The sequence below is a fragment of the Acidimicrobiia bacterium genome (genome assembly GCA_036396535.1).
Lineage (GTDB): Bacteria > Actinomycetota > Acidimicrobiia > Spongiisociales > UBA5794 > DASWKR01.
In genome coordinates this window covers 57,178-114,848 of sequence record DASWKR010000035.1, presented here as the reverse complement: position 1 = coordinate 114,848, position 57,671 = coordinate 57,178, and the positions used below count along the sequence as shown (strand labels likewise).

The following is a 57,671-nucleotide window of genomic DNA, read 5'->3' as shown; positions in this document are numbered from 1 at the left end:
TGCCCCCGTACTCGAGACGCTCTCCGAGAGGGAGGAGGTATTCCGTCGTCGGGTCGATCGAGGCAGGACCGAAGACGTCCCACATCTCGACGCCGACCACCGCGATGCCGGCGCGCGACAGCTTCTCCCGGTTGCGCTCGTACACGATGCGTCCGACGACGGCGTCGCCGAACGGCTGGGCCAGGTTCATCACGGTTCCCCCGTCGAGGCCGAGGTCGGCTTCCATCATCCTGGGGGAGAGAGCCGCTTGGATCCGGCTCGAGCCGAACAGCAGGACCTCCGGGTCCGGTCCAGGCTCGATGATGCTGTCCTCGATGGCGAACGTCGCCCCGACGAAGAGGCCGGACGTCAGCCCCATCGCCGCCTTCGACCTGGCGACGCCGAACTCGAACAACAGGAGCACTGCGACCGCCGCCACCAGGGTGCGGGTCCATGGGCTCGAGCGAATGCGGGAAAGCGTCGTCATCGTCAGAACTGGAAGTAGATGAACGGGATGGCGCTCGCAGACGCGGTGGTCAGCAACACGAGCACCGCCAGGCCGGCGTAGACGCCGCGGCGAGCCGGGGCCCACGATCGGATCGTTCCGGGGTCGGACCATCGCGACTGCGGATGATCGAGCAGCAAGGTGACGCAGACGGCTGCCAACGCCCCGAGCAGCAGGGCGCTGTCGACGCCTGGGCGCCACGTGGCGATGCCGGTGACGAAAGACCACGCCGTCGCCAGGTCGGCTGCCCTGAAGAAGATCCACGCCAAGGTCACGATCGCCATCGTCCTCACCCAACCGGCGACGCCGGCGCGCGGCGGCCGGCCCCGATCTCTGCGGCTGCGCTCGAATGCCAGCCCGACGCCGTGCATCCCGCCCCAGATCACGAAGTTCCACGCCGCCCCGTGCCAGAGGCCGCCGAGCAGCATCGTCACCAAGAGATTGCGATATGTCGCCACCTTGCCGCCCCGGTTCCCGCCGAGCGGGACGTAGAGGTAGTCACGCAGCCACGTCGACAGCGAGATGTGCCAGCGCCGCCAGAAGTCGGTGAGGGAGACCGCGAAGTACGGCTCCCTGAAGTTGACTCCCAGCTCGACCCCGAACGTCAGGGCGATCCCCCTCGCCATGTCGGTGTAGCCGGCGAAGTCGGCGTAGATCTGAATCGCGAACAGGACGACGGCAGCGACGAGCGTCGCCCCGCCGTGAGCGCCGGGGTCGGAGAAGACCGGATCGATGGCCCTGGCGATGGTGTCTGCGATGACGACCTTCCTGAGGAGCCCGGTGAGGAACATCGATGCGCCGGTGGCGAGCTGATGGCGGGTCGGGTTCCCGAGCCGGGCGAGCTGGGGAATGAGGTGGCGGGGGGTCTCGATCGGGCCGGCGACGAGCTGCGGGAAGAAGGCGACATAGAGGGCGAAGAGTCGCAAGCTGCGCTCCGGCTCGATGTGCCGTCGGTAGACGTCGATCGTGTAGGCCATCGACTGGAACGTGTAGAAGCTGATCCCGACCGGGAGGATGATGTGGAGCGTCGGGGCGTTGACCTGGAGTCCGAACGACTCGAACAGCGCGGCGGCGCTCTCGACGAAGAAGCCGAAGTACTTGAACGTGCCGAGCAGCCCGAGGTTGACGGCGACGGACACGGCGAGCAGCGGCCTGGCCGAGGTGCGTCGCCATGCCATGAGCCGCCCGATCGTGTAGTCGACGACCGTCGACAACACGAGCAGCCCGAGGAATCGCCAGTCCCACGCCCCGTAGAACACGAACGATCCGGCGAGAAGCACCCACTGGCGCCGCGCCGTGTCGTTCAGCAACCGGTAGAGGAGGAGGACTGCGACGAAGAGTGGCACGAACTCCCATGAGTTGAAGAGCAAGCGTCCCGCCTTCTCGAGCGCAGTGAGAACTCCATCGGCATGTCAGCACGGAAACCTCAGGGAAACCAGCGAACAGCAGCCTCCCGGTACACTCGCCGTACGGGCGACGACCTGGGAGGGGAGCGCCATGGCGACCCGAGCGAGCGTCGAGTGACGGCCACAGCTGCACCGGAGAAGGGCACGGACGAGCCCGCCACTCCAACGCGGCGGCGCCCGTCGATTCCAGTCGTGCTCCTGGCGCTCGGAGCTCTGGCGGCAGTGGGGACGTTGGTCCTGTGGTGGGCCGGCACCTGGTCTGCCGAGACAGAGCCCGAGATCGGCCGCCGGGTCTTCGGCAACGTGCCGGGCGTCATCGTCGCCATGTTCTACTTCGCCGTTGCCGGGTTCCTGCTCCTCACGTTCCACCTGTTCGCCCTGCGCGCCGCCAACTGGCTGCGAGGGGCCGACGAGGACAGGAGTCGCATGCTGAAACGCCGGCTCCACGAGCTTCGCGAGGGCTTGGCGATGAAGACCCTTCTCGAGTCCCCGGCCGCCGGCATGATGCACGCCGCCATCTACTACGGCTTCATCGTGCTGTTCCTCGGCACAGTGACGCTCGAGATCGACCACCTCTTGCCGGCCGGGTTGAAGTTCCTGCACGGCCCGGTGTACCAGGGGTATTCGTTCACGCTCGACTTGTTCGGGCTCATCTATCTCGGTGGCCTGACGTGGGCGGCCGTGCGGCGCTACGGCACGCCGCCGTGGCGGATCCGTTCCAAGACCCGCCCCGACGACGCCGTCATGCTCGTCACCCTGGCGGCGATCGGCGTCACAGGTTTGCTCGTCGAGGCCGCCAGGATCGCCGTCGCCGGGCGACCATCCTTCGAGGTGTGGTCGTTCGTCGGGTATCCGCTGAGCGCCCTGGTGCCCGCCGGATCTGCCTCCGGGATCCACCAGGCGCTGTGGATGGCTCACGTCGTGACGTTCCTGGTCTTCTTGGTCGTGCTCCCCACGACGAAGCTGCGCCACATGGTCACGTCCCCAGTGAACATGTATCTGTCGCCGCGCCGGCGCCCGATCGGGGCCATGCGGGAGATGCCGAACCTCATGGAGGCGACCGACATCGAGACGGTGGGCGCCGCTGCCACGGCGGAGTTCACGTGGAAGCAACTCCTCGACACCGACGCCTGCACGGTCTGCGGTCGCTGCACGTCAGTGTGCCCTGCCAACACGACCGGTAAGGCGCTCGATCCACGTGAGATCGTCCTCAAGCTGGGCGAGGTGGCCGCACGAACCTCCACGCCCCCCATCTCCACGCCCGTCGCCATCGATGCCGGCATCACCGTGACGGCAGACAACGTGTTCGAGCGGATCACCCCGGAGGAGCTGTGGGCTTGCACCACTTGCCGGGCGTGTGACGAGATCTGCCCTGTGAACATCGAGATACTCGACAAGATCCTCGACATGCGCCGCTACCTCTCGCTCATGCAGGCCGAGTTCCCGTCGGAGCTCGGCAAGGCATACGTCTCGATGGAGAACTCGTCGAACGTCTACGGGATGGCGCAGAGCACCCGGGGCGACTGGACCGACCAGCTCGGCTTCCCGGTGAAGGTGCTCGGAGAGCCTGGGGTGGAAGCCGAGTACCTCTACTGGGTCGGTTGTGCCGGCTCGTTCGACGACCGCAACCGCAAGGTGACGATCTCGACTGCCAGGCTGCTCGACGAGGCTGGGGTGGACTTCGCCATCCTCGGACCGCGTGAGCTGTGCACAGGCGATCCGGCGCGACGCACCGGCAACGAGTACGTCTTCCAGGGCTTGGCGCTCCAGAACATCGAAACCCTCAACGACCTCGGAATCTCCAAGATCATCACCCAGTGCCCGCACTGTTTCAACACGCTCGGCAACGAGTATCCGCAGTTCGGGGGCAACTATGAGGTGATCCACCACAGTGAGCTCCTCGTCCGCCTCGTGGATGAGGGGAAGATCACGCCGCGCAGCAACGGGCAGACGATCACGTACCACGACCCGTGCTACCTGGGCCGCCACAACAGCGTCTTCGTCGCACCGCGCCAGGTCGTCGGCCGCGCCGGTGAGCTCGTCGAGATGCCCCGCAACGGCACAGGCTCCTTCTGCTGTGGTGCGGGTGGCGGGCGCATGTGGATGGAGGAGCCAACCGGCAAGAAGGTGAACATCGAGCGCTCGGAGGAAGCGATCGCCACCGGTGCCGATGTGGTGGCTACCGGCTGCCCATTCTGCTTCGTGATGCTCGACGACGGCGTCAAAGAGCTCGGAGCAGGCGAGCGTGTCCAGGTGAAGGATCTGGCCATGCTCCTGGCGGAGCAGTCGCTCGGCGACGTCTGACCCACACTCGCCGCCACTCAGTGTGACGGTCATCGCCGAGATCCACCACTCTCAGCATCAAGTCTCGTATCGTTCCTGCCGATGTCATCCCAGTTGGCCAGTAGGGACGCAGACATGACGACATGCATCCGATGTGGGTCGGAGACCGAGATACGCCACGCCGCTCCCCAGCATTGCGGCAGGTGCATCCTGGCGTTGGCCTGGGGTGAGGTGGCTCTCCGTGTGCCTCGGCCGGCCAATCCGAACGGCAGGGTCGAGGCCCGGAAGCACTAGCACCACGACGCCCCGCTGATACCCTCGGCGGGATGCGAGCCCTCGTCGCGGTCGCCGAGCTGGCGCCATACGTGACCACGGGGGGTCTGGGCAACGCAGTCGCCGGGCTCTCGGAGGCGCTGGCGCGGCGCGGCCACGACCTCACCATTGCGGTGCCCGGTTACCGGGACATCGGGGTCACCCCGGGGGACGAACCCTGGGTGGAGCTCGCCAGCCATCCGATCCGCGTCATCGCCTTCGCCGACGGCGTCTTCGACAGGCCCGGCGTGTACGGTCCAGAGCCGGGAACCGGGTACGAGGACAACTGGCTGCGCTTCGGTGTGTTCACGAGGGCCGTGGCCGACCTCGCCGCAGGCTTCGACGTGCTCCATCTGCACGACGCCCACGTGGCGGCGGCGGCCCTGCTCACGCCGAGCCCGACGGTGCTCACGATCCACAACGCCGCCCATCAGATGCACGCTCCACTCGACGCGGCTGCGCTGCTGCTGGGGGCACCAGTGGAGGCGACCTGGGCGACGGGTGCCCTCGAGTGGTGGGAAGGTGCCAACTACCTGAAGGCAGGCATCGTCGCAGCAGACGTCGTCACCACGGTCTCGCCGACTCACGCCGTCGAGCTCACCGTCGACGAGACGTCCTTTGGGCTCGGGGGAGTCATTCGGGAACGCCCCAACGGCATCGTGGGCATCCTCAACGGGATCGACGACCGCTCGTGGGATCCTGCGGCCGATCCGACGCTCCCGAAGCGTTTCTCGATCAGGCGACTCAGGGCAAGGGCGGCCTGCCGTGCCGAGCTGATCGCCGCTGCCGGCATCGACGACGGCGTGGTGCTCGGCAACGTCGGGCGAATGTCATTCCAGAAGGGACTCGACCTGCTGGAGCCGCTGCTCGCTCCTGCCATCGAGGCAGGGGTGCGTCTCGTGCTGGTCGGCAACGGTGAGCTCGACCTCGCTGTCGACGAGTGGGTGCAGGCCCACCCCGGCATGGTGGCGCACCTCCCGTACTCCGAGCCCCTCGCCAGGCTCGTGTCGGCCGGGGTCGACGCCTATCTCATGCCGAGCGCCTTCGAGCCGTCCGGACTCGGGCAGCTCTATGCGATGCGGTACGGAGCCCCTCCCATCGTCCACTTCGTCGGTGGGCTCGCCGACAGTGTCGTGGATCTCGACGAGGACCCCGACGAGGCGACGGGCTTCGGGTTCCGGTCGTTCACCCCCGATGCGCTCGAGTCGGCCATCGGCAGGGCAATCACCACGTACGCCGAGCGGCCGCGGGTGTGGCGCGCCCTCCAAGTCCGAGGAATGACGCGTGACTGGTCATGGGACGCCAGGGCGGCAGAGTATGAAGACGTCTATGTTCGTGCGGCGGCAGGAGGATGAGATGACCGCAACGTTGGTGTGCCGCGGATTGCGGAAGGCTTACGGCGACCTCATCGCGGTCGACGGAGTCGATTTCTCGATCGCGCCCGGCGAGACGTACGGGCTCCTCGGGCCGAATGGAGCAGGCAAGACGACGACGATCTCGATGGTCGCGGGGATCTTGGAGCCGGACGCCGGGACCGTCGCCCTCGGCGCTGAGCCCGTCTCGCCGGGGCACTCCGCAGTGAGGTCTCGCATCGGCTACGTGCCCCAGGACATCGCCGTGTACCCCGATCTGACCGCCGCCGAGAACCTGGCGTTCTTCGGCAGGTTGTACGGGATCGACAAGGCGACGCTTGCGGGGCGAATCGAAGAGGTGCTCGTCGTGATCGGCCTGGAGGACAGGGCTGGAGACAGAACCGACCAATACTCGGGCGGCATGAAGCGCCGACTCAACATCGGGATCGGGCTGCTCCACGAGCCGGAGCTGCTCATCCTCGACGAGCCGACCGTCGGGGTCGACCCGCAGAGCCGCAACGCCATCCTCGAGAGCGTCGAGGCACTCGGGCGCGAGGGCATCTCAGTGCTCTACACGACCCACTACATCGAGGAGGCGGAGCGCCTCTGCGACCGGGTCGGGATCATCGACGCCGGCCGCATCGTCGCCGAGGGCACCCAGCGAGAGCTCGTCGGCCTCGTCGGCGAGTTGGACAGAGTGCGTCTCGACGTGTCGACGGGAGCCGTCGACCTGGTGCACGCCCTCGAGGGGCTCGAGGGCGTGCACCAGGTGAGCGCGGCCGACTCCGCCGTCCAGCTCCTCGTCTCCGACGCCCGGTCCCGGCTCCCGGCGATCATCACGGCCGCTTCGCAGCGCGGTATCGGATTGGCGGGTGTGATCGTCACCGAGCCGAACCTGGAGGCCGTCTTCCTCCACCTCACGGGCAAGGCGCTCCGGGACTGACGTGACGGCCGCATTCCTGATCGCCGCCAAGGACCTGCGACTGCGGATGCGCGACCGGTCGGCCTTCGTCCTCGGGATCCTGGCGCCGCTCGGGCTGGCACTCATCTTCGGGCAGATACTCCCCGACTTCGGCGGAGGAGAGTTCGTCATAGACGTCGCCGTGGTGGACGACGACGGCAGCGACGTGTCCTCGGGATTCGCCACCACGCTCTCTGCGGTCGAATCGACGGGTCTCGTCGATGTGCGCTCCGTCGACGACGCCGGCGAGGCCAGGCGCCTCGTCGACGAAGGCGAGCTCGACGTGGCCTACGTGATCCCGCCGGGATTCGGCGATGCGGCCACGACGGGCCGCCCTGCCTCGATGTCGGTCATCGGCAACGCCGACGGGCAGACCGCCACGCTCATCGCCGCCTCGATCGCCCGTAGCTACGCCGACCGCATCACCGCCACCCAGGTAGCAGTCGCCACCGCCATCGCCCAAGGAGTGACGGACGTCCCGGGCGTGGTGTCCTCTGCCATGGAGGCGCCGGACCCGGTGACGATCGCCGACATCACCGCCGAGTCGAAGGTACTCGACTCGGCGACGTACCTGGCCGCCGGGATGGCGGTCTTCTTCCTGTTCTTCACGGTGTCGTTCGGTGTCTCCAGCCTCATAGCAGAGCGAACGGACGGCACGCTGCCGCGACTCCTGGCCGCCCCGATCGGCCCGGGCGCCATCATCGCAGGGAAGGCGATCGCCGCATTCGTCGTCGGAGTCGTCTCGATGGTCGTCTTGGCGCTGGGCACGACGGTCACCGTCGGGGCGCATTGGGGCAACCCCTTCGGCGTCTTGCTCCTCGTCCTCGCCGGCGTCGCCGCCGCGTTGGGGATCATGGCGCTCGTAGCCACGATGGCGAAGACGCCGGAGCAGGCTGCGAACTGGCAATCGGTCGTCGCCGTGGTCCTCGGGCTCCTCGGCGGCACCTTCTTCCCGATCGAGCAGGGTCCCGATGCGCTTGCGACGGTGTCGCTGCTGACGCCCCACGCCTGGTTCCTGCGCGGCGTCGCAGACAACGCCGCCGCTGCCGGTCTCGCCGAGCTGGCCGGGCCGCTGGCGGGGATGCTGGCATTCGCCCTGGTGGCGACCGGATTGGCAGCGACCCGGCTGAGAAGGATGGTGGAGGCATGAGAAAGGTCCTGGCGATCGCCCTGAACGCGGTGCGCCGCCTGCTCAGGGACCGATCGAGCATCTTCTTCGTGTTCATCTTCCCGATGCTGCTCATCCTCGTCATCGGAGCCACGTTCGGCGGCAGCTTCGAGCCAACGCTCGGTGTCGTTGCCCCCGACACGGCGCTCGCCTCCGAGCTGACCGAAGGGCTCAGGCAGACTGAAGGGCTTGCCGTCGAGGTCGTCGTCGATGCCGACACCCTGAGAGACGACGTGCAGAGGGCAAGGATCGTCGCAGGCGCGGTCATTCCGGCCGACTACGACGCCACGCTCACCTCCGGGGGCGTCGCAGAGATCGACTACGTCGCAGGACCGGACCAGCTCGCCCGGCAGCTGCAAGCCGCAGTGGCGGCCGCCGTCGCCCGGCAGTCGCGGGCGATCCTGGCGGCAGGTGTCGTCGCCGCCATCGGTGACACGCCATTCGACCAAACGCTTCAGGCGGCGAGGGCCGCGGCCGATTCCGTGCCGGGAGTCGAGGTCACCGTGGAGACGACGGGCGAGTCGCTCTTCGAGAACCTCGGACGCTTCGACCTGGGCGCCGCCCAGGAGCTGGCGCTCTTCGTCTTCATCACGTCCCTCACCGGCGCCGTTGCCCTCATCGAGACGAGGAACTTCGGGGTGAGCAGGCGGATGCTCTCGACTCCGACGTCGAGCGGCCAGATCATCGCAGGAGAGCTGCTCGGCCGGTTCGCCGTGGCCGTCACCCAGGGCCTCGTCGTGATCATCGGCGCACTCGTGGTCTTCGGAGTCGATTGGGGCGACCCGATCGGTGCCGCCGCGCTTCTGGTCGCATTCTCATTGGTCGGCGCCGGGGCTGCCATGCTGCTCGGTTCGATGCTGTCGAACGTGGAGCAGGCCGGCGCTGTCGGCGTCTTCGCGGCCCTCGGCATTGCCGCCCTCGGCGGCGCCATGGTCCCGATCGAGATCTTCCCCGAAGGGATGAAGACGGTTGCTCGCTTCACGCCGCACGCCTGGCTACTGGACGGCTTCGCCGAGCTCGTGAGGCGTGGCGGGACGATCCTGGACATCGGAAGTCAGCTCGGCGTCCTGCTGGCGATGGCGGCAGGGCTCACCGCCCTGGCGACGCTTGCCTTCAGGCGAAGGCTGACGGCTTGACGGCCCCGCGCCACTGATTCCCCTGCTACTGAAAGGCCAGCTCTATCAGGGCTTGTTGCTCCTTGGCGTGGGTGGCGGCGCTTCCGGTCGCCGGGCTGGCGCTCTCCTTGCGATAGATGCCGCGGGACGGCAGGGCGGCGTTCACGAAGAGGTTGCGCGACATGAAGCGCCAGGCGCCCATGTTGGCCGGCTCCTCCTGCACCCAGACGAGCTCGGCCCCGTCGTGCGGCTTGAGGGCGTCGAGGATCGCCTGAGCGGGGAACGGGTAGAGCATCTCGACGCGCATCACGGCGACGTCGTCGACGGCGTGCTCGGCCCGATACCGCACCAGGTCGTAGTACACCTTGCCGGAGCACAGGATCACCCGCTTGGCGCCTGCGGCGACCTGGTCGTCCGGGATGACCGGCTGGAACGGTTTCTCGCTGAAGTCGGCGAGCGGGCTGTAGGTCTCCTTCGTCCGCAGCAGCGACTTCGGGGCGATGACGATGAGCGGGGCCTTCGACTCGTGGTGAACCTGGCTTCGCAGCATGTGGAAGAGCTGCGCCGGGGTCGAGGGCACCGCCACCCTGATGTTGTCCTCGGCGGCGTTCTGGAGGAACCGCTCCACGCGTGCCGATGAGTGCTCCGGTCCCTGGCCCTCGAACCCGTGTGGCAGCAGGAGCACGAGCGTCGAGCTCTGGTGCCACTTGTCGGCTCCCGACACGAGGAACTGGTCGATGACGACTTGGGCGCCGTTCACGAAGTCGCCGAACTGCGCCTCCCACATGACGAGCGCTTCGGGGGCGCCGACGGAGTACCCATACTCGAACCCGACCGCGGCGAACTCGGAGAGCAGGCTGTCGTAGATCCTGATCGTCCCCTGGTTCGGGTCGATGTTCGCCAGCGGTGTGTACTCCTCCTCGGTCTCGTAGTCGACGAGGACGGCGTGCCTGTGGCTGAACGTGCCACGCTGGGAGTCCTCACCCGCCAGGCGAACGGAGTGACCCTCGATGGCGAGTGACCCGAAAGCGATGGCCTCGCCCAAGGCCCAGTCGGCGTAGCCGGCAGCCGCCAGCTCGTGTCTCTGTTGGAGCTGCCGCGCCAGCTTCGGGTGCACGGTGAAGCCGTCGGGAAGCGCACGCAGTCTCCTCTGGATGCGCTCGACGACATCGGCGGGGATCCTCGTGTCCGGGAACCCGGAAGGGTGGGGCTCTTGCCGGACGGCCTCTCGGATCGGGGCCTGCTTCGTCGCATCGAGGGCGGTGTCGAGGAGCCGCCTGAAGTTGTCGAGGACCGCCTCCCCCTCGGCGATCGTCAACTCGCCGTTGCGCACGAGGCGGTCGAGGTACACCTTGCGCGCCGACATGCGGTTCTCGATGAGCTTGTACATGCGGGGCTGGGTGTACGTCGGCTCGTCTCCCTCGTTGTGGCCATGGCGCCGGTAACACACCAAGTCGATGACCACGTCCTTGTGGAACGCCTGCCTGAACTGAAAGGCGATCCGGGCGACACGCACCACTGCCTCGGGGTCGTCCCCGTTGACGTGGAAGATCGGCGCCTGGACCGCCTTGGCGATGTCGGTCGCATAGAAGCTCGAGCGGGCGTCGAGGCTCGACGTCGTGAACCCGACCTGGTTGTTGATGACGATGTGGACCGTTCCACCCGTGTAGTAGCCCCCGAGCTGAGAGAGGTTGAGGGTCTCGGCCACCACGCCCTGGCCGGAGAAGGCGGCGTCGCCGTGGAGTAGGAGGGGAAGCACGAGGTCGTCGGCGCCGGAGCCGAGGGCATCCTGCCGGGCTCGCACGAACCCCTCGAGGACCGGGTCGACGGCCTCGAGGTGGCTCGGGTTGGCGACGACGCGCACGTCGATCTGGGCGCCGTCGGGCGTTCGGTGGATGCCTTCGGCGCCGAGGTGGTACTTGACGTCACCCGAGAAAGTCGGGTCGGCTGCTGCGTCGTCCGACTTGGTGAACTCCCTGAAGATCGACACCAGGCTCTTTCCGATGATGTTGGCGAGCACGTTGAGGCGACCGCGGTGGGCCATTCCGATCGCCACCTCTTGCATCCCGGATTCGGCGGATGCGGTGAGGATGGCGTCGAGCAGCGGGATGAGTGACTCGGAGCCCTCCAGCGAGAACCGCTTGGCGCCCAGGAACTTCGTGTGCAGGTAACGCTCGAACGCTTCCGCCTCGTTGAGCTTCTGGAGGATCCTGCGCTTCTCCTCCGGCTCGAGCTCGGCGGGGGTGTCCTCGACGTGCTGTTGGATCCACAGCTTCTGATCGGGCTCCTGGATGTGCATGTACTCGATGCCGACCGAGCGGCAGTAGGCATCGCGCACGACGCCGAGGATCTGGCCCAGCTTCATCCGTTCCTTGCCTGCCAACCCTGCGGTGGCGAACTCCCGGTCGAGGTCCCACAGGGTGAGGCCATAGGTGAGGGGATCGAGCTCGGGATGGATCTTGGGAGGGGTCTGGCGCAGCGGGTCCAGGTCGGCGATGAGGTGACCGCGAACGCGGTACATGTTCACGAGTTGGAACACCCGGGCCTGCTTCTCCGCCCACGGTCGGCTCCCCGGAGGGGGATTGGAGTCGACGGCCCATCTCGCCGCGACGTAGGGGATCGCCATCGACTGGAAGATCTCGTCGTAGAAGTCGTCGGCACCAACCAGTAGTTCGTGCACCCTGGCCAGGAACGTGCCGCTCTCGGCACCCTGGATGATGCGGTGGTCATACGTCGACGTCATCGTGAGAGTCCGACCGATGCCCGCCATGGCGATCGTCTGGGGGTCGGACCCTTCGTACTCCGGCGGGAAGCCGATGGCGCCGACCCCGACGATCACGCCTTGGTCGGTCATGAGCCGCGGGACGGACTGCACGGTGCCGACGGTGCCCGGGTTCGTCAGTGTTGCCGTCGTGCCGGCGAAGTCGTCCGGGGTGATGTCGCCCGACCTGGCGCGGCGGACGACGTCCTCGTACGCCTCCCAGTAGCTCTTGAAGTCCATCGTGTCGACTGACTTGATGTTCGGCACGAGCAAGGTTCGCCCACCGTCCTTGCGCTCCATGTCCATCGCCAGACCGAGGTTGATGTGCTCGTATTGGATGCGGTGCGGCTTGCCGTCCATCAGCCGGTAGGCGGCATTCATGTCGGGGTGCTCCCGCAGGGCGCGCACCACCGCCCACCCGATCACGTGGGTGAATGACACCTTGCCGCCATCGGCCAGCCGGGCGAGCTGGTTGTTGATGATGCGTCGGTTGACCTCGAGCAGCTTGGCCGGGAACGTCCGAACCGACGTGGCAGTCGGGATGTCTCGCGACTCCTCCATGCGCCGTGCGATCGTCGCCGGCGCCCCTTTGAGCTCGGTCGGGACCGCGAAGTCGGGAAGCGGCGGCGCCTCGGGAGCATGTGATGGCGCCACAGGAACAGGCGACGGCGCCTCGGTGGTCGTCGAGCCGCCGTTGCCTTCACCGAGCGGGACCGCCGTCTCCCTCTGCGGAACCGGCGGCGAGACCGTCGCGCCAGGCCGGTAGTCCGAGAAGAAGTCCTGCCAGGCCGCGCTCACCGAGTTCGGGGCGTCGAGATACTGCCGGTACATCTGGTCGACGAGCCAGGTGTTTCCCCCGAACGCCTCGCTCGCGATCGGCGCGTCGAACTCGGAGGTGGGAGCCCCTGCTGCCATCCCGCTCATGGTACGTCCGGTCCGATCGAATCGCGACACGGCCTCGCCTACGACGAGGAGAGGACCGCCCCGCGACGCGGCGCCAGCTTGATCGTCCCGCCTTGGACGACGGCTTCCCCCCACAGGAGGGTGCCGGCCGCCTCGAGGGGGACGGCCACCGTCTCGGTTCCCGCGTTCACCAGCACGTATACGGCTTCGGGGCCGTCGCCGCGCAGGCTCACATGCACCTGTCCGTCGGCGTAGACCGTCGAGTATCGGGCGGACCGCAGCGCACCCGTCGAAGCCCTGAGAGCAACGAGGTCGCGGTAGGCGTCCAACAGATCGTGATCCCATCGAGCCTCGTCCCACGGGAACGTCCTCCGGCTGTCCGGGTCGAGGCCTCCCGGCAGCCCGACCTCGGTGCCGTAGTAGATGCACGGCGCCCCCGGATGGGTCAGCTGGAGCAACGCCGCCAGCAGCACCGTGTCCTTGTCGCCGCCTGCCACGCTGAGGATGCGGGCGGTGTCGTGCGAGTCGAGCACGTTGAGGTTGGCGAGGTTCACGTGGCCGGGATAGCTGCCGAGGATGGCTTCGACACGCGAGGCGTACCCGGCGGCGTCGCTCGGCGAGAGGTCGTACCACGGGTTGCCGATGCGCAGCGCCGGGTCGATTCGCTCCCCGGCCGTGAACGAGATGATGGCGCTGCCGAGCGCATAGTTCATGGCGCCGTCGAGTCGCCTCCCGTCTGTGCACAGCGGCGACCCCGGGCTCCACACCTCGCCGACGATGTAGGCGTCGGGGTTGACGGCACGCACCCTTGCCCGGAACTCCTCCCAGAACCCCTCCGTCTTGATCTCTTCCGGCACGTCGAGGCGCCAGCCGTCGATCCCGACACCCGTCCAGTGCTCCGCCACCGCCATCAGGTACTCGCGGACCAGGGGGTTCTCGGTGTTGAACTTCGGCAGCGCCTTCATTCCCCACCAGGCCTCGTAGACCGGGGGTCGCGACTCGTCGTACGGGAGGAGCGGCCAGTCGTGGACGTGGAACCAATCCCAGTACGGCGAGCTGCGCCCGTTCTCGGCGATGTCGTTGAACTGGAGAAAGCCGCGGCTGGCGTGATTGAAGACGCCGTCGAGGATGACGCGGACGCCTCGGGAGTGGCACCGGCCGAGGAGGTCGCCGAGTGCTGCTGCGCCCCCGAGCATCGTGTCCACCGCGTAGTAGTCGTGAGTGTGGTAGCGGTGCGGCGAGGCCGACTTGAAGATCGGGTTGAGGTAGATCGCATTGACTCCGAGTCGCTCGAGGTGGTCGAGGTGCTCGATGATCCCGACGAGATCGCCGCCCGCGTAGGAGTGAAACGTCGGCGGTTCGTCCCACGGGTGCAGAGGTCCCGGCTTGGGGACCTCGTCCGACATGGCGAACCGGTCGGGGAGGATCTGATAGAAGACCGCCTCGGATACCCACGCCGGGGGACGATCGGGCGCCGTCTCGGCGCGCCGCGCCGCGACGCAGTGCTCACAGGTTCGTGTGTCGTGGCCCATCCCGCCCTACATCGGTTGGAGAGCCGCCAAGGCTAACGGGATCGGGCTGGCTCGCCGGTTCAGGCCACGGCGGCGGAGCGGGTTTCGACGCTCGAAGGCGCACCGCTCGGCCACACCACCATCCCGCCGGCGGCGCCGACGGTGGCGATGATCGTCGCCACGGTCCACGCCACCGGGCGGTTTCCGAAGCTGTCTGGTGTGCCGACCCGCAGCGCGGTGAGAACGATGAGGGATCCGACCGCAGCCAGGAAGGCGAACCCGGTCAGCCGGGCCGCAGCCCCACCGCGGCCCGACGCCGCCACGAGGAGCATCGCCACACCGTAGAGAGCGCTCCACACCGGGATCGCCCATGGTGCGATCGCCGAGACGGCGAGGCCGGCGCCCATGGCGGCGATACCGCCCCGCCTGAGGCCTCTGCGGTCCGTCCTGTCCCGGGTCCGGACGACGGCCATGACGGTCGCCGCCCCAGCGACGACGAGCGCCAACCACCCGATGCCCCATACGGCCGATGGGAGACCTTCCCAGTCGCGCCCGCGCTCGAGCACCGCCGCCGTCATCCACGTGATCGGGACGACCGTCCACGCGACGGCGGAGATCCTCGAGAATGTGCTGCCCGTTTGCGAGGTCGACATGGCTCTCTCCGTTCTTGCGTCTTGGTCGGACAGACGAACAGCTCGGCGGAAAGGGTGACGTGCCGGAACCTCGACCGCCCGATGGGCGTCCCACCTGCGTGAAGTCCCTGGTCGCCGGAGCAGCACTCGCCTGCCTGATCGTCACCGCCGGCCCGGCGGGCGCCTCCTGCGTGCTCCCCCCTCCACTCGGCGAGGTGATCGCTTCCGCGCCTGTGGTCTTCGTCGGTACCGTCGTCGGGTTCGATGGCGACGAGCGCCATGCGGTCGTGCAGCCGGAAGAGATCTGGGCAGGTCCTGACCTGGACAGAGTCGTCGTCGTGCGTGGGGCGGCCGACGACCAGCCAGGTGTCTTCACGTCGGTCGACCGGACGTTCCTGCTCAGGCGGCGCTACCTGTTCGTGCCGGCCAACACCGCCCCGCCGTTCGAGGACAACGCGTGCACCGCCACCCAGGTCATGACGTCGGAGATCGAGTCGTTGAGGCCGGCCGATGCACGCCCCGTCTCCACCGCCGAGTCCGAGCCGGCTCCTGACGGCGCCTTCCCCCTGGCGCCGGCGCTCGGTGCGGCCGCCGCGGCCGTCATTGCTACGGCGGCGTGGCTGAGCACCCGCAGGCGAAACGCCGGCTCCGCCGTGGATGGCTTCCGTCGCCGCCCGCCACATTCGGGCGAGTGACCCTCACGTCTACCCTGGCTGGTCATGCGGATCGGTTACCAGGGTGAGCCACACTCATACAGCTTTCGGGCGACGACCGAGACGTTCCCCGAAGGCGAACCGGTGGCGCTGCCGACGTTCGTGGCCTGCTTCGCGGCGCTCGAGTCCGGCGACGTCGAGCGGCTCGTCTTGCCCGTCGAGAACTCTACGACCGGGAGCGTGCTCGCGGTGCTCGACCGTCTCCCGGGCAGCCCCGGCCATGGGCCGATCTCGATCGTCGCCGAGCACCTCGTGGAGGTGCGTCACGCCCTGCTCGGAGTCCCAGGAGCGACCGTCGATCAGATCAAATCGGTTCGATCGCACGTCCAAGCCCTCGCCCAAGCCGAAGCACGCCTCTTGGAGCTCGGCGTCGACGAGGTCCCGACGGCAGACACCGCAGGGGCGGTCCGGGAGGTCGCCGCCATGGGCGACCCGACCGTCGCCGCCCTCGCACCCCCCGAGTCGGCCGGGCCGCACGGCCTGGTGGTGCTTGCCGAGAACTTCCTCGATCGCGACCACAACACGACGAGGTTCGTCGTGCTGGCTCCCGGCGAACCGCAGATCGACCCCGACGACGACAAGTCGACCGTCCTGTTCATGACGGGGCATACCCCCGGTGCGCTCGCCCTGGCACTCACCGAGCTCGGGCTGCGGGGCGCCAACCTCACGAGGATCGAGTCGCGCCCGAGTGACGAGGCGTGGCGTTATCGGTTCTTCGTCGATCTCGAGCACGAGCCGGGCCCGGCAGGGCTCGCCGCCGTCGTCGATCCACCGCCGGCGACGCTGGCGAAGCTGCGGGTGCTCGGCAGCTACCGAGCCGCTCGCAACCCCTCCTGAGTGGCCGCGCCGATCGAACGGCTGGCTGACGTCCTCCGGGAGATCAACCTGAGGCGCCGCCGGGGCGGCCGGCCCGACGACGCCGCCATCGCCCGGGAGCGCCTCGTGGAGGAGCGCTTCGGTGCCTCACACCACCTGGCGGTCTACGGCTCGCTGGCGCCGGGCGAGGTGAATCACCACGCAGTTGCCGACATCGCCGGGACGTGGCACGTTGCCGCGGTGCGGGGCGTCGTCTACCGGCTGCCGTGGGTCGACGGGAACGAGTACCCGGGAATCGTGCTCACGGAGAGCGGGCGTCCCGTCGAGGTCCAGGTGCTCTCGTCGCCGGCGTTGCCGGACCACTGGGCGAGGCTCGATGCGTTCGAGGGCGGGAGCTACTACCGGGCGCTGGCGCTGGTGCGTACCCGGGACGATTTGGAGGCGTTAGCCAACATCTACGAGCTGCACCGCCAGCCCGAGCCGGGACAGGCGCTCTGGGAGTAGCCGGAGCCTCGATTGCCTGGGGGCCGAATCGCCGACTGCTACGGTTTCCGCCAGGAGGCTTCCCCCTTGGCGACCACCACTGCGACCTTCGGCGCGGGCAAGCGCGAGAGCCATGACGCATCGGCGTTCTATGCCAGGCGCATGGCCGCACCTGCCGGGGGACCGAAACCGACGAAGGTGGTGACCGAGCCGCCGCCGGGCGTGCTCGACAGGCTCTTCTGCCAGTCGAGTGAGACGATGGAACAGCTTCCTGACGGGTGTGTCGCCCTCATGGTCACCTCACCGCCGTACAACGTCGGCAAGGACTACGACGGCGACCTGTCGCTCGACGAGTACTTGGGATTGCTCCGCACCGTCTTGACGGAGACGTATCGGGTGTTGGAGGCCGGCGGCCGGGTGGCGGTGAACGTCGCCAACCTGGGGCGCAAGCCGTACCTGCCGATGAATCACCTCGTCGCAGGCGTGCTCGGCGAGATCGGATTCCTGCTGCGGGGCGAGATCATCTGGCAGAAGTCCAAGAGCGCCGGTGGCTCGTGCGCATGGGGATCGTGGCAATCCGCCAAGAACCCGACGTTGCGCGACGTGCACGAGTACGTGCTTGTGGCGAGCAAGGAGGACTTCAGGCGACGCAAGGACGGCACGGACTCGATCGACAAGGCCGAGTTCCTGGCGGCGACGACGTCCATCTGGGAGATCGCCCCGGCCTCTGCCAGGCGCGTCGGCCACCCAGCGCCGTTCCCGGTCGAGTTGCCGCGCCGCCTCATCGAGTTGTACACGTTCAGGGGCGACCTCGTCCTCGATCCCTTCGTGGGAGCGGGATCGACTGCGATCGCCGCCGCCGAGGCCAAGAGGCACTACGTCGGGTACGACATCAGCGAGGACTACCTGGCGATTGCAGAGCGACGTCTCGCAGGCGAGGGCTGACATCCTCGCGGGCTACCCGACAGAAACCGCACCGCCATCGCCGCGGCTGCGACGCCCCACACCCACATGAGGTCTGAGACCACCGGGTCCGGCGGCCGGTCGCCCGTCGGCTGAAGGGCCAGCCACCGCCGGCGGTCGGTGGCTGCGAGGTCGGGCGCAACCCGGCGGAACAGCTCGGCGACGCGAGGCTCCTCGTCGCGGTGCAGCGGGCGTGCCCGGACGGCGAGCGGCCCAGGATGCGCCTGCGCCTGCGCGATCGGCCTCCTGGCGACATCGCCGAGCCAGGGAGCGCCCGGCGGCGCAACGACGTACAGCGTGCCCTCGGCCATCGCGAACGGCACGATGCTCCGCCGCACGCTCTCACCGGTACTCGTGCCGACGAGCGTGAACCACCTGCCTGCCAGCCACCCGAGCGACAGTCGCCAAGCGATGACCGCCGCCCGAGTCGCCGCAGGGCTCGCAGCCGCCGCCATGCGCCACGGCATGGTCAGCTCGGCGCCGGTGGCTCGAGGGCGGCCTCCGAGAGGTCCGGGTCGTACCTGCCGTCGATGCCCTCGAGCCCGATCATCTCGAGTCCGGCGTGCATGGTCGCCTCCGGAGTGGGGCTGCCCTTGAGGATTGCGTATCCGATGACTCCGGCGACGAGCGATCCCAGGAAGATGCCCATCTTGGCTGCGTCCGTGAGGAACTCGTCTTCGAAGGCGAGCTCCGTCACGAACAGTGAGACGGTGAAGCCGATACCCGCGATGGCGGCCAGCCCGACGACCTGACGGAACCCGGTGCGCCTCGGCAGCTTGCCGGCGCCGAACCGAACGGCCAGCCAGGTGGCGAGGGTGATGCCGATCGTCTTGCCGGCGACGAGGCCGAAGGCGACACCCAGCGAGACGGCGCTCGTGAGCGCCTCGCCGACATCTATCTGTGTGAACCGCACTCCTGCGTTGGCGAGGGCGAAGATCGGCACGATCAAGAACGAGGACCACGGGTGGATCGCCGTCTCCAGCCTGTCGAGCGGCGACACGGACTCCCTCGACACCGACGCCAGCGACAGAGCGCTGAAGTCGACACGGTCGCGGCCCCTCGGGTCTGCCGACTCCATCTCGAAGCGGTCGAGGATGAGCTTCGCCCTTCGGTAGTAGTCGTCGTCGGAATACCACGGCCAGACGGGCGTCATGAGGCCGAGCGCCACCCCGGCGAGAGTGGCGTGCACCCCGGATTCGAACACACAGAACCAGACGGCGATGCCGACGACCCAGTAGAACCCGAGCGACCGGATCCCGACTCGCTGACCGACGTAGACGGTGAGGAGACCGGCCAGCGCCAGGCCCAGCCAGCCGAGCGCCAGGTCCGACGTGTAGAAGACGGCGATCACGACGATCGCCCCGATGTCGTCGGCGATCGCCAGAGCGAGGAGGAAGAGCTTGGCGCCCGTGGAGATCCTGGTGCCGAGCAGGGAGATCACCCCCACCGAGAATGCGATATCGGTCGCCATAGGGATCCCCCACCCGCGCATCGCCTCGGCCGGGAGGTCGGATCCGGCAACGAACGCCACGTAGATGAGGGCCGGGAAGACCATCCCTCCCAACGCCGCGATCGCAGGCAGCGCAGCCCTCTTCCGGTCGTTGAGATCGCCGACGACGAGCTCCCGTTTGATCTCGAGGCCGACGACGAAGAAGAAGATCGCCATGAGGGCGTCGTTGACGACGTCCTTCAGCGAGTGGTCGAAGTGCAGTGGCCCGGCCCCGATGGTGATGTGGCTCTCCCACAGGTCGGTGTAGGACTGCCCGACCGGGCTGTTGGCCCAGACCAGGGCGAGGATCGCCGCCGCCAGCAGCACGAACCCGCCCGACGCCTCGAGTTGGGTGAACCTCATCAACGGCCTGACGAAGTTGGTGGGTATCGGGCGCTCCGACGTGATCCACGTCTGGTGGACCCTGTCCGTGATGCGGCTCATGGCGGGCCAGAATAGTGGGGCCAGCAGATGCATCCTCGGTGCCCGTTTACCATCCCGGTCCCTCGACTCGATGGGGTTCACGTGGCCTGGTCGCTCACAGTCATCGTCGCCGGGCTGGCGCTGCTGGTCGTCGCAGCCGATCGGCTGGTCGTGTCGGCGGTGCGCGTGAGCAGGGCATTCGGGGTGTCCGCAGTGATGATCGGCGCCCTCGTGGTCGGCCTGGGCACGTCGTTGCCTGAGCTGCTCGTCTCGATGCTGGCGGCTCGCGGGGGCGAGCTCGACGTCGCCATGGCGAACATCGTCGGCTCGAACGTGGCGAACGTCACGCTGGTGCTCGGAGCCGCCGCCCTCGTCTCGCCCGTCGTCGCCCACCTCCGGGTGCTGCGACGCGAGGGGATGCTCATGCTGGCCTCCGCCGTCGCCTTGTCGGCCGTACTCGTCGACCATCGCATCGGCCGGCTCGAAGCGGGGGCGCTCGCTGCTGCGATGATGGTCTCGGCCATTTTGATCCTCCGCTGGTCGAGGGAGGACGGTGTCATCGAGCAAGAGGTCGAGCAGATGGCAGGCCCGATCCAGAGGAGTCCCGTGTCGGAGCTCGTCATCGGATTCGTAGCCCTGGTGGCGACGATCATGGGAGCCGACCTGCTCCTCGACGGTGCGCTCGACGTCGGGGAGCGGCTGGGATGGTCGCCGACGTTCCTCGGCCTGCTCCTCGGCGTCGGTACCAGCCTCCCGGAGTTCGCCACTGCGGTTGCATCCGCCCGCCGCGGCGAGTCCGACCTGGTCATCGGGAACGTCCTCGGCTCGAACCTGTTCAACTCGCTCGCCGTCGCCGGAACTGCCGGCCTCATCGGCCCCGGGGTCCTCGAGAGCCTCGGGGTTCCCGCCCTGGGACTCATGGTGGCCACCGCCCTGGTAGCTGGGTTGTTCTACCGATCCGGTGGACGGATCGTCCGGTACGAGGGGGCCGCCCTCGTTGTCGTCTTCTTCGCCTTCGCGGGCCTCGCCTTCTGACGCCCGGCTTGCACGGCGGACCCGGCACCTGAAGGCTTCCCGAAGCCCGTTCGATATGGTGCTCCCAGCGGGAGACGAAGGAAGGAACCGCAGGGCCATGGAGACATTCATCCTGCGGATCTACCGCGGATGGGAGGACGGCGATTCCGACCTTCGGGGCCTCGCGATGGACGTGCGCAGGGGGGAGGAGCGCCGCTTCATGTCCGGCGACGAGCTCGTCGCCGTGTTGCGGAGCCTGCTGCACGAGCTCACGACGAGCGGAACGCGTGGCGACCAAGGGGAGCCCGTCAAGGGGGAAAGCTGAAGGCCCGAGGGCGATCGCACCCTCGGGCCTTCTGCCAGGTCGGTCGGCGGCCCCGGGGCGCCCCGACGCCCCGGCGTCCTCCGGCTTGGCGGTCCGGCCCACCGGCGACTACTCAGCGCGCGCCCTTTATCCTCGTTCTTGCTCACGACGACCGAGGATCGGGCATTGACTTCTCTCGGCGGATCAGGGTGGGACGGCGACGAGGCGTCGGTGGCGCGCCCGCGGCTCGAAGCGCGGCTCGACGAGCTGCTCTCGAGGCGGCTCACCACCTTGATCGCCGGAGCCGGGTCGGGCAAGACCACATTGCTGCGGCAGTGGTCGGCGTCGCAACCCGTGGCGTGGCACATGGTGACGGCCAACGACGCCGGCTGGACGACCCTGGCCAGATCCGTGCTCGACGCCGTCCGGCTCCGTATACCGGGACTCTCGGCCGACCTGGTGTACGCCATCGAGAGTGGCGGCAGCCGTGACGCCGACTCCGACGAGCCGGCTCGGGCAGAGATGTACGCGGCGCTCCTCTGCCAGGAGCTGGCCGCCGCCCTGAGCAGGCATCTCGTGCTGATCCTCGACGACCTCCACGAGATCGGCGACTCTCAGGCGAGCGCCCGGTTCGTGGCCGGCCTGTGCCGTAACGCACCTGATCGTCTCCACGTCGTCGTCGGCTCCCGCAGGGCCCTTCCATTCTCGACCGCCCGCCTGGCGATGGAGGGCCACGTGCTCGACGTGCCGGCGGCCGAACTGGCGATGACCGAGGAGGAGGTCGGAGACCTGCTGGATGTGGTGCTCGGGGAGCGCGGCAGCGCCCTGGCTTCGAGCGTTTGGTCGAGGACGGCCGGGTGGGCTGCCGCTACCCGGCTGGCGGCAGAGGCTCTCCGTTGGAGCGACGCCACCTCGCTCGACGAGGTTCTCCCCGAGGTGGTGCGCGGGCCACTCTTCGACTATCTGGCCGAGGAGGTGCTCGGCCAGGAATCCGAGGTCGACCGCGAGTTCCTGGCGGCCGTCGCCGAGTTGCCCTGGGTGAACGCCGAGATGGCCCGCAAGGTGTTGCCTGCCGGCGGTGAGAGCCTGGACACGACGGTGCGGCGCGGCGTGTACTTCGCGGACAGTGAGCACCAGAGGGGCGCCATCCGACTCACCCCCGTCATGCAGGAGTTCATTCGAGCCAAGGTGCGCCTCTCGGACGACGACCGAAGGGCGCTCCTGGCCGAGGCGGGCCGCTGGTACGAGACGGCCGGCGCCGAGGACGACGCCATGCGCTGCCTGGCGGCGGCGGAGGACTACGGCGAGCTTGCCAGGCTCCTGCGAGCTCGGGGCGGGGCCATCCTCGCCTCGGCCTCGGCGCACGACGTGATCGCCGCCTGCCGGCTCGTACCCGATGACCTGAGGGACGACAGCCTGACGCTTCTCCAGGGTGAGGCCCACCAGGTCATCGGAGACTGGGAGGCGGCGCTCGACCGATACCGCATGGTCATCCCGGAGCACGGGGCGATCGCGGCCGCCATGGCCTGGCGTATCGGCCTGCTGCATCACCTCAAGGGCGAGCTCGACGAGGCGTTCGTTGCGTACGAGCGAGGCGTCGTCGACGGTTCCGACCTCGGCAACGAGGCGATCCTGCTCGGCTGGACGGCGAGCGCCCACTGGCTGCGGGGCGACCGCGACCGGTGTGCGTCGCTGGCGTCGCAGGCGCTCGACGCCGCCCGGCTCTCACAGGACCCGAAGGCCCTGGCGGCGGCGCACACGGCGATGGCACTCGTCGCCGCCATGGAGGCGGACCGCAGCGCCAACGACACCCATTACCTGCGTGCGCTCGAGCACGCGCAGCGCGCCGGCGACGTGCTCCAGGCGACCCGCATCAGGGTGAACAGGGGATCACGCAGCCTCGAGGAAGGCAGCTTCGGGGAAGCGCTCGAGGAGTTGGACGTGGCGCTGCGACTCGCCGACCTCGCCGGGTTCGCCTCGTTCCGAGCACTCGCCCTCTCGAACCGCGGCCAGGCGTTGCTGCACATGGGCAGGTTGGAGGAGGCGATCAAGGATCTCGAGGAAGCCAGGTCGATATACAGGAGGGTCGGGTCGAAGCTCGAGTCGTACCCGTTGACCCACCTCGGTGACGTGTACCGGCTGCGCGGCGACACTGCGCTCGCCAGGGCGGCGTACCAGCAGGCGTTCTCGCTGGCGGAGGCGGAGGGCGACCTCCAGGCGCTCGTGCCGTCCCTGTCGGGCATGGCGATGCTCCTCGTCGATGAGGACGCCGACGAGGCGGCACGTCTCGCAGGCGAGGCGGTCGCCAACTCCGCAGTGCTCGGCCACGTGGCGGCCCTCGTCGCAGCCGGGCGGGTCTCCTTGGCAGGCAAGCGGCCCGACGAGGCGGCAGAGCTTGCGGACCGTGCCGCCGACGTGGCGCGCCAGCGCCGCGATCTGCCCGGGCTGGCGGAGGCGCTCGCCCTGGGCGCCGTTGCGGTCGGCGGCGAGAAGGCGGCATCCATGCTCGATCAGGCTGCCCGCATCTGGACGCAGATGGGTGATCCGCTCCAGGAGGCGCTCGTCGATCTGGAGCGCTCCAAGCTGGCGGCCGGGCAGAGGGCGGCAGACATGGCGCGCAGTGCCGCCATCCGGCTGCGGCGACTCGGCGCCCTCGGTGCCGCCGCAGAGGCCGAGCGGGTCGCTTCGGAAGGCGACGAGGGCGATCGGACCGAGCTGACGATCAAGACCCTCGGCGGCTTCGGTGTCGTCCGAGGCGAAGGGCCCGTGCCGAACGCGGAGTGGCAGTCCAAGAAGGCCCGGGACCTCCTCAAGTTGCTCGTCGCCGGCCACGGCAAGCCGGTCCATCGCGAGGTGCTCATCGATCGGCTGTGGCCGGACGAGGACCCCGGCAAGGCTTCCAGTCGCCTCTCGGTGGCCCTCTCGACGGTCCGCAGCGTGCTCGATCCTGTCAAGGCGCACAGCCAGGACCATTTCCTGGCTGCGGACAGAGAGACGGTCGGCCTGGTCTCCGAGCGCATCGCCATCGACGTCGACGAGTTCATCGCGACGGCGGAGCGGGGCCTGCGCGCCTGGGCCGCCGGCGACCAGCTGGCGGGGCGGGCGCTGATGGAAGCGGCCGAGTCGAGCTACGTCGGCGACTTTCTCGAGGAGGACCTCTATGAAGACTGGGCGGTGGCGACGAGGGAGCAATGCCGCAACCTCTGCCTGCGGATTCAGGGAGTGCTCGCCGAGACCTGTGCAGGAGAGGGAGACAACGAGACCGCCACGCGGCTGTACCTGCGGATGTTGGAGCGCGATGCCTACCTCGAGCCGGCACACCTCGGGCTCGTTCGCTCGATGGCGGCCCTCGGTCGGCACGGGGCGGCCCGCCGTGCCTACGGCATCTACGTTGCGAGGATGCAGGAGCTCGAGCTGGAGCCGGCTCCGTTCCCAGCCGAGGGAGGGCGCCGCTGAGCCGGATCGACCGAAGGCTCGGCTCGTGGCGAGCAGGGCTACATTGCGCGTGTGGCAGGCATCAACGGCGAGGTTGCTCGCCTCCTCTACGAATACACGGACTTGTTGAAGCTGGAGGAAGGGAGCCCGCAGGCCTTTCGGGTGCGCGCTTACGAGAGGGCGGCCGCCGCCGTCCGGGACGCCAAGGTCGACGTCGCCGGGCTGAGCCTGGCCGAGCTCCAGAGGATCGATGGGATCGGCAAGTCGACCGCCGAGAAGATCCTCGAGTACGTCGCCACCGGCTCCATGGCGGGACTCGAGAAGCTGAGAGCCAAATACCCGCCCGGGTTCGTCGAGCTGACCCGCATCCCCGGGGTCGGCCCGAAGACCGTGTTGTTGCTCAGGGACGAGTTGGGCATCGACTCGGTGGACAGACTGCGTGACGCCATCGAGGCGGGATCGCTCGCCGATCTGCCCCGCCTCGGGGCGAAGTCACAGGAGAAGATCGCCAAGGCAATCGAGCGGATGGGTCTGCACGGCAAGGATCGCCGTACTCCGATCATCCAGGCGCTGGGAGTCGCCCTCGAGATCGTTGCCCACCTGGAACGCCTCCCGGCGGCCAAACACGTCACGTATTGCGGAAGCCTGCGGCGGTTCCGCGACACGATCGGAGACGTCGACATCCTCGTCGCAGCCACGAGCGCTGCGCCGGTCATGGATGCTTTCACCTCCATGCCGATGGCACGCCAAGTCGTCGCCAAGGGCGAGACGAAGGCGTCGATTCTCACCGCGGGAGACCTCCAGGTCGATCTGAGAGTCGTGGCACCCTCGGAGTTCGGTGCCGCAACCCTCTACTTCACGGGCTCGAAGGAGCACAACATCGCTCTGCGCCAACGGGCGATCGAACGCGGGTGGATCCTCAACGAGTATGCCCTGGCAGACGCCGAGACCGAGGAGGTCGTCGCATCGAAGACCGAGAAGGCGATCTACGCGGCGCTCGGTCTTCCCCTGATCGCCCCCGAGCTCCGAGAAGGTTGGGGCGAGATCGAGGCGGCCGAGGCCGGCACGCTGCCGCGCCCGGTCGAGGAGAAGGACATTCGGGGCGACCTCCACGTCCACTCGACCTGGTCCGGCGACGGCAGGAGCAGCCTCGAGGACATGGTCGCCGAGGCGGCGAGGCGTGGCCTCGAGTACATCGCCATCACGGAGCACGGGGAGAACCTGGCGATCAACGGCCTCAGCCGCGACGAGGTGAGATCGGAGCGAGAGGTCATCGCCGGTCTGCGCCGGCTGCACCCGCAGCTGACGATCCTCCACGGCGCCGAGCTGAACATCGGCCCGGACGGGTCTCTCGACTACGACGACGAGTTCCTCATGGAATTCGACTTCTGCGTTGCGAGCGTTCACTCGGCATTCGACCTGAGTGAGTCGGAGCAGACAGACCGGGTCCTGCGCGCCATCGCCCACCCTGCCGTCAACGTCGTCGGCCATCTGACAGGTCGTCGCATCGGCAAGCGTCCAGGGATCGAGGTCGACATCGAGGCCGTGTACGGGGCAGCCTCCGACACCGGCACCGGGCTCGAGATCAACTGCCACCTCGACCGGCTCGACGTCCCGAGCGACCTGCTGCGACTGGCCCGCGACCGCGACGACGTCACCTTCGTCATCTCGACGGACTCGCACCACACGAAGGAGTTCGGGAACGTCGCCTGGGGGGTTCGCAACGCCCGGCGAGGATGGGTCGCCAAAGCGAGGATCGCCAACACCTGGCCCCGCGATCGCTTCCTGAGATGGGTGGCGGCGAAGCGCAGCCGATGAGCCGCGGCTGACGAGTTCACCGATTCGTAAGCGCGAATCGGCCTGATAGTTGCCGATCGTGGTGTTTGATGGGACATGAGGCGCCATGACTGAGCTCGCAGACACCGCAACACAGACACCAGCCGCACCGAGCGAGAAGGCCCGGCCCGCATACCCGGGGCTCGCGGGAGCGGCGGCTGCCGCGTTCGCCGTCGGGTTGACGGAGCTCTTCAGCGGGCTGTTCTCGAACGTCCCGTCGTCCTTGGCGTCCATCGGAAGCTACATCGTCGACTGGTCGCCCCACTTCGTCACTGAGCTCGCCATCTCAGTGTTCGGGACCTCTGACAAGGGTGCGCTGGCGATCGGCATCGCCGTCACGGCGGTGCTGCTCGGCGTCGTCGTCGGCATGGCGGCCGCCCGGCAAGCCTGGGTCGCCCCCGTCGCTTTCGGGGGATTCGGCCTTCTCGGATTCGTCGCAGCGACCGGTCAGCCGAGCCGGTCGCTGCCGGCAACGCTCGTCACCATGACCGTGGCGGCCGGGGCAGGCTGGTGGGCGATGGAGCGCCTCTTGAACGTCTCGTCCGCCGTCGAGACGCCCACGGACGGCCTGCCGGGCAACTCGGAGCGGCGCCGGTTCCTCACGGGTGTGGCAGGCGCAGGTGCTCTGGCTGCGACGGCCGGGTTCGGCGGACGCTGGCTCACGATCCGGCGATCAGAGACGGTGAGGACCTCGATCGGCATCCCTACGGCGGCGTCGACGCTCCCCGAGCTGCCGGCAGGCTCGAGCTTCTCCGTGGACGGCCTGACCCCCATCGTCGTCCCGAACGAAGACTTCTACAGGATCGACACCGCACTCGTGATCCCGCGCCCGGAAGCGGAGTCGTGGTCCGTGACGATCACGGGCATGGTCGATCGCCAGGTCTCGCTTACGCTCGACGACTTGCTCGGACGGGACCTGGTCGAGCAGTACACGACGATCTCGTGTGTCTCCAACGAGGTGGGCGGCAAACTCGTCGGCAACGCCAAGTGGACCGGTGTTCCGCTTGCCGAGCTGTTGGACGAGGCAGGGGTGCGCGACGGCGCATCGCAGATCGTCGGCCGCTCGGTGGACGGATGGACGGCGGGTTTCCCCACCGAACTGGCCATCGACGGCAGGGCGGCGCTCGTTGCCGTTGGCATGAACGACGAGATGCTCCCGCCCGTGCATGGCTTCCCTGCCAGGCTCATCGTCCCGGGCCTCTACGGCTACGTGTCTGCCACGAAATGGCTGGCGGAGATCGAGTTGACGACGTGGGACGGGTTCGATGGTTACTGGATCCCGCGAGGCTGGGCCAAGCAGGGCCCGATCAAGACGCAGTCGCGAATCGACGTCCCGAACCGCGGGCAGACCCTGGTCGCGTCGGGGGCGGCGATCGCCGGCGTCGCTTGGGCGCCGACCAGGGGAATCTCCAAGGTCGAGATCAGCATCGACGGCGGGGAGTGGATGGAGTGTGAGCTGAGCAGCCCGCTCACGTCCGACGCATGGGTGCAGTGGAAAAGAGACGTGGTGGTCGCCGCCGGCAGCCACGAAGTCACGGTGCGGGCAACCGACGGTGCGGGCGAGACCCAGACCGACGTGGAGACCCCTCCGGCCCCGAGCGGCGCCACAGGCTGGCACACGGCGCGCTTCGTCACGGCCTGAGCACCCTCGTCTGCTCGGCACAGGCGTGCGCCGGCAACCGCGAAGATGGGCGAATGCTGCTGACCACGCTCGTCGAGGTGTCGAGGGCCGTGGCTGCGACTCGCTCGCGCAAGGCCAAGATCTCGCTGCTCGCCGATCTACTGGCGTCACTCGAGCCCGACGAGCGACAGATCGGGGTCGCCTACTTGTCTGGTGAGCCGTTGCAGGCGCGACTCGGCGTCGGGTACCGAACGGCATACGCGGTCGATGCGGCCCCGAGCCCTGAGGCGACGATCACGCTCGGGGACGTCGACGCCTCCCTGGCCGCCATCGAGCTGATCTCGGGTCCCGGGTCGCAGCAGCGGCGCGCCGACGCCCTGGCGGCGCTGTTCGAGAGGGCGACGGCGACAGAGCAGGAATTCCTCAGGGCCCTCGTGCTTCGTGAGCTGCGCCAGGGCGCTCTCGAGGGAATCATGGTCGATGCCATAGCCGTCGCCTCAGACGTCCCGGCGGCGACGGTGAGGCGTGCCGTCATGCTCGGCGGCGGGCCTCGAGCCGTGGCTGCCGCGGCGCTGGAGAACGGCGTCGCCGGGCTCGGCGAGTTCCGCCTCCGGCTGTTCGAGCCGGTCCAGCCGATGCTCGCCCAGAGCGCCGAGAGCGTCGCCGCCGCTCTGGCGGCTCTCGGTGTTGCCCGGGTCGAGCAGAAGCTCGACGGGGCCAGGGTGCAGGTCCATCGCGCCGGTGACGAGGTGAGGGTCTACACCCGCAACCTGCGCGACGTGACGAACGGGCTTCCGGAGCTGGCCGCCATCGTGAGACGCCTCGACCTCGAGTCCGTGATCCTCGACGGCGAGGCGCTCGCTTTCGACGTTGCCGGCCGGCCACTCACGTTCCAGGACTCGATCGGCCGGTTCGCCCAGGAGGATGCGGGGGCGCTCTCGGCCGTCTTCTTCGACATCCTCCACCTCGACGGGACGGATCTCATCGATCTCCCGGCGCGAGAGCGACTCGCCAGGCTCGGGGCGGCTCTGCCGGAGGCCATTGTCTTCCGAGCAGTCACCACGAGTGACGTCGCCGTCGCCGAGGCGTTCTTCAAGGCCACGATCCACGAAGGCCACGAGGGCGTGATGGTGAAGGCGCTCGATGCTCCGTACGAGGCGGGCAGGCGCGGGGCGGCCTGGCTCAAGGTGAAGCCGGTGCACACGCTCGATCTCGTCGTGCTCGGTGTCGAATGGGGGAGCGGCAGGCGGCGCGGCATGCTGAGCAACATCCATCTCGGCGCTCGCGACCCGATGACGCACGGTTTCGTCATGCTCGGTAAGACGTTCAAGGGGATGACCGACGAGATGCTGACGTGGCAGACCGTCCGTTTCCTCGAGCTCGAGACCAACCGCGAGGGTCATGTCGTGTACGTGCGCCCCGAGCAGGTGGTCGAGGTCGCCTTCGACGGTGTCCAGAGGAGCACCCGCTACCCCGGAGGCGTCGCCCTGCGCTTCGCCAGGGTGAAGCGCTACCGGGACGACAAGGACGCCGCCGAAGCCGACACGATCGACACCGTGCTCTCCTTCCTCCGGTGAGGAGCTCGTGCGGGAGTCACGCCGCCCGTGCGAGGGTCCGATAGGCGAGGGCCGAGAAGAAGAGGACGATCGGCACGACCGCCATCGTCGCCGATCCCGACGTGTTGGCGTGATAGCTGACGACGAGCCCGGCAGCGACCGAGAAGATCCCGATGCCTGCCCCGAGGAGCATCATGGCCGGCACCCGCCTCACGAGGAGAGCCGCAGTCGCCGGCGGGCCCACGAGGAGCCCGAAGACGAGGAGCGTTCCGACGGTCTGGAACGAGCCGACGATCGTCATCGTGACGAGCGATAGCAGCACGACGTGCGCCAGCCTGGGCCGCAAGCCGAGCAGCTCGGCCTTCTGCTCGTTGAACGACAGCACCAGGAAGCTCCTGAAGAAGAGGGCCGACAGGATGAGGGTCACCGCGGCGACGGCGGCGAGAAGGGCGATGTCGCCGGTCGTGACCCCGAGGGCGTCTCCGAAGAGGATGCTCGTCAGGTTGCCGCTGTACGAATCGGTGCGAGACACGAGGATCACCCCCACCCCGAGCATGCCCACGAAGAGCAGGCCGATCCCGGTGTCCTCCGAGAACGCCGTCTGCCGGTGGATGAGGTTGATCCCGGCGATCATGACGACGGCGGCGACGAGCGCCCCCACGAGCACGTTGAAGCCGAGCAGGATCGCCAGGGCAATCCCCGGGATGATGCCATGCACCAGGGCGTCGCCGAGGAACGTCATCCCGCGGATCACGACCCAGGTCCCGACGACGCCGAGGGCGACCGCCGCCAGCGAGCCTCCGATGAGGGCTCGCTGCTGGAACGCCAGTTCGAACGGAGCGATCAACCAGTCCATGAGGTGGCGACGGTAGATGGCTCGAGAACGTGGCGGCATGTCATTCGAGTGCCTCGGCGATCCGTCGGGCATTCGTCACCAGCATCCCGATGAGGCTGTCTGCACCCGAGCCGGGCTCACCCAGTGACTCTGTGTACAGCTCGACGACGGACACGTCGTCCCCGACCTCCGAAGCGACCGCCTCGGCGAGCGCCGACTGCTCGACCGTCTCGGCGAAGATGGCGCGCGCCCCGGCCTCCTCGATCACGTCGACGAGGGCTGCCAGCTCCGCCGAGCTCGGGGCCGCCAGCGTCGATCCCCCCGGTATGACGACTCCGATGACGTCGAGCTCGTAGCGTCTCGCGAAATATGAGAGGGCCTCGTGGTTCGTGACGATCTTGCGAGACCCGGCGGGGACCACAGACAGAATCTCGGTGATCTCCGAATCGGCCCTCATCAGCTCGGCGGCGTACTCGTCCGCCCTCGCCGAGAAGTCGGCGGAGGGGTCGAGCTGGTCGAGGCGCCGGCCGACGATCCGGGCGGCGTCGACCATCCTCAGGGGATCGGTCCACACGTGCGGGTCGCACGCATCGCCTTCGTGGTCGTCTTGGCTCGCCGTCGGGTCGCAGGGTTCCGAGCTGGCGTCGAGGTCGAACGGCTGCGGGTCGAGCAGCGGCGCCAGCGCGAGGACCTTGGCGCCGTCGATCGTCTCGAGCGCGTCTTCCATCCTGGCTTCGAGGCCGAGCCCGTTGACGACGACGAGGTCGGCGGTGGCGAGCCTCGCCACCTGCTCGGCGGACAGCTGGAATTCGTGAGCGTCTGCACCGACCGGCATGAGCACCTCGACGGTGGCCGCCTCGCCTACGACGTTGCGGACGAGGTCACCGAGCGGCGTCGTCGTCACCACGACCGTCAGCGAATCGGCAGTTCCGTCCGGCGGGCCACCGCAGCTCGCCGATGGGGCGACGACGGCGAGCACGGCCAGGAGCCAGGCGCCGCGCCGTGTTCCCGTCGGGCGTGTGACCCTCTCGACTTGCTGCCTATAATGAGAACCGTTATCATTCACGTTCGAAACCATACCAGGGGGAGTGCTACGTGCCAACGGCGAGCGTCGAGCGACAGATCGAGTCGAGATTGCGAGACCGGGACGTGCGGTACACCCGTGGTCGTAGGGCCCTCATCGGCGCGCTGAGCAGCGCCGATGGACCCAAGTCGGCCTCCGAGCTGTTCGTCGAGCTCGGCATGCCGCTCTCTTCGGTCTACCGATCGCTCAACGTGCTCGAGGAGGCCGGCGTGGTCATTCCGCATCATGGAGCGCGCGGACTGACGCGTTACGAGATGGCCGAGTGGCTGGCGGGCCACCATCACCACCTCGTCTGCGTGAACTGCGGGTCGGTCGAGGACATCCAGATTCCCCAAGGACACGAGACACGACTCACCAGCATCATCCGAGACGTCGCCACCGCAGCCTCGTTCACTCCGACGGATCACTCGCTGGAGATCGAAGGGCGGTGCTCCCGATGCGCGTGAGCATGGTGACGGCGACGGACATCGTTCTCCTCCACGGCCAGGTCGAGGCGCTCAGCCGGTCGTCGTTCGAGATTCCCGCCGGGTCGGTCACCGCTCTCATCGGCCCGAACGGATCGGGCAAGTCGACACTGCTCAACGCCATCGCCGGCCTCCACGAGCCGGCGTCGGGGACGCTTGTGATACGGACACCTGGTGGCGCAGAGGCGCGGATCGCCTATGTGCTCCAGGTCACCAAGGTGAACGATGCCCTGCCCGTGACCGTGCACGAAGTCGTCACGATGGGCCGCTACGGCACGGTCGGGCGGTACAGGAGGCTGGGCCCGGCGGATCGTGCCCTCGTCGACGATGCCATCGACAGGATGGGCCTCGCCGATCAGCGCGACCGCCACCTCCACGACCTGTCCGGTGGCCAGCGCCAGAGGGTGTTCGTCGCCCAGGGGCTCGCCCAGGACCACGACGTGCTCCTCCTCGACGAGCCCCTGACCGGGCTCGACATCGTGTCGGCCCGCGCCATCGACGAGGTCATCCACGACGAGCAGCGCCGCGGGTGCTCGGTCGTCATCAGCACCCACGACCTCTCCGAGGCGCAGCACGCCGACCACGTCCTCCTCCTTGCCGGCGCCGTCGTGGCGAGCGGACCGCCTGCCGAGGTGCTCACCCAGGAGAACCTGGGGATGGCATACGGGACCGCGGTGCTCCACGTCGACGGCGAGCGCCTCTTCGTCGACGACCCCGCTCATCGGCCGGTAGCCGGACGGCACGTCCACGGTGAGAGGACGATCCACGTCGAGCCGTCCACGACGGACCTCCACGGCACGGACGACGGTCCGCAGCCGCGCCGCTTGTAACCTGGCGGCCATGACAACCCCAGAACGCCACGCCGCCCCGCTCCAGCCGCAGATCGTCGACGAAAACGACGATGCGCAGGCTGCGAGACCGGGATCGTTCGTCGCCGAGCCTTCGAAGCTGCTGCGAATCGCCTCCATGACGAGGGCGATGCTCGACGAGGTGAGGCAGTCTCCGGTCGACGAGCCGGGGCGGAGGCGCCTGGCGCAGATATACGGCAACGCCATGGAGGAGCTGCGGGAGACGCTCAGCACCGACCTCCAGGAAGAGCTCGACGCCATCTTCCAGCCGCTGCACGGCGACGAGGCCTCGGAGTCCGAGCTGCGGATCGTCCAGGCCCAGCTCGTCGGGTGGCTCGAGGGCCTGTTCGGCGGGATTCAAGCCTCGCTCTGGAGCCAGCAGGTGGCCGCCAGGAGCCAGCTCGAGGAGTTGCGCGGCCGCCGTGCCCTCGAGGCGGGCACCGACGAGGGCGGGCGTGGCGCCGGGCAGTATCTCTGACACGCTGAGCTGGCCTTTTCCTGCCGCACAGGCGCTTCACCCTTCCCAAAGCGCGAAGAACGCGTTACGTTGTAGGTCGCAGGGCCCAGGAAGCGCCAATTGTGACGCGAAACCCCAGGTCAGGCGGGCTTGACGGACCGGGAGGAAGGAACAAACCCGGTCCGTTGCTTGTTGCGAGTTCGAGCGGAGCTCTAGAGAAGAGCCAAGAAGGGTGGATACAGCGCATGGTGATGGCGCTCTCGGACATCTTGTGGGAGCCGGATGGCTCGTGGCGTGACCACGCCGCCTGCGCCGGGTCCGACACCGATCTCTTCTTCCCCATCGGGGAGGACGACGAGGCTGCCGCGCCGGCCAAGGCTGTATGTGCGATCTGTCCCGTCAGAGAGGATTGCCTCCAGTACGCCCTCGCCACCAACCAGACCGACGGGATCTGGGGTGGCATGACCGGCGCCGAGCGGCGTCGCCTCCGCCGCCGGTTGCGCGACCGGGAGCGGCGCGCCAGCTGAGGGAGCTTCGGCTCTTGGTAAACGTGCCAAGCTGAGCGTGTGAGCTTGCAGGGTCGCCGATGAGTGAGCAGCCGGGCGGCGGCCGCAAGTACATGCTCATCCTGTCTCTCGGCGCCCTCGGTGTCGTCTATGGCGACATCGGCACCAGCCCGCTGTACGCCTTCAGAGAAGCCTTCGCCGTCGCAGAGGGGCTCGGCGTCGACCAAGGATCCGTGTACGGCATCTTGTCCTTGATGGCGTGGTCGCTCGTCCTCATCGTCAGCGTGAAGTACCTCATCTTCGTGATGCGGGCGGACAATCACGGCGAGGGAGGGATCCTGGCGCTCACCGCCCTGTTGCGACCGTCCCGGGGAGTCACCGGCCGCAACCTGCGGTGGGGCCTCATCGTGCTCGGGTTGTTCGGCACCGCCCTGCTGTACGGCGACGGGATCATCACCCCGGCCATCTCCGTGCTCTCGGCCGTCGAGGGGATCGGTGTCGCCACGCCGTCACTCGAGTCGTACGTCGTCCCGATCGCCGCCGTCGTCATCATCGGGTTGTTCAGCATCCAGAGCAGGGGAACCGGCACGGTCGGCGCCATCTTCGGGCCGGTCATGATCGTGTGGTTCGCCGTCCTCGCCGTGCTCGGCGCCGGTCAGATCGTCGGGCATCCAGGAGTGCTCGCCGCGCTCAGCCCTACGTACGGGACCGCCTTCGTGCTCGACCACCCGAAGCTCGCATTCCTCGCCCTGGGGGCGATCTTCCTCGTCGTCACCGGCAGCGAGGCGCTCTACGCCGACATGGGTCACTTCGGACGCCGGCCGATCCGCCTCGGCTGGATCGCAGTCGTCTTCCCGGCGTTGCTCCTCAACTACTTCGGGCAGGGCGCCCTGCTGATGCGGGACCCGGCCGCGGTGGACAATCCGTTCTACCGGATGCCGCCCGAATGGGCACTGGTCCCGCTCGTGGTGCTGGCGACGCTCGCCACCGTGATCGCCTCGCAGGCGCTCATCTCGGGGGCCTTTTCCCTCACGATGCAAGCCGTTCAACTCGGCTACCTGCCGAGGATGCACGTCGACCACACGTCGAGCCGCGAGTTCGGGCAGATCTACGTCGGGAGCGTGAACTGGGCCCTGATGGTGCTCTGCGTCGGGGTGGTGATCGGGTTCGGCTCGTCCTCGAACCTGGCGGCGGCGTACGGGGTCGCCGTCACGACGACGATGGTGATCACGACCGTGCTGCTCTACATCGTGATGCGGTCGAAGTGGCGTTGGAGCCAGGCAAGGGCCGCCTCGCTGACCTCGCTCTTCCTGGTGATCGATCTGGCGTTCTTCGCTGCCAACATCGTGAAGGTGCCGGCCGGCGGCTGGTTCCCGCTCGTGGTCGGCGCGGTCATCTTCGCGGTGATGACGACGTGGAACAGGGGAAGAGCCCTGATGACGTCACACCAGAGGAGGGCGGAGCTGCCCATCGAGCGGTTCATCTACTCCATAACCAAGAACCCGCAGATCAGGGTGCCGGGCACCGCCGTCTATCTCTTCCCGGATGTCGGCGCCGCTCCACCCGCCATGCTGTCGAACCTCAAACACAACGAGGTCATCCACCAGACCGTCTTGTTGACGAGCGTGGAAACCGCCCACCGGCCGAGGGTCCCCAGAGCGAGGCGGTCGACGGTCCACGACCTGGGCGAGGGATTCCACCAGGTGGTGCTCCACTTCGGGTTCCTCGAGGACCCCAACGTACCGGAAGCGCTGCGGAACATCGCGACTCGGGACTTCGGGTTCGACCCTACGGATGCCACGTACTTCTTGGGCGACGTGACGGTGATTCCGAGTGCCCGGCCCGGGATGGCCATCTGGCGGGACAGGCTGTTCGCCGTGATGCACCGCAACGCCCGAAGCGCCGCCCAGTACTTCGGCCTGCCTCCGGACGACGTCATCGAGATCGTCACCCAGGTCGAGATCTGACTGAGCTCAGGGCCTGACCTCGGCCCCTTGGGGCCCATCAGCCCTCGGCGATCGTCACAGACTCGATCACGGCGTCCGTTGTCGGCTTCTCGCCTGCTCGAGGTAGGGAGGCGATGGCGTCGACGGCGTCCATGCCGGTCGTCACCTTCCCGAAGATGGTGTATGCGTGGGGGAGTCCCACGTCGTCCAGGCAGATGAAGAACTGCGAGCCGTTCGTGTTCGGTCCGGCGTTCGCCATGGCGACGGTGCCCCTGGAGTACGGCTTCGCCTTCTCCAGCTCGTCACGGAACTTGTAGCCGGGCCCGCCTCGGCCCGTGCCGGTCGGGTCGCCTCCCTGGATCACGAATCCGGGGACCACCCTGTGGAAGATCACGCCGTCGTAGAAGCCCTCGTTGGCGAGGAACACGAAGTTGTTGACCGCTTGGGGCGTGTCCATGGCGTGGAGCTCGATCTCGATGTGGCCATGGTTCGTCGCAAGGGTCGCCGAATAGCTCTTGGCGAGGTCGATGGTCAGGTCAGGCGGTGCCGGGTACTGCTGGCCCACGTGGTGGCTCCTTCGATCGCTGCCCGATCACCTTAGGTGACCGTGAGGTGAAGGAAGCATCGCCGGGAAGGCGCCCTCAGGGCCACGGTTGCCCCGAAGGATGAGGATCCGTCAGAACCGCCTGCGACGCTTCCCGGGCACCTTCGACTGCATCGGTGCCATGTCGATGTCGGGCTCCCAGGCGGTGAGGTCGTCGAGCCGCGGGTCGTTCGAGAACATCTTGACGATCGGCACGTTGAGGCCGGCCTTGCGCTGGATCCGAACCACCTCGTTGACCTCGTCCCACTCGACGAGCGTGACCACGAGGCCTGCTTCTCCTGCCCGCGCCGTGCGACCCGACCTGTGGACGTAGGTCTTCGGGTCGTCGGGAGGGTCGTAGTGGACGACGATGTCGACGTCGTCGATGTGCAGGCCCCTGGCTGCGACGTTCGTCGCCACGAGGACCGGCGTCACCCCCGACGAGAACTGCTCGAGCGCCTTCTCTCGCTTCGACTGGTAGAGGTCGCCGTGGATGGCGCGGGCGTCGACGCCCTCGTCGCGCAGCTTCTTGGCGACGTCGTCGCAGCTCGTCTTGGTGCGGACGAACATGAGGGTTCGTTTGGCGCTGCGGGCGATCTGAGCGGCGACCCTGATCTTGTCCATGTGGTGGACCTTGAGGAAACGATGCTCCATCGTCGCCACCGTCTGGGTCGGAGTCTCGACCTCGTGCCTGACCGGGTCCTCCATGTAGTCGGCGACGAGCGTGGCCACCTGGCCGTCGAGGGTCGCCGAGAAGAGCATCGTCTGATACTCCGTGGGCAGCTCGCGCATGATCCTCCGCACCTGAGGGAGGAAGCCCATGTCCGCCATCTGATCCGCCTCGTCGATGGTGACCATGCGGACGTCGTCGAGCTTCACCTGCTTGCGCTCCAGCAGGTCGATGAGGCGTCCCGGGGTGGCGATCACGATCTCGACGCCGCGGCGCAAGGCGTCGATCTGGTGCTTCATCGACGCTCCCCCGTAGACGGCGACGACGCCCATGCCTCGCGACCGAGCGAGCAGGGTGAGGACCTCGGTGACCTGGTTGGCGAGCTCACGCGTCGGGACGAGCACCAGCCCGCGTGGCCGCTTGGGGTGGGCCTTCTCGAGCAGCTGCACCATCGGCAGCCCGAAGGCGAGCGTCTTGCCGGATCCCGTCTGTGCCTTGCCCGAGACGTCGCGACCGGCCAGCGCGTCGGGGATGGCGAGAAGCTGGATGGGGAACGGAGCTCGGATGCCCCCCTGGCCCAATGCCGCTATGAGGTCGTCTTCGATGCCCAGCCCGGCGAAATCTGCAACCTGCGGTGAGGTTTCGAGGTCTTGTGTCATGCTGTAACGCACCCAATGTAGTGCAGGCTGAGCCGGGCGCATCCCATCGGGGACTTTCTTCCCTGGTCGCCGTGTCGTGGCTCACGCAGGATGGCTGTCGACGATGTCTCTGCTGTTCGCGACCCTCGCCATCGCCGCCTTCATCGGCGCCCTCACCGTCCTGCCTGTGGCGGCACGGCCGGCAGGCGCAGCGGGCAGGGCGTTGCGCACCCACTCACTCACGGTGGCGTGGATCGTGGCAGCCGTCGCAACCGGTGGCAGCCTGTACTACTCGGAGATCGCCGGGTATCCGCCGTGCGAGCTGTGTTGGTATCAACGCATCGCGATGTACCCATTGTCGGTCGTGCTGCTGGTGGCTCTGCTCAGGCGGGACCTCTCGGTTCGCCGGTACGTCCTGCCGGTCGTTGCGATCGGGTCGCTCGTCTCGATCTACCACTACGTGTTGCAGCGATTTCCCTCGTTGACGTCGGCGAGCTGCGACCTCGACAACCCGTGCACCCTGACGTGGGTCTGGGAGTACCACTTCGTGTCGATCCCGCTCATGGCGCTCGCCGGGTTCACCTTCATCGCCGCCCTCATGATCTACGGAGGAGGAGACAGATGAGACGGGTCACGCCCGCCGTGCTGGCGCTTGCCCTGGTCGTGACGTCGTGTGGGACGCCCGGATCCGCCAACGACGTGGCATTCGGCGACGTGGCTGTGTCCGGGGCACTGCCGGAGTACGTTGGCGAGCCGGATGCGGCATCCGGTATGCCGCTGCCGTCGATCTCCGGTACGGGGCTGTCGGGGGAGGCGGTCGCCATCGAGGCGGACGGCCGCGCCAAGATCGTCGTAGCTCTCGCCCATTGGTGCCCCCACTGCGAAGCCGAGGTGCCCCGCATCGTTGACTGGATCGACGCGGGAGGCCTCCCGGATGGTGTCGACGTGATCGCCCTGGCGACCGGCACGACCGCCGAGCTGCGCAACTTCCCGCCGGGTGCGTGGCTCGTTGACGAGGACTGGACGGCGCCGGTCGTCTTCGACGACGAGGCGTACTCGGCGGGCGAGGCGCTCGGGCTGAGCGGCTTCCCGTTCTTCGTCTTCTCAGACGCCGACGGCAACGTCGTGCAGAGGACCTCCGGCGAGCTCGACCCGGCAATGCTGGCGATGATCGCCGACTCGATCGCTCCCTAGAGCCGGACCGGAGGTCTGGCCGGTCAGAGCAGCTCGAGTGGCCCGTGGGCGCCGACGAGCCTCGTGCGATCTCCCGACACCTCGATCTGGAGGATCGGGGCTGCGGTCGCCCCGAAGTACTCGCGCAACCCGACCCCTCCGATGTCATCCGGGTGCGTCCCTGCGAGGTTGTGCATGTCGACGAAGCTCACCACGGACAGGTCGTTCAGCACGAGCCATGAATAGCCCTGGAACGGCTCGCGGGGCGGGTTGGCGATCACCAGGCCCGATCCGTTGAGTGGGCGGTACGGGCCGAAGAGCGACTCCCCGTAGAAGCCGTACAGGCCGGTGGGGCCCTGGCACGACGGGTCGAACGTCCGGCGCTGTGTCGAGAAGAACACGTAGTAGCCGCCGTCGACGTGGACAACGTGCGGCCGCTCGAGCTCGTTGTTCACGCCGTCGGCGTGCGCCAGAGGGGGGAGCAGCTCGAAGGCGTCGCCGGCCGTGCGGGCGACGCCGATGGCGCCGTCGTATTGGGACTCCGCACCGGCGAGCGTCGCCGTGAAGAGCACGTACTCGACACCGTCGGCAGGATCGACGAAGAGGAAGGGATCTCGGAAGGCGTCGATGAAGCCGGCCCGGCCGGTGACTTCCTTGGCCTGCTTGTACCAGGTCCCGTCGGCGTCGAGCACGATCTCGTGCTCGCCCTGCCGCTCGAGCACGAGGCGGCCTTCGTCACACGACACGACGCCCGTGCCGCGCGCGATGACCTGCTCGAACGTGAGCGCCTCCTCGCCGAGGCGCCCCGCAGCCGTGTAGAGCACCGTGAGGACTCCCGATTCCTGGTCGAGCCTGGCGCACCCAGCCCACTGCCTGCTCCCGAGGGCGCCGCCCTCCTCGAAGAGCGGCCCCATGTCGATCCACGCCCCATCCACGAACCCGATGGCCCTGAGGCGGGCGATGTTGTGGCGCAGCCCGATGTCACCCTCGGCCGGGGCGCTGAGTGCGATCCACACCTGGCCGCCGCACAGCGACGCCATCGACCCGTCATGCTCTCGGACGGGCCACAGGTCCCACAAGTCGACGCCGGGGACGAGGCGGTGCACGTCTTCCCGGCGGATGTGCGGGATGGTGTTGTCGTCCGCCATGGCGATGGCGGCGACGTGCTCTCTCGTCCAGGCGATCACGCCGCGACCTCGAGCGAACCATCCGGTGAGACGGTGACGGGCATCGGGTCCGTGAGGGCTCCGATGAATCGCCCGGTGGGGTCGATCTGGTGCCACGCCAGGAAGAGAGGGCCGGTTGGCCCGTCGACCACCTTGCCGGCGTAAGTCGAGCCCGCCTCGTCTGCCTGGAGCACCCCCGATCCCCCCAAGACGAACGGCCCGAGAGGGTCGTCGGCCCTCAGGTAGTACGTGCCGGTGCCCGCTCCGCCGTGTCTCCTGGCGTCGCCCTGCGTCTGCGTGTCGGATGCGAACAGCATGTACCACCCGTCGTCGAGCGAGAACAGCTGCGGGACCTCCATCTGACCGAACCCCATCGGGTCGGTGATCGGGGGGAGCACCTCCCATTCGACCAGGTCGGAAGAGCGGGCGTGGCCGATCACCCCTCGCCCGCTCGGGTCGCCCGTGTTGGCGCGGGCCGTCAGGTAGGCGTGGAAGGTGCCGTCGTGCCGGAACACCCACGGGTCGCGCCACGCCAGGTCGCGCCACACGGACCTATCGAGCATCTCGTACCAACGCGGATCAGCCTCGATCACGGGACCCGGGTGCTTCACCCAGGTGACGAGGTCGTCGGAGGTCGCCAGCCCGATCCGCTGGACGTGGCCATCCTCTGCGCTCCCGGCGCCGGTGTAGAGCATGTACCACCTGCCGTCGTGTTCGAGCATGCTGCCCGTCCACGTCGCCAGGTCGTCGAAGCTCCCGGCAGAGCCCGGTCCGAAGGCGTCCGGGAGCACCTCCCACCCGTGGAGGTCGTCCGACACGGCATGCCCGATCGACACGTTGAAGTGCCGCAAGCCGGGATCCCGCAGCGACGTCGGGGCCTGGAGGTAGAACACGTGGTGTCTGCCGCCCGCCGTCGTCAGCCAGAAGTCCCAGATCCAGCGATCTGCGAGTTGGAGTGCCATGTGGTCGAAAGGGGTGTCGGGGAACCTACCGCTTGCCATGTTAGGACCCGGCCGGCTTGCGCCCGGGTCTCCATGCGCCCCCGTCGCCGGGGCATTCAGTGGATATCGGCATGCTCGAGCTCGGCGTTGAGCTCGGCGCCGAGCAGAACCACGAATCCGGACATGAAGAACCACAGCAGCAGGACGATGAAGCCTCCGAGGGCGCCGTATGTGGCGTTGAAGTCCCCGATGCTGTTGGCGTAGAAGGAGAAGCCGACGGTCGCCAGGACCCAGGCGACGGCGGCCACGGCGGCGCCTACGCTCAGCCACGGGAATGTGCTCGCAGGGCGGTTGGGCGCCAGCTTGTAGAGGGCCCCGAGACCGAACAGCACGACGAGGAAGATGACCGGCCATCTCAGCCAGGCAATGACCGCCCGCGGGGTCTCACCGATCACGGGGAGGTGCGGGAGAAACGTGGCGAGGGCCACGGCGGAGACGACGAACAGGATCGAGCCGAGCGTGATGAGCACGGACGTTGCCCGCAAGACCAAGAACCTACGGGTCTCGGTGATCCCGTACGCGATGTTGAGGCCGACGATCAACGCCTTGACTCCCGCAGACGCCGACCACACCGCGCCTCCGATCGAGACGACCGCCGCGATCCCGAGGCTCGAGCCGGATCCGGACACGATCTCGCGCAGCTGCCGGAGCACGAGCTCCGACGCCTCGGCCGGCAGGGCGCTCGAGATGTCCGCTATCTGCGCCTCGAGTTGGGCAGGCTGGAGGACGAGACCGTAGATCGCCACGGCCGCGATCGCCGCCGGAAAGATCGAGAGCATGGCGTAGTAGGCGAGACTCCCGGCCACCACGCCGGTGTGGTTCTCCTTGAAGCGCCTCATCAAGCGAACGGCGACCGTCTTGGCCGTGGTGCGCACGTCGCGTCGTGCAGTATGTCCGGCCGACCCCGACCCGTCGCCCGGCACGGCCACCCGGGCGGGGGAGTCGCCCGCATCGGCGACGGGGCGCCGGATGGCGTTCAAGGCGGCTCCGAGGGCGATGCCCCCGAGGAGCCAGCCGAGGACCCTCCTCATGGCGTCAGCTCGATCGGGCGCCCGCGGCGGTGTCCCCGAGTGCCGCCACCCCCGCCGTCACCGCAGGCAGCATCCCGGTCGCCTGGGGCACGAGCTGGGTGACGTAGAAGCTCGCCGTCGCCAGCTTGGCGGCTGCGAACTCCTCGTCGATGCCGTCCGATTGCCGGGCGGCGATCGCTTCACGCGCCAGGTAGCAGCCACCTGCGACGACGCCGAACATCCGCAGGTATGGGGATGCCCCTGCCAGGGCGTCGTTCGGATCGGTCTGCTCGAGAAGCCACTCCGTGGCCATCTCCAGGGCGGCCACTCCATCGCGCAGGGCGGCCGCCGGCGCGTCGAGCCCTGCCGCACCGAGATCGCCGGCAACGTCCATCATCTGTGCCAGGTACTTGCGGACCACCCGCCCGCCGTCGATCGGGATCTTGCGCAGGACGAGGTCGATGGCCTGGATCCCGTTGGTGCCCTCGTAGATCGGTGCGATTCGTGAGTCCCGAAACAGCTGGGCCGCCCCGGTCTCCTCGACGTAGCCCATGCCGCCGTGCACCTGAATCCCGATGGACGTCATCTCGACGCCGATGTCGGTGCCCCATCCCTTGGCGACAGGGGTGAGCAGAGCGGCGAGTGCGGCGGCGTCCGAGCGGTCCTGCTCGGTCTGTGCGTGTGCGGACATGTCGATCGCCCTGGCGGTGTCGTACATGAGGGCACGCATCGCCTCGGCGTTCGCCCGCATCGTGAGGAGCATCCTGCGGACGTCGGGGTGCTCGATGATCGGCGAAGCCTCGCCTGGACCCGCCGAGACGGCTTGCCCTTGGCGTCGCTCCGTCGCGAATGTGAGGGCCTTCTGATAGGCGCGCTCGGTGACGCCGAGTCCCTCGAGCCCCACGTGGAGCCGGGCGTCGTTCATCATCGTGAACATCGAGCGCATCCCGGAGTTCACCTCGCCGACGAGGTACCCGGTTGCTCCCTCGAAGGCCATCACGCACGTCGGGCTGCCGTGGATCCCGAGCTTGTGCTCGATGGAAACGCAATGTGCCTCGTTGCGGGCTGCGAGCGCTCCGTCCGCGCCGACGAGGTACTTCGGGACGATGAACAGGCTGATTCCCCTCGTACCAGGCGGGGCGCCGGGCGTCCGGGCGAGGACCAGGTGCACGATGTTCTCGGCCATGTCGTGCTCGCCCCACGTGATGAAGATCTTCGTGCCCGTGATGCTCCAGGATCCGTCGTCGTTCGGCACGGCTTTCGTGCGCAGCGCGCCGACGTCCGATCCGGCCTCCGGCTCGGTGAGGACCATCGTGCCGGTCCACTCGCCTGAGATGAGCTTCTCGAGGTAGGTCGCCTTCTGCTCGTCGGTGCCGTGCTCCTGCAGGGCGAGGATGGCGCTCGAGGTGAGCATCGGGCACAGCGAGAACGCCATGTTGGCCGTCGTGAGCATCTCCAGCACGGCGATGCCGACGATGAGCGGGAACCCGTGGCCGCCGTACTCGACGGGGGCCTTCACTGCGTTCCACCCGGCGGCAACGTATTGCTCGTAAGCCTTCTTGAACTCTTCGGGGGTCGTCACGCTGCCGTCGGCGTTGCGAACCGAGCCCTGTGTGTCACCCGCCCGGTTCGTCGGGGCGACGACCTCGGCGAAGAACCTCGCCGCCTCCCTGAGCGCTCCGAACGCCAGCTCTGGCTCGACGTGCCGGAAGTCATCGAGGGCGCACATCTGCTCGATCCCTGCGATGTGCTCGAGCACGAACTCGATCTCGCCGATCGGCGGCCGGTAGTCGCTCATGCGTTTCGAGCATAGGTGAGGGGCGCGCCGTCGGGCGCGGTGGATGAGGCATGAGCCGTCCGACACCGGTCGGCTAGCTTGGCAAACAGGTGTCGAATGGGCGCCGCCTCGTTCGTCGTCATGACGTCGCAGCCGAGAAGACAGGAGCACGCGATGCGATACGCCTTGCTGATCTACACGGACGATGCGAGCGTCCCTTCCGACCCCGAGTCGCAACAGCAGAGCTACGCCGATTACGCCGAGTTCACGAAGAACCTCACCGAGTCGGGACGCAACCTCGGCGGTGAGGCGCTCCTCGGAGTCGAGACCGCCACCACCGTGCGGGTACGCGACGGCGAGACGGTCACGACCGACGGTCCGTTCGCAGAGACGAAGGAGACCCTCGGCGGCTTCTACCTCATCGAGGCGGGCGATCTCGACGAGGCTATTGCGGTGGCCGCAGACTTGCCGGGGTCGAAGTACGGCTCGGTCGAGATCCGGCCGCTGTGGGAGTGGGCAGACGAGTCCTGATCGGGCGGCCGCGGCACGCGCCGTCGAGCGCGTCTTCCGTGAGGAGTACGGGCGCGTCCTGGCCACGCTGATCCGCGACTCGGGCGACTTCGAGGTCGCAGAGGAGGCGGTCCAGGATGCGCTGGCGACGGCGCTCGTGGCCTGGCAGGTCGAGCAGCCCGCCAATCCGGCGGCGTGGATCACCACGACGGCTCGTCGCAAGGCGATCGACCGCATGCGTCGGGCGACCAATTACACCAGGAAGCAGGAGGAGCTGGCCCACCTCGTCGAGTTGGATCGGAGTGACGACGTGGCTGAGGCGATAGGCGAAACGGCTGTCGAGGACGATCGGCTTCGCCTCATCTTCACCTGCTGCCATCCGGCGCTGTCGATGGAGGCCAGGGTGGCGCTCACCCTGAAGACCCTCGGCGGCCTCACGACGGGTGAGATCGCAAGGGCGTTCCTCCTCGGGGAGCCCACCATGGCGCAGCGACTGGTGCGCGCCAAGCGCAAGATCCGCGACGCGGCGATTCCCTATCGGGTTCCTCCGGCGGCCGACCTCCCGGCTCGACTCGAGTCCGTGCTCGCAGTGGTGTACCTCATCTTCAACGAGGGTTACTCGGCGACGTCCGGCAACCAGATGGTGAGGAGAGACCTCTGCAGCGAGGCGATCAGGCTCGGGAGGATGCTGGCCTCGCTGATGCCGGGCGAGCCGGAGACCCTCGGCCTCACCGCCCTCATGATGTTCCACGATTCGCGCCATGCGGCGAGGGTCGAGCACGGGACACTGGTGCTGCTCGAGGACCAGGATCGCTCGCGTTGGGACCGCCTCGAGATCGCAGCCGCATCCGATCTGCTCGATCGGGCGCTCGAGGCGGGCAGGGCGGGTCCCTACCAGGTGCAGGCGGCGATCGCGTCGCTCCACGCCACCGCGCCTCGGCCGGACGCCACCGACTGGCAGCAGATCGTGATGCTCTACGACTCGCTCCATCGCCTGCAGCCGGGCCCGGTCGTGGCTCTCAACCGGGCCGTGGCGGTGGCGATGGCGGCAGGGCCGTCGGCAGGGCTCAGCGAGATGGAGCCTCTCGCCGCCGACCTCGACGGTTACCACCTCTTCCATGCGGCGCGCGCCGATCTGCTGCGCAGGCACGGCGACGACGACTCGGCACTGCGCGCCTACCAGAAGGCCCTTGTCCTCGCGTCGAACGAGGTGGAGCGTGAGTTCCTGCAGCGCCGGATCGTCGAGGTCGGAGGTCGACTCACGTGATCCGGTGGTTGGCACCGCAAACCGGAACGTTGCCCGGCCACGTAGGCTCCGCCGATGCCGTACTCGGAAGCCGATCGACCAAACCCGCCCCTGGCGGCGGACGAGCAGGCGACGCTCGCCTCGTTCCTCGACTTCCACCGGGCGACGGTGTTGTGGAAGTACTCCGGGCTCGATCACGAGCAGGCGCTCAGGACCGTGGCGGCCTCCTCGCTCACGGCGTCCGGGATCGTGAAGCACCTCGCCCTCGTCGAGGACAACTGGTTCCAGTCCGTCCTCCTGGGAGCGGAGCTCCCGGAACCGTGGGCGAGTGCCCCGTTCGAGGAGGACGAGGACTGGGACTTCCACTCGGCGGTCGACGACGAGCCGGCCGACCTCGTCTCGCTGTACGAGGAGTCGTGCGCCCGCAGTCGTGCCGCTGCCGCCGGCCTACCCCTCGAACAGCTGTCCGTGAAGCGGAGTCGCGCCACCGGGGAGCCGTTCAGCCTGCGGTGGATCCTCGTTCACATGATCGAGGAGACGGCGAGACACAACGGCCACCTCGACCTCATCAGGGAAGCCGTCGACGGGCTCACCGGCGAGTGACGCCGCCCGATCCGTCGTCGACCGCGGTCAGCGCCGGTCCCGCTCCGATGGAGCAGGCGTGAGAGCGGTGTACGCCAGGGCCGCCGCGACCAACATCAGCGACCACACAGCGTCGATGATCCGGGCGTTGCTCTTGGCGAGGCCACCAGCCACGTGACCGTGGCGATGGCGAGCGTGACGGCGAGGCCCACAAGCCACGCCTGCACATCGAACATGCGGCCACGGTCCGGGCGGGCAGGGCGATGCGGGCTCGGTTCCCGGAAATGCCTGGTAGGAAGGGCGCCACTTCGTTAGGAACACCGAGAGTGCCTCTTAACACGCTCCTTGTGGCGGACCTCGCATCATCGCCCGGAGTCGGCGCGAGGTCGTCCTCCACCGGCGGGAAGAATCGGTAAGGGACCACCCGACTGGGCCGATAGACCCCCAGAAGAGGTCACGGAGCGTGGTTTCCGGCATTGCCGCCGGTCCTCCTCCGAATCGACCGACAGAGGTTCAGGAAGAAGGGACCGGAACCGCCATGTCGTTTCTCTTTCGTCACCGGTTCAGCGCGGCGGCGCTCGTCCTGGCGGCGGCGCTCGCCGTTGCCATTCCGGCTGCCCTCTCTGCCGAGACCCCCCACCTGACGGTTTCGGGCTCCGGCACCCACGTCGTTGCATCCGGAACGGGGGTCGGCTCGGGAGATATCGAGATCGTGTTCTACGCAGCCGCCGACGACTGGTCATCCCCGCAGCGCCAGGTCATCCTGTCGCAATGGCCCGGTTCTGCAGTGGCCAACACGATCAAGCTCCAGGTGGCCCCTCAAGGTGACCTGCAGCTCATCATCCACGATGCCGCCGGCAGGGACCACGCATTCTCGGCGTACGCCAGGCGGCTCGGCCTCAGCGATGGCAAAGGTGCCTGGCTTCGGCTGCAGTTCGACGCCAAGAGCAAGAAGGGCGCGAAGCTCACCGTGTGGAAGTCGAGCGCCCCCGCCGACGCATACATCCCGAACATCGGATGGGGCGATCCAATCGCCTCCCACGAGCGGAAGGCGGCGGTTTCGCTGAATCGCGGGGTGCACGCGCCATGGGTGATAGGAGCGCGCGGCGAGGGGCGTGAGGCGTTCCGAGGCGACCTGTACTACGTGCATCTGTACACGAGCGGCACGGCGGCCACGGGCGATCCCGTGATCATGGTCAACTTTCGCAACCCGAAGAACGGGTACGAGACCCGTCGCCCATACGACACGTGGGCCAACGGAGCGATCAAGATGCCATGGCGCGTGTCCGGCTCGGCCTGGAAGTACGTCGGAGGCGTGAACCCGGAGCCGCCGGTGACGACCACGACGGAACCACCGGGAACGACGACCACGACGAAGCCGCCGGGAACGACGACCACGACGGAGCCGCCGCCCACGACGACCACGACGGAGCCGCCGCCCACGACGACCACGACCGAGCCGCCGGCCGACCCCCCTGACGATCCGCCCGGCGCATCGCCGGTCCTGCTCGACACCCCGAACACGGCAGGAGCCATGGACATATCGAGCGACGGTTCGACGATCGTCGTGCAACAGACGTCGGCGGGGGACCACCGGGCGAGCCTGTTCCATCGGCTGGGGAGCGCCTCGAGGTGGTCCGACCGGATCTCATCCGATCCGCAACCCGACCTCTCCGAGGTGATCGAGTCGCACGACGGCGAGAACGTCGCGCTGTCTGCGGACGGCAGGACCGTGTACGTCGCCGGCGAGGGGAGCGCCGGGTCGTCCGCCAGCTCGGTGTACAGCTACGACCTCGCATACGGTCCGGGGAGGAGCGTCTCGACGAACGACGGGAGGAGGTCGCAGTTCGAGTACAACGCCGCCAGCCTCGCCGGGGCACGCGACGGCCTCTCGGGCATGTTCGTGTCGCGCAGAAATCCGGGCATCCACTGGTTCATCATCGACCACGACTCCCAGCACCCGGACGGCTTCATGCTGTTCGCCATCGACAGCGTGAACGATCGCCTGGCGTGGCGGGGCAAGTTCGAGGAATCTGGCGCGGCGGGTGCGGTGTCATCCTGGGCCGACGTCGAGGACCTCTCCGCCTACCGGAGCGGCTCGGGCACGTGGTACCTCGAGATCTGGGACAACGGCCACGACGAGGTCTACCGCTTCGCCGAGCCTTCCGTGTCCGTCGGACAGGCCCTCGTGACCCAGACGGGACTACGACCGAGCCGTATCGTTGAGGTGTCGGGCGGTGCCGTCGGCTCGGGCAACATCGAGGCGATGGCATACAACGCCGCCGAGGACGCCATGTACTGGATCGGGCCGCGCGGCGGCATCACGAGCATGGACGACGACATGCGGGAGGTGCGCCGGGTGACGAACTGGTCGTCCCGTTCCGCGGGAGCGCACGCGTCGGAACTCGTCGGCGTGGTCGTCAACCGGCCCGGCTGACCGACGCTCGAGGGGGGCCACGGCGCCTGCCCTCGGCGCGTCGGAGGCTCTGCAGATTTCGGCATGGGCAGATTTCGGCCGGATGGGCAGATTTCGACCGGATGGACTCAACTTTCCGCCTGCCGATGCCGATCTTCTCTGCGGAGGATGTTCCCACGCTCTAGCGATCGGGGCCGGCTCACGATTTGGAGTGACGGCCCGGCGGGAGCCGGACCGTCCCCGGCACGACACGGGAGTGGTTGTACCAATACGCACTGTGCGCAGTGGTGATCCAACTGCCGCTCCCGAACTGTCTCAGAGCCCGCTCTCATGGGAGCGGGCTCTGTCGGTTCCGACCCTAATCTCTCCGCTTCCATGGCAACGCTCGTCACCTTCCACGCCCACCCGGACGACGAGGCGATCGGGGTCGGCGGCACGGTCCTCAGGGCCGTCGCGGCGGGTCACCGTGTCGTGCTCGTCGTGGCGACCTCCGGCGAGGAGGGCGAGGTGGAGGATGGCTTCCTGACGTCGGGGGAGAGTCTCGGTGACCGCCGCAGAGAGGAGACGCTGCGAGCCGCCTCGCTCCTCGGGGTCGCCAGGGTCGAGTTCCTCGGATATCGGGACTCGGGCATGATGGGAGCCGAGTCGAACGCTCATCCGGATGCCTTCTGGCAGGCGGAAGTGGAACAGGCGGCGCACCGGTTGGCCGCCATCCTCATGGAGGAGACGGCAGACGTCGTCACCTTCTACGACGCCAATGGTGGTTACGGTCACCCCGACCACATCCAGGTCCACCGGGTCGGAGCCCGCGCCGCAGAGGTCGCCGGCACGCCGCGGGTGTACGAGTCGACGATCAACCGTGACAGGGTCGCCGCCCTCGCCGAGGCAGCCGTCGCCGCCGGCCTGGAAGGCTGGGACGAGGATGAAGAGGGTTCGTTCGACGACCTCGGGCTGCCTGAGGACGAGCTGACGACGGTGGTCGACGTTTCGGGACATGTGGAGCGCAAGCGCCAGGCCATGGCGGCGCACGCCAGCCAGATCGCCGAGGGCTCCTGGTGGCTCCAGCTCCCCGATGACGTGTTCCGTGTGGCCTTCGGTGAGGAGTGGTTCGCGAGGCGCAAGCCTGTCTTCGAGGGCGGCGACCTGGAGAGGTCGCTCTTCGCCGACGGCTCATAGGGCAGGTCTAGGAGGGGGTCCTCGCTCTCACCGAGAAGCGCTGCGCCGAGTCGCAGACGAATCGGGCGATCTCCTCGGAACGACGAGAACCGGGGAATCGGTACGTCGGACCGTGAACCGTGATCGCCCCGGCGATCCTCCCGAGTTGGTCGAAGACGGGCGCGGCCACCGAGCTGATCCCTTCGGCGAACTCCTCGTGCTGCCACGCCCAACCGGCCTGGCGGATGCCTTCCAGCCGGCGCCTGATGTGGGCCGGCCTGGTCTCCGTCTTGGCGGTGTATGCCTCGAGTGGCCGAGCGAGGTAACGCTCCAGCTCCTCGTTCGGCCAGTGGGCCATGACGCACAACCCGGCCGGGACGACGTGGAGCGGTGACAGCAGCCCGGTGTAGTCGCGCACCTGCACGGGGCTCGGGCTCTCGACCTGGATGAGATAGCGGATGAGGTATCCCTCCGGCACGCTGAACTCGGCCGCCTCGCCGATCTCGGAGGCGAGCTTGTCGAGCACCGGCCGCACGGCGACCACCATTGTGGCCGCGGCGCTCGAGACGCCTGCCAGGCCCGCCAGGCTCTGGCCGATCTGGAAGTCCGTCGACTGGTCGACGCGCTCGACGGCTCCCAGGTCTGCGAGGGTGCCGAGGATCCTCGCCACGGTCGACTTGGGGAGAGCGATGAGCTCGGCGAGCTCGGTGACGCCCGCCGGGCCGGCGGCGAGTGCTTCGAGGATGGCGAATGCCCGCTCGATGCTCTGCACGCCGCTCACGGGACGTCCCGGCGTCCGCGCCTGCCCCGACCGCGGGGAGCGGCTGCCGCCGGCTCCGGCAGCTCGACCCTCGCCGAGAGCATCGGGTACGGCACGACCGAGTTCGGGAACCCCATCGCCGCGACGAAGTGCTCCTGGAACCGCGGTTCGGTGGCCGTCTCGATCTTCTCGATGGAGCGAGCCACCAGCTCGATCTCGGCCCTGGCAGCACGTGACGTGAGTGCCATCAACGCCCCGACGCCGGCCGCGTTCCCGGCGGCTCGCACCTTGTCGAGGTCGCAGTCGGGGATCATGCCGAGCACCATGGCGTGCATCGGGTCGATGTGCGCCCCGAACGCCCCGGCGAGCCGCACCTCGTCCACGCCGTCGACCCCTGCGTGCTCCATGAGCAGGCGGCACCCCGCCTGGAGCGCCGCCTTGGCGAGCTGGATCGCCCTGACGTCGTTCTGGGTCACCTCGATGAGCGGGTCTTCGAGGAGCCGATAGGAGTACGTTCGCCCGGTTGGCACGATCCGTGGGTGGTCCAAGCCGGCGACGACGCCGTCGCGCGACACGATCCCAGCCAGGTACATCTCGGCGACGGCTTCGATGATCCCCGAGCCGCAGATCCCCGTCACTCCGGTGGCGCCGACGGCGTCGGCGAAGCCGGGATGGTCCGACCACAGCTCGGAGCCGATGACGCTGAAGCGGGGCTGCAGCGTCTCCCTGTCGATCCTGACCCGCTCGATGGCGCCCGGGGCCGCTCGTTGACCCGCCGAGATCTGGGCCCCCTCGAAGGCAGGTCCGGTCGGTGAGGAGGCGGCGAGGAGCCGGTCCCGGTTCCCGAGCACGATCTCGGCGTTCGTGCCGACGTCGATGAGCAGCTGCAGCTCGTCACCGCGGTGCGGGCCCTCGGCGAGGGTGGCGGCCGCCGCGTCCGCCCCGACGTGACCGGCGATGCATGGGAGCGCATAGACCCTGGCACCAGGGTGGGTGCTCAGCTCGTTCGATCGAGTCGTCGTCGTCAAGGCGGCGGTCGTCGCCAGAGCGAACGGCGCCGTGCCGAGCTGGGTCGGGTCGATTCCGTGGAAGAGATGGTGCATGATCGGGTTGCCGACGACGGTCACCTCGAGGATCTCGTCACGCTCGATCCCCGCGCGCTCCGTCAACTCGCCGAGGAGCCCGTCGACGGCTTCCCTGACGACCTTCGTCAGCAGCCGGTCGCCTCCGGGATTCATCTGGACGTAGCTCACCCGGCTCATGAGGTCCTCGCCGAAGGCGATTTGCGGATTCATCACCCCGGCGGAGGCGAGCACTGCGCCGGTCGCCAGGTCGCACACGTGTCCTGCGATGGTGGTGGAGCCGATGTCGAAGGCGGCGCCGTAGACCGTGTCCCGATATCCGGGCCAGACCCCTACGAGGCGGCTCTCCTCTCGGACGGCCAGCGTCACCGACCATGCCGGCCCCGGCACCGTGGCGCGCAGCGCCCCTTGGAGGATCTTCAGCACGTGATCGTCCGTCTCGGAGACGGTCATGCCCCACTCCCGAGTCAGCGCGGCGAGGACACGTTCCAGGTCGCCGGACGGGCTCTCGAGCGCCGGGGGCTCGACCTCGACGTAGTGGAGCCGCACGACGGGGTCGACGGGGAGAGCGTCGACGCCTGCCTCTTTGCGCACGACCTGGCGGTGCACCTGGCTCTCGGAGGGCACGTCGATCACGACGTCACCGAGCAGATGGGCGGCGCACCCGAGCCGCCTGCCGTCGGCGAGAGGCCGCCTTCCCCGGTACTCGGTCTCGGTCGGGCCCGGTGGGCTCAGCCTGCCGTGGACGCCGGAGGCGCCGGGAGCCGCTCCGATCGCCACCTGGCATCGGCCGCAGATGCCCCGGCCGCCGCACACCGAATCGAGGTCGACGCCGATCTCCCTGGCGGCATCGAGAACGGTCGTCCCCGCTGCGAAGCTGCCTCGTCTCCCGGAGGGCGTGAAGGTGACGCGCACATCCTTGGGGGCCGGACCTCGAATGACGTCGGCCTGATCGCTCATCCTGAGCTGCGGCGCCTGTTCTGCCGCCTGCCGCCCTGCTCATCTGCGGCGGGCGGTCGGTGCGCCAGGATCCAGGCCTCGCAGTTCCTGTCGTGCCCTGTGAGGACGTCGGCCGCCAGGATCGCCTGGCGAATCTCGCTCTCCATCGGGTTCGTGATCGCCGAAGTCAGCCCGGCCCCGATGGCCATCGTGAGGAAGGCGGCGTTGATGCCGACCCGATGGGGCAGGCCGAAGCTGATGTTCGACGCACCGCACGTCGTGTTGACCCGGAGTTCGTCGTGGAGCCTTCGCACGAGGTGGAGCACCTGGCGCCCGGCCGTCCCGATCGCCCCGATCGGCATCACGAGGGGGTCGACGACGATGTCCGACAGCGGGATCCCGTGGTCGGCGGCCCGGCCGACGATCTTCCTGGCAACCTCGAATCGGACGTCGGGGTCCTCGGCGATCCCTGTCTCGTCGTTCGTGATGGCGACCACCGCGGCGCCGTGCTTGGCGACGAGCGGCAGCACGGATTCGAGGCGCTCGTCCTCTCCCGTGACCGAGTTGACGAGCGCCTTGCCGTCGTATGCCTCGAGACCCGCCTGAAGGGCGGCGACGATGGAGGAGTCGATGGAGAGGGGCACGTCGACGAGCGACTGCACGAGCTTGATCGTCTCGGCGAGGATCGCAGGCTCGTTGGCCAGCGGGATGCCGGCGTTAACGTCGAGCATATGCGCCCCGGCGTCCACCTGAGCGATGGCGTCTGCGACGACCCTGCTGTAGTCGCCGTTCCTCATCTCCTCGGCGAGGAGCTTGCGACCGGTCGGGTTGATCCGCTCGCCGATGAGGACGAAGGGCCGGTCGAGGCCGATCACCACCTCCTTGACGGCGGAGGAGACGACCGTGTCTGTCACGGCTGCTCCTCGTATCCGAGGTTGCCGGCCACCCGCGCCAGGCGGGTCGCCGGGTAGGTCTCTTCGAGGTCGGCGGCAACCGCGTCCACTGCCGTCTGGAGGTCCTCGTCGCACGGTGTGGTGACCTTGCGCCACTCGTCGAGGTAGGCGTCCGTGCCGATGAGGCCGGCGTGCATCGCGGCCCTGTCGATGGCCACCTGGAACTGAGGGGAGAGCTCCCTCCTGACGACGTGCTCGCCTCTGCGGGCGGTCACCTGCGCTGGGATGTCGCGCCACCAGATCACCGTGAGCATCGCTCCGTCGGACCGCCTGCTCATGCGGCACCGAGGCCGCGGATCGCCGGCTCGAGCAGTCCGAGCCCGACGTGACGGTGCTCGAAGGCGAGGCCGAGCTTGGCGGCGGCCCGCGTCGCTTTTGCGAGCGTTGCCTCGTCTCGCGTCTGGGAGAGGTACACCAGGCGGTGGTAGTTGCCGAAATAGGAGTCGCGCAGCTGCGGCCACCGATCGATGCCGAGGCCGGCCCACACCAGCCTCTCGAAGTTCCGCGCCAGGTAGTCGGTCAGATAGAACGTGCCGGGCTCTGCGGCGTGGAGCTCGGCAAACAGCGCGTGTCCCGCGAAGAACTCGTAGCAATGGGCACCCGGGAGACGGGTGGCGCCATGCCTCGCCACAACCGGGTCGAGAAGGCCTCCCGTGCCGCAGTCGGCATAGGCGACGAAGAGCGACTCGTGGGTGGCGGCCGCTCTGGCGAGACGCTCGTCGACCAGCGCCGGTATCCGGTCGGGTGTGTTGTGGAGCCCAGCCGGGAGGTACTCGACCGTGATCCCGGCCAACCGTGAGGCGGAGATGACGCTTCCGAGCTCGCGGGCGAGGGCGCCGCAGGCGATGACGTATGCGCCCACCGGGTCAGTCCTCTCCGGACATGAGGCGCTTGGCGAGCACCAGCGCCTCGGCCGTCTCGGCGGCGACGGCTGCGTCGCGGCAGTACGCATCGGCGCCGACGGCTCGTCCGAACTCCTCGTTGAGCGGAGCGCCTCCGACGAGGACGATGTAGTCGTCCCGCATGCCGCGCTCGACGAGGGCGTCGATCACGACCTTCATGTAGGGCATCGTCGTCGTGAGCAGGGCGGACATGCCGAGGATCTCCGGCCTGTGCTCCTCGAGCGCTGCGATGAACTCCTCGGCGTCCGTGTTGATGCCGAGGTCGATCACCTCGAAACCGGAGCCCTCGAGCATCATCGCCACCAGGTTCTTGCCGATGTCGTGGATGTCACCCTTGACGGTGCCGACGACGACCTTCCCGATCGTCTCCGCTCCGGTCTCGGCGAGGAGCGGGCGGAGTATGGCCATTCCGGCCTTCATGGCGTTGGCGGCGAGGAGCACCTCCGGGACGAAGAGGATCCCGTCGCGAAAGTCGATGCCGACGATGCGCATGCCCTCGACGAGCGCCTTGTTGAGCACCTCCTGGGCTTCCCACCCTCGCGAGAGGAGGATGTTCGTGCCCTCGACGATCTCCGGGGCGAGGCCGTCGTAGAGGTCGTCGTGCATCTGCTCGACCAGCTCGGTGTCGTCGAGAGTCGACAGATCGAGTTCGTCATCTGCCACCGTGGGTCTCCTGGCTCGGGGGCACTTGTTCCACGATGCGGGATCGTTTTACGATGCGGAACAGTAGCGGTCGCGGCGTCGTGTGTCGATGGGCCACGACCCTGTGGCGTGTCATAGTGCAGGAGGGACCCTTGAGCGAGCTTCCCAGCCGGGCGAACGTCGTCGTCATCGGTGCCGGCATCGTCGGCAACTGCCTCGTGGGGCAGCTCGCCGAGCTGGGCTGGACCGACATCGTGCAGGTCGACAAGGGCCCTCTTCCCAACCCGGGAGGTTCGACGGGCCACGCCTCGAACTTCATCTTCCCGGTGGATCACAACAAGGAGATGACGTACCTGACGCTCGAATCGCAGCGCCAGTACGAGGAGGCGGGCCTCAACACGACGAGCGGCGGCATCGAGGTCGCCCGCACCGAGGAGCGGATGGAGGAGCTGCGGCGTCGTATGACGTCCGCCAAGGCCTACGGCATCGAGGCACAGCTGTTGTCGCCGGCGCGGGTCAAGGAGCTCGTCCCGTTCATCGACGAGAACGTGATCCTCGGCGGGTTCCATTCGCCGACGGTCTCGGTCGTCGACTCGCTGGGATTCGGCACGCTCATGCGTGACACCGCCCAGGCCAAGGGTGCTCTGCGCTCGTTGGCGAACACCGAGGTGACGGCGATCGAGACGGAGTCGCAGCCCTTCGGCAGGCCCAGGGTCTCCGCGGTGGTCACGACTCGGGGCAGGATCGAGACCGACAACGTCGTCATCGCCTGTGGCGTCTGGAGCCCCCGAATCGCCGCCATGGCCGGGGCGACGATCCCGCTCACTCCGGCCGTACACCAGATGGTCGACGTGGGGCCCATCGAGATCCTCCAGGCGACCAACAACGAGATCGGATACCCGATCGTCCGCGACATGGACACCTTCATGTACGAGCGCCAGTCGGCCGGCTCGATGGAGGTCGGCTCGTACGCCCATCGCCCGATGTTCCACGACCCGGACCGGATCCCTGCGATCGAGGACGCCGCCCTGTCGCCGACCGAGCTGCCGTTCACGCAGGAGGACTTCGATCCGCAGCTCGAAGACGCCCTCGAGCTGATGGGAGGCATCCTCGGCACCGCAGAGATCCGCTACGCCGTCAACGGCCTCCTCTCTCTCACGCCGGACGCCATGCCGGTGCTCGGAGAGACGGTCGAGGTCGAGAACCTGTGGTCGGCCGCCGCGGTGTGGATCAAGGAGGGACCCGGGATCGCCAAGATGGTCGCCGAGTGGATGACCCACGGGTACCCGCACATGTGCGACCCTCACGGTTCGGACATCGCCCGGTTCTACCCCCACGAGAGAACCGTCCACCACATCGAGGCGAGGTGCGCCGAGCACTTCAACAAGACGTACGGCATCGTCCACCCGAGGGAGCAGTGGGCATCCGAGCGCGGCATGAACTACTCGCCGTTCTACCCGAGGGAAGAGGCGCTCGGAGCGGTGTTCTTCGACGCCCGCGGCTGGGAGCGGCCGCAGTGGTACGAGTCGAACGAGGACCTCGTCGAACGCCACGGTGCCGAGGATCGCCCCAATGAGTGGGACCGCCGCTGGTGGTCGCCGATCATCACCGGCGAGCACCTCCACCTCCGTGAGAAGGTCGGGCTCGTCGACCTGACGGCATTCCAGATCTTCGAGGTGACCGGCCCGGGCGCAGTCGATCTCATGGAGTGGCTGACCGTCAACAAGGTCGACCGGCCGGTCGGCACGGCGATCTACACCCCACTCCTCACGGAGGGCGGCGGGTTCCGCTCCGACCTCACGGTCATGCGCATCGCGCGTGATCGCTATCGGATCGTCACCGGCGCATTCGACGGGGGCCGGGACGAGTACTGGTTTCGGCGAAACCTGCCGAGGGACGGCTCCGTCCACTTCGAGAACCGCACCGCGGCGCTGTGCACCATCGGAGTGTGGGGCCCGAATGCCGAAGCGCTCGTCTCCAAGGTGGCGTCGTCCCCCGTGTCGCAGGCCGACTTCCCGTACGGGACCGTTCAGGAGATGCTCGTCGACGGGATACCGGTGTCGATGCTTCGCATCTCGTACGTCGGCGAGAGCGGCTGGGAGATCTACACCGAGGTGCAGCACGGCATCCGCCTGTGGGACACGCTCTGGCATGCTGGTGAGGACCTCGACGTCCGCCCGGTCGGCATCGGCGTCTACGCCTTCACGGGCCGCATCGAGAAGGGATACCGCCTCATGGGAGCCGAGCTCGAGTCCGAGTACTCGCCGGTGGAGGCGGGCCTCGCCCGCCGGCGCGTCAAGGATGCAGAATTCGTCGGTAAGGCTGCCTACCTGGCGGCGAGGGAGGAGGGCCCGGCGGCCATCATGTGCACCCTCACGATGGAGGACCACAGCGACTCGTCGGGGACCGCCAGGTACCCGACGGGCGGCAACGAGCCGATCCTCACGGTCGAAGGCGAGCGCATCGTCGATGCCAAGGGGCGGATCTCGAGGGTCACGTCCGCCGCCATGGGGCCATCCGTCGGCAAGTACCTGCTGATGGCCTACCTCCCGCCCGCGCTCGGCGTCGCAGGCACCGAGCTGCGGGTCATGTACATGAACGAGCTGTTCCCTGTGAGGGTCGCGGTCGCCGGATCGACGCCGCTGTTCGATCCCGACGACTCGAGGATGAAGCGCTGATGCGGGTCCTCGTGTGCGTGAAGCGAGTCCCCGCCCCCGGGGCGAGGATCAACCTGACCGACGACGGCATGGCCATCGACACCGCCCAGCTCGGCTTCACGATGAGC

The 57,671-nt window shown here is 68.2% G+C and carries 50 protein-coding genes (2 of these 50 only partly in view); 29 read left to right on the top strand and 21 right to left on the bottom strand.

Going from position 1 to position 57,671, the window contains the following annotated elements:
* Both VGC47_06505 and VGC47_06500 read right to left on the bottom strand, forming a co-directional pair.
* Positions 1-466, bottom strand: partial view of a hypothetical protein gene (locus VGC47_06505; GenBank protein HEX9854946.1) — the 5' end (the start) only. It extends 539 nt beyond the left edge of the window; the window shows 466 of its 1,005 coding nt (coding positions 1-466); its start codon is at positions 464-466; its stop codon lies beyond the left edge, outside the window.
* A 2-nt stretch (positions 467-468) separates the two neighbouring features.
* Complete coding sequence (locus tag VGC47_06500; protein HEX9854945.1) at positions 469-1,854, bottom strand: MBOAT family protein; 1,386 nt, start codon at positions 1,852-1,854, stop codon at positions 469-471.
* Between the two features lie 150 nt (positions 1,855-2,004).
* On the opposite strand from VGC47_06500, the gene VGC47_06495 reads away from it, so the two are divergent.
* The 5 genes from VGC47_06495 to VGC47_06475 all read left to right on the top strand — a co-directional run bounded on the left by VGC47_06495 (position 2,005) and on the right by VGC47_06475 (position 9,102).
* Complete coding sequence (locus tag VGC47_06495) at positions 2,005-4,194, top strand: heterodisulfide reductase-related iron-sulfur binding cluster (GenBank protein ID HEX9854944.1); 2,190 nt, start codon at positions 2,005-2,007, stop codon at positions 4,192-4,194.
* Between the two features lie 305 nt (positions 4,195-4,499).
* Entirely contained in the window at positions 4,500-5,840 is a 1,341-nt protein-coding gene (locus tag VGC47_06490; GenBank protein HEX9854943.1) for a glycogen/starch synthase, read from the top strand.
* Position 5,841: 1 nt separating this feature from the next.
* Positions 5,842-6,780 (top strand): ABC transporter ATP-binding protein, encoded by a 939-nt coding sequence (locus tag VGC47_06485; protein ID HEX9854942.1) that lies wholly within the window; start codon positions 5,842-5,844, stop codon positions 6,778-6,780.
* Position 6,781: 1 nt separating this feature from the next.
* Positions 6,782-7,948 carry an ABC transporter permease gene (locus VGC47_06480; protein HEX9854941.1) on the top strand — a complete coding sequence of 389 codons (1,167 nt, stop codon included), beginning with the start codon at positions 6,782-6,784 and terminating at the stop codon, positions 7,946-7,948.
* Complete coding sequence (locus VGC47_06475; protein HEX9854940.1) at positions 7,945-9,102, top strand: ABC transporter permease; 1,158 nt, start codon at positions 7,945-7,947, stop codon at positions 9,100-9,102. Before VGC47_06480 ends, VGC47_06475 begins: the two co-directional genes overlap by 4 nt.
* Before the next feature lie 25 nt (positions 9,103-9,127).
* Here the strand turns inward: VGC47_06475 and VGC47_06470 are convergent, their stop codons facing one another.
* Genes VGC47_06470 through VGC47_06460 form a run of 3 tightly spaced genes read right to left on the bottom strand, consistent with a single transcriptional unit; the run spans position 9,128 to position 14,909 of the window.
* Positions 9,128-12,757 (bottom strand): multifunctional oxoglutarate decarboxylase/oxoglutarate dehydrogenase thiamine pyrophosphate-binding subunit/dihydrolipoyllysine-residue succinyltransferase subunit, encoded by a 3,630-nt coding sequence (locus VGC47_06470; protein HEX9854939.1) that lies wholly within the window; start codon positions 12,755-12,757, stop codon positions 9,128-9,130.
* 47 nt (positions 12,758-12,804) lie between these two features.
* A complete protein-coding gene (locus tag VGC47_06465; GenBank protein ID HEX9854938.1) occupies positions 12,805-14,277 on the bottom strand; it encodes a glycoside hydrolase family 13 protein in 1,473 nt (490 codons plus the stop codon).
* Positions 14,278-14,336: 59 nt separating this feature from the next.
* On the bottom strand, positions 14,337-14,909 hold the full coding sequence (locus VGC47_06460; GenBank protein ID HEX9854937.1) for a hypothetical protein: 573 nt from the start codon (positions 14,907-14,909) through the stop codon (positions 14,337-14,339).
* A 98-nt stretch (positions 14,910-15,007) separates the two neighbouring features.
* Between VGC47_06460 and VGC47_06455 the strand changes: the two genes are divergently transcribed.
* From VGC47_06455 to VGC47_06440, 4 genes are all read left to right on the top strand, one after another.
* Positions 15,008-15,583 carry a hypothetical protein gene (locus tag VGC47_06455; GenBank protein HEX9854936.1) on the top strand — a complete coding sequence of 192 codons (576 nt, stop codon included), beginning with the start codon at positions 15,008-15,010 and terminating at the stop codon, positions 15,581-15,583.
* Positions 15,584-15,607: 24 nt separating this feature from the next.
* The gene (locus tag VGC47_06450; protein ID HEX9854935.1) at positions 15,608-16,438 is read left to right on the top strand and encodes a prephenate dehydratase domain-containing protein; all 831 of its coding nucleotides are present in this window, start codon (positions 15,608-15,610) and stop codon (positions 16,436-16,438) included.
* Positions 16,439-16,921: a gamma-glutamylcyclotransferase family protein gene (locus VGC47_06445; protein ID HEX9854934.1), complete on the top strand. Its 483-nt coding sequence runs from the start codon at positions 16,439-16,441 to the stop codon at positions 16,919-16,921.
* A gap of 66 nt (positions 16,922-16,987) precedes the next feature.
* The gene (locus VGC47_06440; GenBank protein ID HEX9854933.1) at positions 16,988-17,845 is read left to right on the top strand and encodes a site-specific DNA-methyltransferase; all 858 of its coding nucleotides are present in this window, start codon (positions 16,988-16,990) and stop codon (positions 17,843-17,845) included.
* Here VGC47_06440 and VGC47_06435 read toward each other — a convergent pair.
* Both VGC47_06435 and nhaA read right to left on the bottom strand, forming a co-directional pair.
* On the bottom strand, positions 17,803-18,330 hold the full coding sequence (locus tag VGC47_06435) for a hypothetical protein (GenBank protein HEX9854932.1): 528 nt from the start codon (positions 18,328-18,330) through the stop codon (positions 17,803-17,805). The genes VGC47_06440 and VGC47_06435 overlap by 43 nt on opposite strands.
* Before the next feature lie 2 nt (positions 18,331-18,332).
* Positions 18,333-19,796 (bottom strand): Na+/H+ antiporter NhaA, encoded by a 1,464-nt coding sequence (gene nhaA / locus VGC47_06430; protein ID HEX9854931.1) that lies wholly within the window; start codon positions 19,794-19,796, stop codon positions 18,333-18,335.
* 81 nt (positions 19,797-19,877) lie between these two features.
* Here nhaA and VGC47_06425 point away from each other — a divergent pair, with 81 nt between their 5' ends.
* The 6 genes from VGC47_06425 to VGC47_06400 all read left to right on the top strand — a co-directional run bounded on the left by VGC47_06425 (position 19,878) and on the right by VGC47_06400 (position 29,562).
* Positions 19,878-20,810, top strand: coding sequence for a calcium/sodium antiporter (locus VGC47_06425; protein HEX9854930.1), 933 nt, complete (start codon positions 19,878-19,880; stop codon positions 20,808-20,810).
* Positions 20,811-20,907: 97 nt separating this feature from the next.
* The gene (locus tag VGC47_06420; protein HEX9854929.1) at positions 20,908-21,114 is read left to right on the top strand and encodes a hypothetical protein; all 207 of its coding nucleotides are present in this window, start codon (positions 20,908-20,910) and stop codon (positions 21,112-21,114) included.
* Between the two features lie 165 nt (positions 21,115-21,279).
* Positions 21,280-24,549 (top strand): tetratricopeptide repeat protein, encoded by a 3,270-nt coding sequence (locus VGC47_06415; GenBank protein HEX9854928.1) that lies wholly within the window; start codon positions 21,280-21,282, stop codon positions 24,547-24,549.
* 51 nt (positions 24,550-24,600) lie between these two features.
* On the top strand, positions 24,601-26,346 hold the full coding sequence (gene polX / locus VGC47_06410; protein ID HEX9854927.1) for a DNA polymerase/3'-5' exonuclease PolX: 1,746 nt from the start codon (positions 24,601-24,603) through the stop codon (positions 26,344-26,346).
* A gap of 85 nt (positions 26,347-26,431) precedes the next feature.
* A complete protein-coding gene (locus tag VGC47_06405; protein HEX9854926.1) occupies positions 26,432-28,006 on the top strand; it encodes a molybdopterin-dependent oxidoreductase in 1,575 nt (524 codons plus the stop codon).
* Between the two features lie 53 nt (positions 28,007-28,059).
* The gene (locus VGC47_06400; GenBank protein ID HEX9854925.1) at positions 28,060-29,562 is read left to right on the top strand and encodes an ATP-dependent DNA ligase; all 1,503 of its coding nucleotides are present in this window, start codon (positions 28,060-28,062) and stop codon (positions 29,560-29,562) included.
* A 16-nt stretch (positions 29,563-29,578) separates the two neighbouring features.
* Here VGC47_06400 and aztB read toward each other — a convergent pair whose 3' ends face one another.
* Positions 29,579-30,397: a zinc ABC transporter permease AztB gene (gene aztB / locus VGC47_06395; GenBank protein HEX9854924.1), complete on the bottom strand. Its 819-nt coding sequence runs from the start codon at positions 30,395-30,397 to the stop codon at positions 29,579-29,581.
* A 40-nt stretch (positions 30,398-30,437) separates the two neighbouring features.
* Positions 30,438-31,442: a metal ABC transporter substrate-binding protein gene (locus VGC47_06390; protein ID HEX9854923.1), complete on the bottom strand. Its 1,005-nt coding sequence runs from the start codon at positions 31,440-31,442 to the stop codon at positions 30,438-30,440.
* A gap of 29 nt (positions 31,443-31,471) precedes the next feature.
* Between VGC47_06390 and VGC47_06385 the strand changes: the two genes are divergently transcribed.
* From VGC47_06385 to VGC47_06365, 5 genes are all read left to right on the top strand, one after another.
* Positions 31,472-31,906, top strand: a complete 435-nt coding sequence (locus VGC47_06385; protein HEX9854922.1) for a Fur family transcriptional regulator — start codon at positions 31,472-31,474, stop codon at positions 31,904-31,906.
* Positions 31,897-32,754 (top strand): metal ABC transporter ATP-binding protein, encoded by an 858-nt coding sequence (locus tag VGC47_06380; protein ID HEX9854921.1) that lies wholly within the window; start codon positions 31,897-31,899, stop codon positions 32,752-32,754. The genes VGC47_06385 and VGC47_06380 overlap by 10 nt, the downstream gene beginning before the upstream one ends.
* A gap of 10 nt (positions 32,755-32,764) precedes the next feature.
* A complete protein-coding gene (locus tag VGC47_06375; GenBank protein ID HEX9854920.1) occupies positions 32,765-33,250 on the top strand; it encodes a proteasome activator in 486 nt (161 codons plus the stop codon).
* Positions 33,251-33,474: 224 nt separating this feature from the next.
* Positions 33,475-33,756 (top strand): WhiB family transcriptional regulator, encoded by a 282-nt coding sequence (locus tag VGC47_06370; GenBank protein HEX9854919.1) that lies wholly within the window; start codon positions 33,475-33,477, stop codon positions 33,754-33,756.
* 59 nt (positions 33,757-33,815) lie between these two features.
* Positions 33,816-35,702, top strand: coding sequence for a potassium transporter Kup (locus VGC47_06365; protein HEX9854918.1), 1,887 nt, complete (start codon positions 33,816-33,818; stop codon positions 35,700-35,702).
* Positions 35,703-35,739: 37 nt separating this feature from the next.
* Here VGC47_06365 and VGC47_06360 read toward each other — a convergent pair whose 3' ends face one another.
* The gene (locus VGC47_06360) at positions 35,740-36,246 is read right to left on the bottom strand and encodes a peptidylprolyl isomerase (protein HEX9854917.1); all 507 of its coding nucleotides are present in this window, start codon (positions 36,244-36,246) and stop codon (positions 35,740-35,742) included.
* A gap of 111 nt (positions 36,247-36,357) precedes the next feature.
* Positions 36,358-37,593 (bottom strand): DEAD/DEAH box helicase, encoded by a 1,236-nt coding sequence (locus VGC47_06355; protein ID HEX9854916.1) that lies wholly within the window; start codon positions 37,591-37,593, stop codon positions 36,358-36,360.
* 103 nt (positions 37,594-37,696) lie between these two features.
* On the opposite strand from VGC47_06355, the gene VGC47_06350 reads away from it, so the two are divergent.
* Both VGC47_06350 and VGC47_06345 read left to right on the top strand, forming a co-directional pair.
* A complete protein-coding gene (locus tag VGC47_06350) occupies positions 37,697-38,197 on the top strand; it encodes a disulfide oxidoreductase (protein ID HEX9854915.1) in 501 nt (166 codons plus the stop codon).
* Positions 38,194-38,766 (top strand): TlpA disulfide reductase family protein, encoded by a 573-nt coding sequence (locus VGC47_06345; protein HEX9854914.1) that lies wholly within the window; start codon positions 38,194-38,196, stop codon positions 38,764-38,766. The genes VGC47_06350 and VGC47_06345 overlap by 4 nt, the downstream gene beginning before the upstream one ends.
* 23 nt (positions 38,767-38,789) lie before the next feature.
* Here VGC47_06345 and VGC47_06340 read toward each other — a convergent pair whose 3' ends face one another.
* The 4 genes from VGC47_06340 to VGC47_06325 are packed head-to-tail and all read right to left on the bottom strand — an operon-like array spanning position 38,790 to position 43,720.
* Entirely contained in the window at positions 38,790-39,932 is a 1,143-nt protein-coding gene (locus VGC47_06340; protein HEX9854913.1) for a glycoside hydrolase family 68 protein, read from the bottom strand.
* Entirely contained in the window at positions 39,929-40,912 is a 984-nt protein-coding gene (locus VGC47_06335; protein ID HEX9854912.1) for a glycosyl hydrolase family 32, read from the bottom strand. The genes VGC47_06340 and VGC47_06335 overlap by 4 nt, the downstream gene beginning before the upstream one ends.
* 56 nt (positions 40,913-40,968) lie before the next feature.
* A complete protein-coding gene (locus tag VGC47_06330; GenBank protein ID HEX9854911.1) occupies positions 40,969-41,943 on the bottom strand; it encodes a YihY/virulence factor BrkB family protein in 975 nt (324 codons plus the stop codon).
* Positions 41,944-41,947: 4 nt separating this feature from the next.
* Positions 41,948-43,720: an acyl-CoA dehydrogenase C-terminal domain-containing protein gene (locus VGC47_06325; GenBank protein ID HEX9854910.1), complete on the bottom strand. Its 1,773-nt coding sequence runs from the start codon at positions 43,718-43,720 to the stop codon at positions 41,948-41,950.
* 96 nt (positions 43,721-43,816) lie between these two features.
* On the opposite strand from VGC47_06325, the gene VGC47_06320 reads away from it, so the two are divergent.
* From VGC47_06320 to VGC47_06300, 5 genes are all read left to right on the top strand, one after another.
* Positions 43,817-44,230, top strand: a complete 414-nt coding sequence (locus tag VGC47_06320) for a YciI family protein (GenBank protein ID HEX9854909.1) — start codon at positions 43,817-43,819, stop codon at positions 44,228-44,230.
* Between the two features lie 58 nt (positions 44,231-44,288).
* A complete protein-coding gene (locus VGC47_06315) occupies positions 44,289-45,476 on the top strand; it encodes an RNA polymerase sigma factor (protein ID HEX9854908.1) in 1,188 nt (395 codons plus the stop codon).
* Between the two features lie 54 nt (positions 45,477-45,530).
* The gene (locus VGC47_06310; GenBank protein HEX9854907.1) at positions 45,531-46,058 is read left to right on the top strand and encodes a DinB family protein; all 528 of its coding nucleotides are present in this window, start codon (positions 45,531-45,533) and stop codon (positions 46,056-46,058) included.
* A 517-nt stretch (positions 46,059-46,575) separates the two neighbouring features.
* Positions 46,576-48,474, top strand: coding sequence for a hypothetical protein (locus tag VGC47_06305; protein HEX9854906.1), 1,899 nt, complete (start codon positions 46,576-46,578; stop codon positions 48,472-48,474).
* A gap of 354 nt (positions 48,475-48,828) precedes the next feature.
* A complete protein-coding gene (locus tag VGC47_06300; protein HEX9854905.1) occupies positions 48,829-49,629 on the top strand; it encodes a PIG-L family deacetylase in 801 nt (266 codons plus the stop codon).
* Between the two features lie 7 nt (positions 49,630-49,636).
* Here the strand turns inward: VGC47_06300 and VGC47_06295 are convergent, their stop codons facing one another.
* Genes VGC47_06295 through VGC47_06270 form a run of 6 tightly spaced genes read right to left on the bottom strand, consistent with a single transcriptional unit; the run spans position 49,637 to position 54,850 of the window.
* Positions 49,637-50,389, bottom strand: a complete 753-nt coding sequence (locus tag VGC47_06295) for an IclR family transcriptional regulator (GenBank protein HEX9854904.1) — start codon at positions 50,387-50,389, stop codon at positions 49,637-49,639.
* Positions 50,386-52,410, bottom strand: coding sequence for an ASKHA domain-containing protein (locus tag VGC47_06290; GenBank protein ID HEX9854903.1), 2,025 nt, complete (start codon positions 52,408-52,410; stop codon positions 50,386-50,388). Before VGC47_06290 ends, VGC47_06295 begins: the two co-directional genes overlap by 4 nt.
* Positions 52,407-53,303 (bottom strand): dihydropteroate synthase, encoded by an 897-nt coding sequence (locus tag VGC47_06285; GenBank protein ID HEX9854902.1) that lies wholly within the window; start codon positions 53,301-53,303, stop codon positions 52,407-52,409. Before VGC47_06285 ends, VGC47_06290 begins: the two co-directional genes overlap by 4 nt.
* A complete protein-coding gene (locus tag VGC47_06280; protein HEX9854901.1) occupies positions 53,300-53,620 on the bottom strand; it encodes a virulence factor in 321 nt (106 codons plus the stop codon). The genes VGC47_06285 and VGC47_06280 overlap by 4 nt, the downstream gene beginning before the upstream one ends.
* Positions 53,617-54,204, bottom strand: coding sequence for a DUF1638 domain-containing protein (locus tag VGC47_06275; protein ID HEX9854900.1), 588 nt, complete (start codon positions 54,202-54,204; stop codon positions 53,617-53,619). Before VGC47_06275 ends, VGC47_06280 begins: the two co-directional genes overlap by 4 nt.
* 4 nt (positions 54,205-54,208) lie before the next feature.
* Positions 54,209-54,850, bottom strand: coding sequence for a corrinoid protein (locus tag VGC47_06270; protein ID HEX9854899.1), 642 nt, complete (start codon positions 54,848-54,850; stop codon positions 54,209-54,211).
* 188 nt (positions 54,851-55,038) lie between these two features.
* Between VGC47_06270 and VGC47_06265 the strand changes: the two genes are divergently transcribed.
* Positions 55,039-57,564: an FAD-dependent oxidoreductase gene (locus tag VGC47_06265; GenBank protein ID HEX9854898.1), complete on the top strand. Its 2,526-nt coding sequence runs from the start codon at positions 55,039-55,041 to the stop codon at positions 57,562-57,564.
* Positions 57,564-57,671 carry the beginning of an electron transfer flavoprotein subunit beta/FixA family protein gene (locus VGC47_06260; protein HEX9854897.1) on the top strand. Its footprint extends 657 nt past the window's final position, so only the first 108 of its 765 coding nucleotides appear in the window; it begins with the start codon at positions 57,564-57,566; its stop codon lies off the right edge, out of view. Before VGC47_06265 ends, VGC47_06260 begins: the two co-directional genes overlap by 1 nt.

Coding starts and splice junctions, on each gene's coding strand:
- VGC47_06490 (HEX9854943.1), top strand. CDS start 4,500: ATGCGAGCCCTCGTCGCGGTCGCCGAGCTGGCGCCATACGTGACCACG.
- VGC47_06485 (HEX9854942.1), top strand. CDS start 5,842: ATGACCGCAACGTTGGTGTGCCGCGGATTGCGGAAGGCTTACGGCGAC.
- VGC47_06475 (HEX9854940.1), top strand. CDS start 7,945: ATGAGAAAGGTCCTGGCGATCGCCCTGAACGCGGTGCGCCGCCTGCTC.
- VGC47_06470 (HEX9854939.1), bottom strand. CDS start 12,757: ATGGCAGCAGGGGCTCCCACCTCCGAGTTCGACGCGCCGATCGCGAGC.
- VGC47_06465 (HEX9854938.1), bottom strand. CDS start 14,277: ATGGGCCACGACACACGAACCTGTGAGCACTGCGTCGCGGCGCGGCGC.
- VGC47_06460 (HEX9854937.1), bottom strand. CDS start 14,909: ATGTCGACCTCGCAAACGGGCAGCACATTCTCGAGGATCTCCGCCGTC.
- VGC47_06450 (HEX9854935.1), top strand. CDS start 15,608: ATGCGGATCGGTTACCAGGGTGAGCCACACTCATACAGCTTTCGGGCG.
- VGC47_06435 (HEX9854932.1), bottom strand. CDS start 18,330: ATGCCGTGGCGCATGGCGGCGGCTGCGAGCCCTGCGGCGACTCGGGCG.
- nhaA (HEX9854931.1), bottom strand. CDS start 19,796: ATGAGCCGCATCACGGACAGGGTCCACCAGACGTGGATCACGTCGGAG.
- VGC47_06420 (HEX9854929.1), top strand. CDS start 20,908: ATGGAGACATTCATCCTGCGGATCTACCGCGGATGGGAGGACGGCGAT.
- VGC47_06405 (HEX9854926.1), top strand. CDS start 26,432: ATGACTGAGCTCGCAGACACCGCAACACAGACACCAGCCGCACCGAGC.
- VGC47_06400 (HEX9854925.1), top strand. CDS start 28,060: ATGCTGCTGACCACGCTCGTCGAGGTGTCGAGGGCCGTGGCTGCGACT.
- aztB (HEX9854924.1), bottom strand. CDS start 30,397: ATGGACTGGTTGATCGCTCCGTTCGAACTGGCGTTCCAGCAGCGAGCC.
- VGC47_06380 (HEX9854921.1), top strand. CDS start 31,897: ATGCGCGTGAGCATGGTGACGGCGACGGACATCGTTCTCCTCCACGGC.
- VGC47_06375 (HEX9854920.1), top strand. CDS start 32,765: ATGACAACCCCAGAACGCCACGCCGCCCCGCTCCAGCCGCAGATCGTC.
- VGC47_06370 (HEX9854919.1), top strand. CDS start 33,475: ATGGTGATGGCGCTCTCGGACATCTTGTGGGAGCCGGATGGCTCGTGG.
- VGC47_06365 (HEX9854918.1), top strand. CDS start 33,816: ATGAGTGAGCAGCCGGGCGGCGGCCGCAAGTACATGCTCATCCTGTCT.
- VGC47_06355 (HEX9854916.1), bottom strand. CDS start 37,593: ATGACACAAGACCTCGAAACCTCACCGCAGGTTGCAGATTTCGCCGGG.
- VGC47_06350 (HEX9854915.1), top strand. CDS start 37,697: ATGTCTCTGCTGTTCGCGACCCTCGCCATCGCCGCCTTCATCGGCGCC.
- VGC47_06345 (HEX9854914.1), top strand. CDS start 38,194: ATGAGACGGGTCACGCCCGCCGTGCTGGCGCTTGCCCTGGTCGTGACG.
- VGC47_06335 (HEX9854912.1), bottom strand. CDS start 40,912: ATGGCAAGCGGTAGGTTCCCCGACACCCCTTTCGACCACATGGCACTC.
- VGC47_06330 (HEX9854911.1), bottom strand. CDS start 41,943: ATGAGGAGGGTCCTCGGCTGGCTCCTCGGGGGCATCGCCCTCGGAGCC.
- VGC47_06325 (HEX9854910.1), bottom strand. CDS start 43,720: ATGAGCGACTACCGGCCGCCGATCGGCGAGATCGAGTTCGTGCTCGAG.
- VGC47_06320 (HEX9854909.1), top strand. CDS start 43,817: ATGGGCGCCGCCTCGTTCGTCGTCATGACGTCGCAGCCGAGAAGACAG.
- VGC47_06310 (HEX9854907.1), top strand. CDS start 45,531: ATGCCGTACTCGGAAGCCGATCGACCAAACCCGCCCCTGGCGGCGGAC.
- VGC47_06305 (HEX9854906.1), top strand. CDS start 46,576: ATGTCGTTTCTCTTTCGTCACCGGTTCAGCGCGGCGGCGCTCGTCCTG.
- VGC47_06300 (HEX9854905.1), top strand. CDS start 48,829: ATGGCAACGCTCGTCACCTTCCACGCCCACCCGGACGACGAGGCGATC.
- VGC47_06290 (HEX9854903.1), bottom strand. CDS start 52,410: ATGAGCGATCAGGCCGACGTCATTCGAGGTCCGGCCCCCAAGGATGTG.
- VGC47_06280 (HEX9854901.1), bottom strand. CDS start 53,620: ATGAGCAGGCGGTCCGACGGAGCGATGCTCACGGTGATCTGGTGGCGC.
- VGC47_06270 (HEX9854899.1), bottom strand. CDS start 54,850: ATGCACGACGACCTCTACGACGGCCTCGCCCCGGAGATCGTCGAGGGC.